This is a genomic window from Citrobacter sp. Colony219 (assembly GCF_019382635.1).
In the GTDB taxonomy this organism is placed as follows: domain Bacteria; phylum Pseudomonadota; class Gammaproteobacteria; order Enterobacterales; family Enterobacteriaceae; genus Citrobacter; species Citrobacter youngae.
Genome location: NZ_CP080033.1, coordinates 3,299,717 through 3,357,387, shown reverse-complemented (window position 1 = coordinate 3,357,387; position 57,671 = coordinate 3,299,717). Strand labels below are relative to the sequence as shown.

Here is a 57,671-nt window from a genome sequence, read left to right as displayed (position 1 = left end):
TAACGTCGGTCAACGGTTTGGTCGGCAGGGCGATTTCCAGACACAGGTTGGACTGGCGTACCGGTGCGACAGCCGGATCAAACGGGCTGTGGGTGTTGCAGTGGTCAACGTTCTGAATGTAGATGCGACCAGTAGAAGCACGTTCCTGCATCATCAGCGAGAACAGCTCAACCGCTTTCACGCGCTGTTTGCGGATGCTGTCGTCGTTTTCATATTTTGTGTACAGGCGTTCAAACTCGTCCTGATCGGCGAAGAATGCGTCGTACAGACCCGGGACGTCGGACGGGCTAAACAGAGTGATGTCACCGCCTTTCAGCAGGCGGGTATACATCAGCTTGTTGATTTGTACACCGTAGTCCATGTGACGCACGCGGTTGCCTTCGACGCCGCGGTTGTTTTTCAGCACCAGCAGGCTTTCAACTTCCAGATGCCACATCGGGTAGAACAACGTGGCAGCACCGCCGCGAACGCCGCCCTGGGAGCAGGATTTCACCGCCGTCTGGAAGTGCTTGTAGAACGGAATACAGCCGGTGTGGAACGCTTCACCGCCGCGAATCGGGCTACCCAGCGCACGGATGCGACCCGCGTTGATACCAATGCCAGCACGCTGAGAAACGTATTTTACAACCGCGCTGGACGTGGCGTTAATCGAATCCAGGCTGTCGCCACACTCGATCAGTACACAGGAACTGAACTGACGGGTTGGGGTGCGCACGCCGGACATGATGGGGGTTGGCAGCGAAATTTTAAACGTAGAAACGGCGTCGTAGAAACGTTTAACGTATTCCAGACGGGTTTCACGCGGGTAGTTAGAAAACAGGCAGGCTGCTACCAGAATGTAGAGGAACTGTGCGCTTTCATAGATCTCACCGGTAACACGGTTTTGCACCAGATATTTGCCCTCTAACTGCTTCACTGCAGCATAAGAGAAGGTCATATCACGGTCGTGCACGATGAACGAGTCCATCTGCTTGAACTCTTCTTCCGTGTAGTCTTCCAGCAGATGATTGTCGTATTTGCCCATTTCAACCATTTTGACCACATGGTCGAACAGTTTTGGCGGCTCAAACTCGCCGTAGGCTTTTTTACGCAGGTGGAAAATTGCCAGGCGAGCAGCCAGGTACTGATAATCCGGCGCGTCGCGGGAGATCAGGTCTGCAGCTGCTTTGATGATTGTTTCATGGATATCGGAAGTCTTGATACCGTCATAAAACTGAATGTGGGAGCGCAACTCGACCTGTGAAATCGATACGTTATTCAGTCCTTCTGCCGCCCAATCCAGAACTCGATGGATTTTGTCGAGATTGATGCGCTCTGTACTACCATCACGCTTTGTCACCAGCAGACTCTGATTCATGTGGTTTTTACCTGTCCGTGAAAGAAAAAATATCCCCCATATTATCCACAGTGCCACGTTGTGACTAAGTCTGTGGATAAATACTATATGTAGGGGTTGTTTGATAAAATAGACGCTATATGGTGAGTATTCTAGTAGGGATTCTTTTCAGCACAAGAGTTGATTTTGAGGTTAAATTGAGGTTGCAAAAGGGTAAGAATCGCTAAGTGCGCGTCTTATAAGGCCTGGCGGGGATGTCAATAATTGAGAAAAAAAATAGAAAATTTGATCGAGTGCTGATTTCTTCATCTAAGGCAAAGAAAGTTCTTATGATCTGGCACAAAAATTGCCCTGAGACGCCTACTCAGGATCAGTAGGCGATGCATAATCACGTAGGCCTGATAAGCGAAGCGCCATCAGGCGTTAAAGCCCGGAGTCGTGCCGGATGGCGGCGCTGGCGCGCATTATCCGGCCTACAATCCAGCGTCATCAGGCCATGAGTGCCGGTTTATTCGCTTTTGGCGGTGGTATGTACCATATAGTTCACATCCACGCCGGGGCCCAGTTTAAAGGTGTTGGTAATGGGGTTGTAGTGCAGGCCGGTCATATGACGCTCTTTCAGTACGGTCTGGTCAACCCACTCTAACAGTTCAGCGGGCTTAATAAATTTTTTCACATCGTGCGTACCTTTAGGCACCATGCGCAGAATATATTCCGCGCCGACCACCGCCATCAGCCAGGATTTGCCGTTGCGGTTAAGCGTGGAGAAAAACACTTCGCCGCCCGGTTTAACCAGTCTGGCACAGGCCCTGACAACCGACTGCGGGTCTGGTACGTGTTCCAGCATTTCCATACAGGTGACGACGTCATACTGGTGCGCATATTTCTCGGCGTGTTCTTCGACTGTCTCCTGCACATACTCAACATGAATGCCACTTTCCAGCGCATGCAGTTTTGCCACCTGTAAGGGTTCAAACCCCATATCCAGGCCGGTGACTGTTGCGCCTTCACGCGCCATGCTTTCTGCCAGAATCCCGCCGCCGCAGCCGACGTCGAGTACCTTTTTACCAAACAGACCACCTGACCGTTCGGCGATATAGCCCAGACGCAGCGGATTTATGCGGTGCAGAGGCTTAAATTCACCCTCAAGATCCCACCAGCGCGACGCGACTGCTTCAAATTTGGCAATTTCTTCATGGTCAACGTTGTGAGTTACCGGGGGTTTTTCGGCATTCATTGGGGCTTCTACTCCTAAATTTGCGATGCAAACGAGTATATCAGCCTGACGGGATGAATAAAGCCTCTGTCTGGGGGAATCCATTTACCTGAATCTTCACGTATGTGTTATAATTTGCGACCTTTGAATCCGGGATACAGTAGAGGGATAGCGGTTAGATGAGCGACCTTGCGAGAGAAATTACACCGGTCAACATTGAGGAAGAGCTGAAGAGCTCCTATCTGGATTATGCGATGTCGGTCATTGTTGGCCGTGCGCTGCCGGACGTCCGAGATGGCCTGAAGCCGGTACACCGTCGCGTACTTTACGCCATGAACGTATTGGGCAACGACTGGAATAAAGCCTATAAAAAATCTGCCCGTGTCGTTGGTGACGTAATCGGTAAATACCACCCTCATGGTGATACCGCCGTTTACGACACCATTGTTCGTATGGCGCAGCCATTTTCCTTGCGTTACATGCTGGTGGATGGTCAGGGTAACTTTGGTTCTGTCGATGGCGACTCCGCAGCTGCGATGCGTTATACGGAAATCCGTATGTCGAAAATCGCCCACGAGCTGATGGCTGACCTGGAAAAAGAAACGGTTGATTTCGTCGATAACTACGACGGCACCGAACGCATTCCAGACGTTATGCCAACCAAAATTCCTAACCTGCTGGTGAACGGTTCGTCCGGTATCGCGGTAGGTATGGCAACCAATATTCCGCCGCACAACCTGACGGAAGTGGTCAACGGCTGTCTGGCATATATTGACGATGAAGACATCAGCATTGAAGGGCTGATGGAACATATTCCGGGTCCGGACTTCCCGACCGCAGCGATCATCAATGGTCGTCGTGGTATCGAAGAAGCTTACCGTACCGGTCGCGGCAAGGTATACATTCGCGCACGTGCAGAAGTCGAAGCTGACGCGAAAACTGGCCGCGAAACCATCATCGTGCATGAAATTCCGTATCAGGTGAACAAAGCACGCCTGATCGAGAAAATCGCCGAGCTGGTAAAAGATAAACGCGTTGAAGGCATCAGCGCGCTGCGTGACGAGTCTGACAAAGACGGTATGCGCATCGTGATTGAAGTGAAACGCGATGCGGTCGGGGAAGTGGTGCTGAACAACCTCTACTCCCAGACCCAACTGCAGGTTTCTTTCGGTATCAACATGGTTGCGCTGCACCATGGTCAGCCGAAGATCATGAACCTGAAAGAGATTATCGCTGCATTTGTTCGTCACCGTCGTGAAGTGGTTACTCGCCGTACTATTTTTGAACTGCGTAAAGCCCGCGACCGTGCGCACATCCTCGAAGCGCTGGCGATTGCTCTTGCCAACATCGATCCGATCATCGAACTGATCCGTCGTGCGCCGACCCCGGCAGAAGCGAAAGCGGCGCTGGTTGCGCGCTCCTGGGAACTGGGGAACGTCTCTGCCATGCTGGAACGTGCGGGTGATGACGCTGCGCGTCCTGAGTGGCTGGAACCTGAGTTTGGCGTGCGTGATGGTCAGTACTACCTGACTGAACAGCAGGCCCAGGCGATTCTGGATCTGCGTCTGCAGAAACTGACCGGCCTTGAGCATGAAAAACTGCTCGACGAATACAAAGAGCTGCTGGAGCAGATCGCCGAACTGTTGCACATTCTGGGCAGTGCCGATCGTCTGATGGAAGTTATCCGTGAAGAGATGGAGCTGGTTCGCGAGCAGTTCGGCGACGCGCGTCGTACCGAAATCACCGCGAACAGCGCTGACATCAACATCGAAGATCTGATTAGCCAGGAAGATGTTGTCGTGACCTTGTCTCATCAGGGCTACGTGAAATATCAGCCGTTAACCGACTACGAAGCACAGCGTCGTGGCGGGAAAGGTAAATCAGCAGCACGCATTAAAGAAGAAGACTTTATCGACCGCCTGCTGGTGGCCAACACCCATGACACGATCCTCTGCTTCTCCAGCCGCGGTCGTTTGTACTGGATGAAGGTTTATCAGTTGCCAGAAGCCAGCCGTGGCGCGCGTGGACGTCCAATCGTCAACCTGCTGCCGCTGGAAGCTAACGAACGTATTACCGCGATTCTGCCAGTACGCGAGTACGAAGAGGGCGTTAACGTCTTCATGGCGACCGCCAGCGGTACCGTGAAGAAAACGGCGCTGACCGAGTTCAGCCGTCCGCGTTCAGCCGGTATCATTGCGGTTAATCTGAACGAAGGCGACGAACTGATTGGCGTTGACCTGACGTCCGGTTCCGATGAAGTCATGCTGTTCTCTGCTGCCGGTAAAGTGGTGCGCTTCAAAGAAGACGCCGTTCGTGCGATGGGGCGTACCGCGACCGGTGTACGTGGTATCAAGCTGGCCGGGGAAGATAAAGTTGTTTCTCTGATTGTTCCGCGCGGTGAAGGTGCCATCCTGACCGTGACGCAGAACGGCTACGGTAAGCGTACCGCAGCGGAAGAGTATCCGACGAAGTCTCGTGCGACGCAGGGCGTTATCTCCATCAAAGTCACCGAACGCAACGGCTCTGTTGTTGGCGCGGTACAGGTTGAAGATACTGACCAGATCATGATGATCACCGATGCCGGTACGCTGGTGCGTACACGCGTGTCGGAAATCAGCGTGGTAGGGCGTAACACCCAGGGCGTGATCCTCATCCGTACTGCGGAAGATGAAAACGTTGTGGGCCTGCAACGTGTTGCTGAACCGGTTGATGATGAAGAGCTCGACTCCATCGACGGCAGCGCTGCGGAAGGGGACGAGGATATCGCTCCTGAAGCTGAAAGCGACGATGATGCGGCAGACGACGCAGAAGAGTAATTAAGTTGTGATGAGAAGGGCCGGAGAAATCCGGCCCTTTTTTTTAGTTCATGCGCTCCACGATCATCGCAATACCCTGGCCGCCGCCGATACACAGCGTTGCCAGACCGAGCGTTTTATCCCGTGCCTGTAACGCGTGCAGCAATGTGACCAGAATACGCGCGCCGCTGGCGCCGATAGGGTGACCCAGCGCAATCGCACCACCGTTAACGTTGACCTTTTGTGCATCAAACCCCAGTGTTTTACCCACCGCAAGAAACTGCGCGGCAAAGGCTTCGTTAGCTTCGATAAGATCGATATCCGACAGTTGCAGTCCGCTCCGTTGTAGCGCTTTTTGCGTGGCAGGAACGGGTCCCATGCCCATCATCGCCGGGGCGACGCCGCCGCTGGCCCAGGCTTTGATCCGCGCCAGCGGTTTTAGCCCAGCCGCCAGTGCTGCCGACTCTTCCATTACCACCAGAGCGGCAGCACCGTCGTTAATCCCCGAGGCGTTGCCAGCGGTAACAGTACCTGCTTTGTCGAAGGCCGGACGCAATGCGGCAAGACCTTCCGCCGTGGAGTCTGCCTTGGGAAACTCATCGCGTTCAAAAATGAGGGTTTTCTTACGTGATTGCACGCTGACAGGGACGATTTCGGCCTGGAAAGCGCCGGACTCTATTGCGGCAATGGCTTTCTGCTGTGATAACAGTGCCAGTTCATCCTGCATTTCGCGGCTGATACCGTACTCTTTAGCGACGTTCTCGGCGGTAATCCCCATATGATAGCCATGTTCGGCGCAGATCAGCCCATCGCGCAGAATGACGTCTGCCAATTGCCCGTCACCGAGGCGATATCCCCAACGGGCTTTCGCGTCTAACAGGTAGGGGGCCAGGCTCATGTTTTCCATCCCCCCTGCGACGATCGCCTGGGCTTGTCCGGCTTTGATTGCCTGGGCGGCAAGCGCCACGCTTTTCAGGCCGGATCCGCACACTTTGTTGACGGTGAAGCCGCAAACGGTGTCGGAAAGACCGCTTCTTAGCAATGCCTGACGCGCCGGATTCTGTCCCAGGCCGGCCTGCAGTACGTTACCCATAATCACTTCTTCAACCTGCTGCGGATCAAGATGAGCGCGCTCGATTGCCGCTTTTATCACGGTTGATCCCAACTCGATAGCACTGGTGGTCGCCAGTGCGCCATTAAAGCTACCGATTGCGGTACGTGCCGCGCTGACAATGACACAGTTTTTCATTTTTCTGTTCCTTTATGTAAGTAATGGCTGTCAGAACAAGGTCAATCCAATGACAAAAATGACGCCTGAGAAGAGCAGGGCGGTGATGCAGTACCCCATGATGTCGCGCACCCCCAATCCGGCGATAGCCAATGCAGGTAGCGCCCAGAACGGCTGCGCCATGTTCATCCACTGCTCGCCATAGGCGATAGCCATCACTGACTTACCAAGATCGGCACCAAGCGCCTGAGCGGCGGGTATGACGAACGGTCCCTGAATAACCCAATGGCCGCCGCCGGATGGCACAGCAAAGTTAATCAGTGCTGAACTGAAGAAGGTCATCAGCGGGAAGGTGTCTTTGTTGGCGACGTTGATGAAGAACTCGGTAATCAATCCGCCGAGACCAGAGTGCTCCATCATCAATTGAATACCGGCGTAGAAGGGGAACTGCACCAGGATGCCGGCGGTGCTACGTGCGGCAGCGCTAACGGCACGCATATAGGCCATCGGCGTTTTATGCAGCAGCAGACCGGCAATCATAAACATCAGATTGACGGTGTTGATGGTGATGTTGAAGCCTTTCTCGGTGAAATAGAGGGCCAGATAAGCAATCCCTAATGCCCCGATGATCAGGGCCAGAATGCGGCTCTCTTCCAGTTTTTCCGATGGTGGAGCGTCGGGTGGCAGTTTTTTCTGGAAATCAGCTTCTTCCAGTAACAGCTTCGGATCGATGCTTACCACATCGGAAGGTTTTGGCGTCATCATGCGTGTGATGAACGGCATTACGACGATCAGTGCCACGGTGATGAAGATGTTGAAACCGGTAAATAGCGTGTCTGCGACCGGAATTAACCCTGCGACGTGCTCAACCGGGTTGCCTGGCGTTGCCGCCAGCAATGGCATTGAACCGGAGAAGCCACCCCCCCAGGTGAGAAAACCGATGTAGGCACAAGCAATCAGCAGGGGATAGTCGGAGCCGGGTACCCGGCGTGCGACTTCACGGGCAAACATCGCCCCCACTACCAGACCAAAACCCCAGTTGATGACGCAGGCGACTGAACCGAAAAACGTCACCAGCATGACACCCTGAGCGGGGGTTTTGGCGGCAGACGCCGCCGTACGCAGCAGACTTTTTACCGGTCCTGAACTGGCTAACGCATGGCCTGTGACGATGATCAGCGCCATCTGCATACCAAACGCCAGCAGGTTCCAGAAACCATCACCCCAGAATCTCACCATGCTGACTGGCGTTTGTGGCGTCAGCCACAGCGCGATGCCGAAGGTCAACAGCGTTAGCAGCATGGCGAAAATTAGCGGATCAGGCAGCCAGCGGCTGACCACGCGCGTCATAAAACGAGCAATGCGGCCGATCATGCATCACCTCGCAGGATAATCAGCTCGGCGGCGACATCAAACTGCGCTTCGGTTTTTTCACGCAGCGTGGCGATATCGCATCCTTCCGCGATTTCCGTAAGCCACATTTTGCCGTCAATGAAGCGGAAAACGGCGAGTTCGGTGACCAGCATATGCACCGCATGTTGTGCCGTCAGCGGCATGGTGCAATGTCGGAGGATCTTCGCTGAGCCGTCTTTTGCGCAATGCTCCATGGCGATAATGACTTTACGCGCACCGGTTACCAGATCCATTGCGCCACCCATGCCGGGTACCATTTTGCCGGGAACGACCCAGTTGGCGAGGTTGGCCTGCTCATCGACCTGTAACCCACCGAGCACGCAGGCATCGACATGGCCCCCACGAATTAACGCAAACGACATGGCGCTATCAAACATCGCCGCGCCTGGCAAAATACCGCACGGTTGCCCACCGGCGTTTACCAGGTCGGGATGCGCAGTTGTGACCGGACCCAGACCGAGAAAACCATTTTCTGACTGCAATGTGATATGAATGTCAGCGGGCAGGTAGTTGGCAACCATCGTCGGCAGACCAATCCCCAGGTTGACGACATCCCCATCGTGAAGCTCAAGCGCCACACGGCGCGCAATACGTTGTTTAGCATCCATGATTAGCTCTCCTGTGGAATGACGATATGGTCGATAACGGCACCAGGGGTGACGATCTGGTCTGGCTGGAGTTCACCCATCTCGACCATTTCATCCGGTTCAACCAGTGTGATGTCGGCGGCAAGGGCAATCAGTGGGTTAAAATTACGGGCGCTAAGTTGATAAGTGAGGTTGCCAAGCGTGTCTGCGCGGTGTGCGCGGATCAGCGCTAAATCGGCACGTAATGGACGTTCGAGCAACCAGACTCTGCCATCGAGCGTCATGGTCTGCTTGCCATCTTCTACTACGGTGCCGACACCGGTTGGCGTCAGAAAACCGCCAAGGCCTGCGCCACCGCAGCGAATTTGCTCAATCAGAGTGCCTTGCGGCACCAGTTGTACGTCCATTTCGCCGGCAATCATGCGGCGACCGGTTTCAGGGTTGGTGCCAATGTGCGAGGCAATCACTTTGCTCACGCGACCGTTGACGATTAAGGGGCCGATACCGGTATCGACAAATGCGGTATCGTTGGCAATTAACGTCAAATCTCTGACGCCAGATTCAAGTAAGGCTTCGACAAGGCGAGGTGGCGTGCCAACCCCCATAAAACCGCCGACCATGATGGTCATGCCGTCACGAAAGAAGCTCGCTGCGTCTTGTAAAGTAATCAGTTTTGTTTTCATTATGTTTCCCTTTTGCATACTCCATTTTGGGTACGCTCAGGGAATTGCAAGCCGGGTGCCAGAATGATAAATGGCAAAATTATTTTTTAATTATTTGAATTTTATGGTTTATTTTTTATTGTCTGGCGAGAGGAAGGTGGAGTTGCTATGCAGAATTTTGCACACTGCGCAAAACTCTGCATAGCAAATTTAGGTATCAGGAGCCTGACGGATCAATGCCATACTCTTGCAATTTGTACATCAGAGCGCGCCGACTGATCCCCAGCATTAGCGCGGTGCGGGTGCGGTTGCCATCCTGATTGTCCAGCACCTCAAGGATGATGCGTTTTTCCTCACGCTTAATTTCTTCCTTCAGATTGCGTTCTCCGGTCTGAACTGCTTTTACTTCTGTTACGGTACTGACAGGTGATCGGAACTGCGCAGGCAGGTCTTCGGCAAAAATCACCGCGCCGGTATTCATGACCACTGCACGTTCGATGACGTTAGACAGTTCACGAATGTTTCCTGGCCATGGCCAGGCTGTAAGCATGGACATCGCCGTTGGATCGATCTCAATGATATCCCGCTGATTTTCTGAGCTAAATTTTTGTAAAAAGTGATTCGCTAACAGAGCGATGTCTTCGCGGCGTTCGCGTAACGGGGGAAGGGTCAGATGAATCACGTTGAGCCGGTAAAACAGGTCTTCGCGGAACGTTCCTTCCTTCACCATTGTTTGCAGGCAGCGATTGGTGGCAGCAACAATACGGATATCGACGCGAATAGTTTGGTGTCCGCCGATGCGCTCGAACTCTCTTTCCTGCAAAATACGCAGCAGTTTGGCCTGCAGAACCAGCGGCATTTCACCAATCTCGTCGAGCAGAAGCGTTCCCTGATGCGCACGTTCGAACAGTCCCTGGCGTAGGGTTTGTGCGCCGGTAAATGCCCCCTTTTCGTGACCAAACAGTTCGCTTTCCAGTAATGATTCCGGTAAGGCCGCACAGTTGATTTTGATAAAGGGACCGTTGGCGCGTCTGCTGTTGTAGTGGATGGCGCGGGCAATCAGCTCTTTTCCTGTGCCACTTTCACCGCTAATCAGTACGTTCGCCTGTGAGAGGGCGATTTTTGCCGTGTCTTTACAAATATCCATCATCACCGGGCTGTTAGTCAGGATATGCCCCCATTGCCAGCTGGTGCTTAGCGCCTGATGTAGATTGCGGATCTCCTGCTTCATTGCCTGAAGCTGTAGTGCGCGCTGAATGACCAGATTGAGCTCATCCAAATCAAAGGGTTTAATCACATAGTCAAACGCGCCGCTACGGAGAGCCTCCACTGCGGTCTCCACTTCGGCGTAGGCCGTCATCAGAATAACGGGGATCCGCGGCTGCTGGGCGCGCATGACTTTCAAAGCATCAATACCGTCCATCTCTGGCATGCGGATGTCCATCAGTACCACGTCAGGATGCGTATCAGCAAACAGAGTCAGCGCGGCTTTTCCATCGCTGGCGCAGTGCGTCTCATGCCCTTGCAGGGAAAACGCAGTGGCAAGCATACGGCGAACATTTTCTTCGTCATCAACGATGAGAATACGGTAGGTCGTTTTCATTCTGACGGATTTCCCTGCGGGTTAAGAGGTAAAATCAGGGTGAAGGTTGCGCCGCAGCCCGGCATACTTGTCACGTGGATATCCCCCTGATGCGCGTTGATAATGCGCTGGCTTAGCGCCAGTCCAAGACCCGTACCTGATGCTTTGGTCGTAAAGAAGGGGTCGAATATTTTCTTCTGAATGGCAATATCGATACCGTTGCCATTATCTTCAATCATCACCGCCTGCTGTGAGGCCGAGTATTGCCAGGTGCGGATTCGAATTTCGCCCCGTGCGGCTATCGCCTGCACCGCATTGATTAAAATATTGAGGATCACCTGCTTGAGGAGTTCGCGATCGGCGACGATGGCTGGCAGGCTGGTATCTAATTCCGTGGTAAACGTGATTCGAGCCTGTAGGCCCGCGGTTTGCACGAGGATCAGCGTTTCTTCAATCAACGCATTGAGCTGTACCTGCTGCCACTGGCTTTGTCGCGGGCGTGAGAAATCCAACAGTTGTTGGATGACTTTATTGATTGAGTCAATTTCGTTCAGCACAACGGATAAATATTCCTGATGTTCTGGTAAAGATGTTTGTTGGCGGATGATCTGTACATAGCCACGGATTGCTGTCAGCGGGTTACGTACCTCATGCGCCACTCCAGCCATCAACTCGCCGAGTGTCGCGAGCCTTTCCGTTTGTGCCAGCCGGCGCTGTGTCTCTTTGCGGGCCGTTAAATCAGAGAAGATCACCAGAGCTCCGATTAGTTCGCCATGCGCGTTATGGATCCTGCTGGTGGTGACGCTTATTTCAATAGTGCGGTCGCGGCCAGGAAAACTCACCTCCTGGGCGACATGTTCGGTGCCGTGCTCCAGCGTATCCAGTACCGGGCTGGAGAACTGAGTATCGGCAAAGAGGGTTGCATAGGGTTGTCCGACCAGTTCATGCAACTGATAGCCAGTGATTTGCTCTGCCGCCGGATTCATGGTGGTGACATCACCCTGTCTGTCGATGGCAATGACGCCGTCTGCTGCGTTCTCAATTATCAGGTCGTTAAGGGTTTTGGTTTCCCGAAGCGTTTGTGCCAGCGCATTGACGCTGCGGCTGATTTGCCCCAGTTCGCCGGGCAGTTCAGGCAGGCGGGCAGGTGTTTTTTGCGCCAGCGTGGAGAGGCCGTCGGTGATAATATCGATATTCGCACTGAGACGGCGAGAGAAAAGCACAATCAACAGCAGGCTACTGATGAGTCCGGCAGCCAGTACGGCAATGATCCTGACGTCCATTTTCCAGGCTTGCTGGCGGATATCTTCCGTTAGTTCATTCGCCCAGATATAGCCAATGACTTCACCTTGCCGTTCGATGGGGATCATGGAGTTGAGGATGTCGCCACGAACCTGTCGTCCGGAAAAAACCACAGGTGCGTTGCTGCGCATCACTTCGCGACCGGGGTGATCCTCGGTGATGGTGATACCGACATTACTTTGGTACAACGCAGAGGGGGCGTAGGTGATGATTGCATCCAGTGCTTTGTTGTAATACCCCGCACCGATGCCAGGAAATGCCTGGGTGATCCGTTCGGTGATGGGCCCCAACTCAAGATTCAGCGCCCGAATGCGCGCTTCACGCGGTAAATCCGCGTAGTGGCTAAAGCGATCGCCCAGCGCGCCGTTAAGCAGAGTGAGCACCGATGACAGTTTTTTCTCTTTTTCAGATAAGACTGCTGACCGGCCTTCGGTTTCTACGATATAACCAATAGAAATCGTCGGCACAATGACCATCAGAATGGCCATCATGATCATTTGGTTGCGTAAACGTCGCGGGTATAAACGACGCGTCAGCCATCTCAGCTTGCGCATTCTCACATCCGTGCAGTGTTTTTTAGGCAAACGACGATTATCAGGGGTTAAGACAACGGTGTCAGAGCGGTGTATCATATTCCCGTAAAGAGAGGGCATTGCGACGTCGGACATTTACCGCTACCTTAACCACACTCTATTGATATCCTGAGGCGGAGCTTCGCCCCTTTGAAATACCTTGCTTCCGTTCATTCAACTCTAAAAGTCTCACGCTACCTGTTCAGAGCGCTGGCCTTACTGGTCTGGTGTCTGATTGCTTTTGCGTCGGTGTTCTACATTGTGAATGCGTTGCACCAGCGAGAGTCTGAGATCCGCCAGGAGTTTAATCTCAGCTCCGACCAGGCTCAACGCTACATTCAGCGTACTTCTGACGTGATAAAAGAGCTGAAATATATTGCTGAAAACCGATTAACGGCAGAAAACGGCGTGATGTCATTGCGGGCACGGGATGATAAAACCGTGGTGCCGAATTTTGAACCGCTGTTTGCCGATTCCGACTGTGCGGTGATGGGTAATGCCTGGCGTGGCTCGCTGGAGTCATTGGCGTGGTTTATGCGCTACTGGCGCGACAATTTCTCAGCGGCTTATGATTTGAACCGTGTGTTCCTGATCGGCAGCGATAACCTCTGCATGGCCAATTTCGGTCTGCGGGATATGCCTGTCGAACGTGACGAGGCGCTGAAAGCACTGCATGAGCGCATCATTAAGTATCGCAATGCGCCGCAGGAAGAAAACGGCAATAACCTGTTCTGGATAAGCCAGGGACCGCGTCCGGGCGTGGGGTATTTTTATGCGCTGACGCCGGTCTATCTTGCCAATCGTCTGCAGGCGTTGCTGGGTGTGGAACAGCCGATTCGTATGGAGAACTTCTTCACGCCGGGCAGTTTGCCGATGGGGGTGACAATCCTTGATGAAAATGGTCATGCGCTGATTTCACTCACCGGTCCTGAAGGCAATATTCAGTCTGAACCGCGCTGGATGCAGGAGCGCTCGTGGTTTGGCTACACGCCGGGTTTTCGCAATCTGGTGTTGAAGAAAAACCTGCCGCCATCATCGCTCAGTATTGTGTACTCCGTGCCGGTCGATCTGGTGCTGGAGCGGATACGCATGATGATCCTGAATGCGGTTCTGCTGAATGTGCTGGTAGGTGCGGCGTTGTTTATGCTGACGCGCATGTATGAGCGCCGTATTTTTATTCCAGCGGAAAGCGATGCCCAGCGCCTGGAAGAGCATGAACAGTTTAACCGTAAAATTGTGGCTTCTGCGCCGGTCGGTATTTGTATTCTGCGCACAATTGATGGCATTAACATTCTGAGCAACGAGCTGGCGCATACCTATCTCAACATGCTGACGCATGAAGACAGGCAACGGTTGACGCAAATTATCTGCGGCCAGCAGGTTAATTTCGTCGATGTGTTGACCAGCAATAATACCAATCTGCAAATCAGCTTTGTGCATTCACGTTATCGTAATGAGAACGTAGCCATATGCGTCCTGGTCGATGTGAGTGCGCGTGTGAAAATGGAAGAGTCGTTACAGGAGATGGCGCAGGCGGCGGAACAGGCCAGCCAGTCAAAATCAATGTTCCTTGCGACGGTGAGTCATGAACTACGCACGCCGCTGTATGGCATTATCGGCAACCTTGACCTGCTGCAAACGAAAGAACTGCCCAGCGGAGTGGATCGCCTGGTGACGGCGATGAATAACTCCTCCAGCCTGTTGTTGAAGATTATCAGCGATATTCTTGATTTCTCGAAAATTGAATCCGAACAGTTGAAGATTGAACCGCGCGAATTTTCACCGCGGGAAGTGATGAGCCATATTACGGCCAACTATCTGCCCCTGGTGGTACGCAAGCAACTGGGATTGTACTGTTTCATTGAACCGGATGTGCCTGTGGCATTAAATGGCGATCCGATGCGCTTGCAGCAGGTCATTTCTAACCTGTTGAGTAATGCTATTAAATTCACCGATACCGGCTGTATTGTGCTGCACGTTCAGTGCAGCGGCGACTACCTCAGCATTCGTGTGCGTGATACTGGCGTGGGGATCCCGGCCAAAGAAGTCGTTCGTCTGTTCGATCCCTTCTTCCAGGTGGGGACGGGCGTGCAGCGTAATTTCCAGGGGACCGGGTTAGGTCTGGCTATCTGTGAAAAACTGATCAGCATGATGGACGGGGATATTTCCGTTGATTCTGAACCGGGGATGGGGAGCCAGTTTACGCTGCGGATACCGCTGTATGGAGCCCAGTATCCACAGAATAAAAGTGTGGACGGTCTTGCCAGTACCCGCTGCTGGCTGGCGGTGCGAAACGCGTCACTCTATCACTTTATCGAATCCAGCCTCACGCGTACCGGGATGACGGTGCTGCGTTATGAGGGGCAGCAACCTGATGCAAATGATGTATTGATTGCTGATGATGTGCTGGATCAGGCGTGGCAGGGACGAGCCACGGTGATTTTCTGTCGTCGCCACATTGGTATTCCGCTGGAAAGAACGCCTGGCGAGTGGGTGCACAGCGTGGCATCACCGCACGAGTTGCCGGCGCTGCTGGCGCATATCTACAGCGTTGAACTGGGCAGTGAAGCGCTTTCCACCGCACTGCCAGCTCCGGACAAAGTGGGAGCCACAAACGATGACATGATGATTCTGGTGGTTGACGATCATCCGATTAACCGTCGTTTACTGGCCGATCAGTTGGGATCGTTGGGATATCAGTGTAAAACCGCCAACGACGGTGTGGACGCGCTCAATGTGTTGAGTAAAAACCATATTGATATCGTGCTGAGCGACGTCAACATGCCGAATATGGATGGTTATCGCTTGACGCAGCGTATTCGCCAACTGGGGTTAACGCTGCCGGTGATTGGTGTGACGGCCAATGCTCTGGCGGAAGAGAAGCAGCGTTGTCTGGAGTCGGGAATGGACAGTTGCTTATCCAAGCCAGTGACGCTAGACGTGCTGAAGCAGACGCTAACGGTCTATGCGGATCGCGTAAGAAAAACGCGGGGATAAAAGAGGCAGGGTAGCGGTGTTTGCCTTATCCGGCCTACAGAACATACACAACACTGTATTGTTCGTAGGCCAGATAAACGCGGTGCCATCAGGCAGATGATATGAAACCGAATTACTCTTTGTCTGACGGGCTTAACGTCACGGATGACAGGTAATTCAGCAGGGCGATATCGTTTTCCACGCCGAGCTTCATCATTGCAGACTTTTTCTGGCTACTGATGGTTTTAATACTGCGATTGAGTTTTTTAGCGATTTCAGTCACCAGGAAGCCTTCGGCAAACAGGCGCAGAACTTCACTTTCTTTCGGTGACAGGCGTTTGTCGCCATAACCGCTGGCGCTGATTTTTTCCAGCAGGCGAGAGACGCTTTCCGGGGTGAATTTCTTACCTTTTTGCAGCGCCGCCAGCGCCTTCGGCAGGTCAGTTGGCGCACCTTGTTTCAGCACGATCCCTTCAATGTCGAGATCCAGTACCGCGCTCAGGATGGCCGGGTTGTTGTTCATGGTCAAAACGATGATCGACAGGCTCGGGAAATGGCGTTTGATATATTTAATTAACGTGATCCCATCACCATATTTATCTCCCGGCATTGAGAGATCGGTAATCAACACATGAGCATCTAATTTAGGCAAATTGTTGATCAGTGCAGTGGAGTCTTCAAATTCGCCGACAACGTTCACCCATTCGATTTGTTCAAGTGATTTACGAATACCGAACAGTACAATCGGATGGTCATCGGCAATAATTACGTTCATAGTGTTCATGTATTGGGCTACCTTGCTACAGCAAGCTCTTGACGTAAACGTCAATGTTGCTGATGTACTTTTCTATACCTGGAGCATCTTTCTCTTGAATAAGATGTTCCAGCGCTTCACATAACTGCTTGCCGGGTACCAGATTAAGCATGGCAAACACGCCTTTCAGGCGATGGGCCGTTTGGGCTAACGCAGCGAAATCGCTGGTTGCTGCCTCAGTATACAACCTCTTAACATCATCCGGTACTGTGTCTACAAAGAGTGCATAGTAACCACTGGCATGAAGTTCGGCGTTTTCATCACCGCCGAGGGGGAGTTCCTGGATCTCTTCTTGCGCCAGTTGTTCTTCTATTAGCTCCAGGACAGCTTCCTGCATAGCATTGCTCATATTAAAGTTGACGCGCAGCTGACCGGGGCCAATTTTTCGCACGCCAGACTCATCATCGCTTAAAAGCAAGCCCGAGGCAGTAAGATTAGACGGATTATCAGTGATAAAGAGATCATATTCTTGACTATTCAGTCGCTCATCGGGCGTGATGCAGGTTGCTCCCCAGTTTTCCAGCTGACGCAATACAATGCTGCGTACGTCATTCGAGGTGACGTCAACCATCACGCAGACGTCATCTAACAGCCGTTCTTCATTATCAGCATGTTGGTCATGCAGCGGCATCTTAACATGGACGATATAACGCGTTCCAAGTTCTTCCCGCGCTTTAATATTCAGATGTCCACCCAGTTTGCGCGCTAGCTGATCGCACAACCAGAACGTGAGTGGATTCGCTTTGCCATATCGATCGCTCTGCGTGTCATTGCTGAACGGAAAGTGCAGATTATCAATTTCATTCAGCGCGACGCCTTCCCCGGTATCCAGAATACGGAAGGTCAGACGCTCTGCCTCCGACTCATCCTGGTCGACGTCCAGCGTAATTTTGCCAATCTGCGTTGTGGTCACGGCATATTGGATGAGTAGCAGCAAAATACGACGCAGGGCATCGCGGTCGCCGCGGCGCTCATCATTGGCGCTCAGGTGATTTTTAATCAGCAGCTGTAACCCTTTACGCTTGATGGCGGGTAGTACTTCAGGTACTACGTCGTCAATTAACGCCTGCACGGAAAACAGCGTTGATTCACTTTTCCAGTCATCGCTTTCCAGAAGATTGGCCAACTGAATCTCATCGACCATACGTACCAGAACGTCTGCCTGGTTTGCCAGTTTGTGGCTGTCGGGCGTATTGAGTGCGGCAGCGTTGATGGCCAGCGTTTTGGCGGGATCTTTCAGTGCGCGACCAATGTTTTGCATAAAGGCGGCACGAGCCTGTTGGTTTTTCTCATACAGTCGCTGCGCTTGTTTCAGCTTTTTATTTACCAGCACTTCGCGGTCCTGGTCGCGAATGATAAAGATCTGCGTGCGGGCTGAGATCTGGCTGCGGAACAGCCTGATCTCATACAATTCATTATTGATTGTGGCCTGGATGACCCCCTGATGCTGCTCCGCCATGCTGGTGATATTTTGCAGATTTAAATGTGGCAGCAGGTGGTCGGCAATTTTATTGCTGATAACCGTGCGGTTGGATTCCTGGTCGTGTACCAATAACCCCAGCGGCAGCAGCGAAACAATTTCTTCATTAATTGCACGAAGCACCCGGAGTTCATTATTTGCGGCAAGGTTTGGCGCCACTTCGTTTGAGCGGGCAGGGAGGTGGCGGAAAGTGGTATAGCCAAACAGCGCCAGCGCCAGCAGAGCGATATTCAGTAACAGCGGCAGCAGAATGCTTTGCAGCGTATCAAGCAGTAATGAACCAAAGGGAACCTGCCAGACCAGTCGCATATCCGTTGAATTTAGCGCTGAAGAGATCTCAATCTTGCTATTGTTAAAGTTGATGCTGACGCTGTCAGGCGACTCTTTTTCACTGAGATGTTCAGCCGTAGACGTGGCATCGGGCTCCAGGTGAAAGCTGTCCAACTGCATGCCCGGGGGGATCAAATCATTAATCGGCAGGTCAAACGCGACCACGGTTGCCAGATGCCCTGGCTGATTAAAGGTTGTGCGTAACGTGAAGTAATGACCGTTTTGCCAGACCAGCCGGCGAAGGGACGAGAAGCTTTCACGCTCATCGAGCGCATTGGCCTGTTGTAACATCTCAGCGCGGCGCGAGTCGACAATGTTGCCAATTGTCGATTCTTTAAAGCCGGAGGTGAGATCTTTTAGCGGCAATGTTGAGATAAGAATCAGGCTATTGTCCTGACCATTCAGATAATACATAGACCATGGGACATTCTCCGCGCCCCACAGTGTATCCAGATAGGTTGAGATCCGCTGGGTCATTTCCAGCGTAGAACTGTCATGCGAGCCGAAAATCAGCGCTTCAGTCTTTCTACGGGGTTTTTCAAGATAGTAGACATCTTGCTTGAGTCGGGTTTCCTGTAACCCGTCGGCAGTCGATGAGTTGGTTGTCGCTGCAATATTGTCATAGATTTGCCAGGTCACGTATCGCCAGGTATCTACCCTTTTATGAATAGCGTGGGTGATATCGACAATCTGATAGCTCTTATCTTTAAGCCAGGTGTTGACCGCGCTCTGGACCATCACGCCCATCATCACCAACAGCACCACGATCAGTAATAAGAAGAAACGGGTAATACTTCCCGGAAGCAGGGAGAATCGGGTAGAAGCCGTTGTGTCAGACTGACTCATTCGTGTTTATGACCTGTTAAAACGACGCTATAGATGAAGGGGCAGTATAAAGGGTAATGTATGAATTGCCATACTTACGCAACATCTGCGGAGCTGCGTTTTTTATTGCTGTGTATCGTTGCCAGGCGGGCAATGCAAACGTGTACAGCCGGTCACTATCAGTACAAATAAAGGTATGAAACCTACAGATTTAGCATTAAATAACAAGAAATTATTTGCCTGGTTTATATGCGATGGTGAATAGGTGAGATAGTTAATAGTCGTTATAGTTTTTCATCGGTAGCACAGAACCGCGATGTTTGTGTAAAGAAGGGTAAAAAAAAACCGAACGCAGAGCATTCGGTTGAAATAGGGGTAAACAGACATTCATGAATGAATGACGGTAATAAATAAAGTTAATGATGATAGCGAGTCTATTTTAGTTGCGAGTGAAGATTTTGTTTTATCATTCAGTGCTATGGCTGCGCTTTGTGTAATTTATTGATTTATATATATTTTGTAATGGTTCTTGACTATTCGTGCTTATTCTCTCCATTTTCTTAATTAAAAAAAGTTCCCTTTTGTTAATGTTTTGAAACATCTACATAGATAAATGAAACATCTTTAAAGTATTAGTATCATATTCGTGTTGGATTATTCTGTGTTTTTGCGGAGAATGAAGTTGCCGACTGGTTAATGAGGGTTAGCCAGTGAGCAGTGGCATAAAAAAGCAATAAAGGCATATAACAGAGGGTTAATAACATGAAAGTTAAAGTACTGTCCCTCCTGGTACCGGCTCTGCTGGTAGCAGGCGCAGCAAATGCGGCTGAAATTTACAACAAAGACGGCAACAAATTAGATCTGTACGGTAAAGTCGACGGTCTGCACTATTTCTCTGATGACTCTACTAAAGATGGTGATCAGACCTATATGCGTATCGGCTTCAAAGGTGAAACCCAGGTTAACGACCAACTGACCGGTTACGGCCAGTGGGAATACCAGATCATGGGTAACTCCTCTGAAAACGAAAACAACGCCTGGACGCGTGTCGCGTTTGCCGGTCTGAAATTCGCTGATGCAGGTTCTTTCGACTACGGTCGTAACTACGGCGTGGTTTATGACGTCACGTCCTGGACCGACGTTCTGCCGGAATTCGGCGGCGATACCTACGGTTCTGACAACTTCATGCAGCAGCGTGGTAACGGCTTTGCAACCTACCGTAACACCGATTTCTTCGGTCTGGTTGATGGTCTGAACTTTGCCCTGCAGTACCAGGGTAAAAACGGTAGTCCGGAAGGTGAAGGCATGACCGGCGTGACTGGCAACGGTCGTGACGCACTGAATCAGAACGGTGACGGCGTCGGCGGATCTATCACTTATGATATCGGCGAAGGCTTCTCCCTGGGTACCGCGGTCACCAGCTCCAAACGTACTGATGAGCAGAACAAGCTGAACTTCGGTACCGGCGATCGTGCTGAAACCTACACTGGCGGTCTGAAATACGACGCGAACAATGTGTACCTGGCAGCACAGTACACCCAGACCTACAACGCAACGCGTGCAGGTAAACTGGGCTGGGCTAACAAAGCACAGAACGTTGAAGCTGTTGCACAGTACCAGTTCGACTTCGGTCTGCGTCCGTCCGTGGCTTACCTGCAGTCAAAAGGTAAAGATCTGGACAACGGCTACGGCGACCAGGATATCCTGAAATATGTTGATGTTGGCGCGACCTACTACTTCAACAAAAACWTSTCTACCTATGTTGATTACAAAATCAACCTGCTGGATGACAACCAGTTCACCCGTAATGCAGGTATCTCTACCGATGATATCGTAGCACTGGGTCTGGTTTACCAGTTCTAATCTGTATCTATTTCTATCAAAGGCCCTACGGGGCCTTTTTTAATGCCGTTTTTCTGACGTACAAACACTCTTTTTTGGTGTACTCTTGCGCCCGTTTTCATAAGGGTAATCACGTATGGATATGATTTTTTGTCGTGCAGCGCTCCTGGCTGTAACACTCTTTTTTGTCGGGTGCGATGAGGCCCCGAAATCAACCCAGACCCCGTCCTCAACCGCGACAGTCCTGGAAGGCAAAACCATGGGCACTTTCTGGCGGGTCAGTGTGGTTGGCGTGGATGCCAAACGTGCCGGGGAGTTGCAGGTGAAGATCCAGACTCAGCTCGATGCTGATGATCAACTGCTTTCTACCTATAAGAATGATTCTGCGCTGATGCGTTTTAACCTGTCAAAAAGCTTGTCACCGTGGCCGGTGAATGATGCGCTGGCGGATATTGTGACATCGGCGTTACGTATTGGCGCAAAAACCGACGGCGCGATGGACATCACCGTCGGTCCGTTGGTCAACCTGTGGGGCTTTGGCCCGGATCGGCAACCGCTACATATTCCCACCCAAGGGCAAATTGACGCTGCAAAAGCGCAAACCGGACTTTCACATCTGAAGGTTGTTAATGAGGCGCACCAGAATTATCTGCAGAAAGATCTGCCGGCGCTGTACGTTGATCTCTCCACCGTGGGGGAAGGGTATGCGGCTGACCATCTGGCGCGATTGATGGAACAGGAAGGGATCGCCCGCTATCTGGTTTCTGTTGGCGGCGCGCTGAATAGCCGTGGAATGAATGCCGAGGGGCAACCGTGGCGTGTGGCAATACAGAAACCGACCGATCGTGAAAACGCGGTCCAGGCGATTGTCGATATCAATGGGCATGGTATCAGCACCTCCGGTAGCTATCGCAACTATTACGAACTGGATGGCAAGCGTCTTTCCCATGTCATCGATCCGCAAACCGGTCGTCCGATTGAACACAATCTGGTCTCTGTGACGGTGATTGCACCCACGGCGCTGGAGGCTGATGGTTGGGATACCGGGCTAATGGTGCTTGGCCCGCAAAAAGCCAAAGAGGTTGTGCGTCGCGAAGGGTTAGCGGTGTATATGATTGTTAAAGAAGGCGAAGGGTTTAGCACCTGGATGTCGCCGCAGTTTAAAAGCTTCCTGGTCAGCGAAAAAAATTAAAAAGCAAGATTGCGGGTTTTTATAACCCGCAATGCGGACACACTGAGGCTAAGCGCTATGCTTAACAAAGGAGTCCATCATGACAAATCTCTTACACATCACTGATGATGAACGCTGGCAGTCTGTGCTGGATCGTGACGCCAGGGCTGACGGTCAGTTTGTTTTTGCTGTTCAGACTACAGGCATTTTTTGTCGACCGTCCTGTCGGGCAAAACATGCGCTGCGCAAAAATGTCAGTTTCTTCGCGGATGCCGAGCAGGCACAGGCGGCAGGGTTTCGTCCCTGCAAACGCTGCCGGCCGGACAAAGATAGCGCGCAACAGCAGCGGCTGGACAAAATAGCCCACGCCTGTCAGTTGCTGGAGCAGGAGTCCCCCCTCACACTGGAGGCTCTTGCGCAGCATGTTGCGATGAGCCCGTTTCACCTGCATCGCCTGTTCAAAGCCACCACCGGGATGACCCCCAAAGCCTGGCAACAGTCGTGGCGTGCCCGTCGCCTGCGTGACGCGCTGGCAAAAGGCGCACCGGTCACGCAGGCGATTCTTGACGCCGGATTCCCCGACAGCAGCAGCTATTACCGCAAAGCGGATCAGGCGTTAGGCATGACCGCCAGGCAATTTCGTCAAGGCGGCGGTAATGTTTCTGTGCGCTATACCCTCACAGATTGCGCCCTCGGCCGTTGCCTGGTGGCGGAAAGTGAACGGGGTATCTGCGCGATCTTGCTGGGCGACGACGATGCTACGCTGATAGCAGAATTGCATGAACTGTTTCCGACGGCACGTGACGAGCCCGCCGATACGGAGTTTCAACAACATGTGCGTGAGGTGATCGCCGTGATTAACACGCGCAATACCGCACTGTCACTGCCGCTGGATATTCAGGGAACCGCCTTTCAGCAGCAGGTATGGCAAGCGCTGCGGGCAATCCCTTGTGGTGAGACGGTGAGTTATCAGCAACTTGCCAGCACTATCGGCAAGCCGAAGGCGGTGCGTGCCGTAGCCAGCGCCTGCGCGGCGAACAAGCTGGCGATTGTGATCCCGTGTCACCGCGTAATCCGCGGTGATGGCGCGCTTTCTGGCTATCGTTGGGGAATAACGCGCAAGGCGCAACTGTTGCAACGTGAAGCCACCCGCGAGGAAACGTAATGCTCGATCTCTTTGCAGATGAGAAACCCTGGCACGAGCCGCTGGCGTCAGGTGCGGTGATTTTGCGGCGCTTTGCATTTGAATCCGCCCCCGCTTTACTGCGGGCAATCGCGGCGACAGCCAGACAGTCGCCGTTTCGCCAGATGGTCACCCCTGGCGGTTATACGATGTCGGTAGCCATGACGAATTGCGGCCATCTGGGCTGGACAACGGATCAACATGGCTACCTCTATTCACCGGTCGATCCATTAACCGGCGTTCACTGGCCGCCATTACCCGAGGTCTTTGCTGAGCTGTGCCAACAGGCGGCAACGGCCGCAGGCTATCCTGATTTTCAACCGGATGCTTGCCTTATTAATCGCTATACGCCGGGGGCAAAACTGTCTTTACATCAGGATAAAGATGAGCCTGACCTGCGAGCGCCTATCGTCTCTGTATCGCTGGGCCTGCCGGCGATTTTTCAGTTTGGCGGCTTACGGCGCAACGATCCCTTAAAGCGAGTATTGCTGGAGCATGGTGATGTGGTGGTATGGGGGGGAAACTCGCGGCTGTTTTATCATGGCGTCCAGCCGCTTAAGACGGGGTATCATCCATTGACGGGAGATTGTCGTTATAACCTGACGTTTCGCCAGGCAGGTAAAAAAGAATAAAAATAAGAATTATTATTGCTGTCAGCGAAGAGATGTTTAAACTGCGGGCTGTTATTACTTGTCCGGGTTGTTTGCATGGAACTTTTACTTCTTGTCTGGCGGCAGTATCGCTGGCCATTTATCAGCGTTATGGCGCTCAGCCTTGTCAGTGCCGCGCTGGGGATTGGGCTGATTGCGTTTATTAATCAGCGCCTGATTGAAACGGTCGACACCACGCTGATGGTGCTACCGGAGTTTCTTGGCCTGCTGCTGTTACTGATGGTCGTCACCCTCGGTTCACAGCTGGCGCTTACCACGCTGGGACACCACTTTGTCTACCGTCTGCGTAGCGAATTTATCAAACGAATTCTGGACACCCACGTCGAGCGTATCGAGCAAATCGGTAGCGCCTCGTTACTGGCCGGTTTAACCAGCGATATCCGTAACATTACCATTGCCTTTGTCCGCCTACCTGAGCTGGTACAGGGGATTATTTTGACCGTGGGGTCGGCGGCGTATCTGGCCATGTTGTCGACGAAAATGCTGCTGGTGACGGCAATCTGGATGGCAATCACCATCTGGGGCGGATTTGTGCTGGTGGCGCGGGTGTATAAACACATGGCCACCCTGCGCGAAACTGAAGATAAGTTGTACAACGATTATCAAACGGTGCTGGAAGGACGCAAAGAACTGACGCTCAACCGGGAACGTGCTGAGTATATCTTTAACCAGCTGTACGTCCCGGATGCCAAAGAATACCGCCACCATATTATCCGTGCCGATACCTTCCACCTGAGCGCGGTCAACTGGTCGAATATTATGATGCTGGGCGCCATTGGCCTGGTATTCTGGATGGCCAACAGTCTGGGCTGGGCGGATACCGCCGTGGCGGCGACCTATTCGCTGACGCTGCTATTCCTGCGCACGCCGCTGCTCTCTGCCGTCGGCGCGCTGCCAACGCTGCTGACTGCACAGGTGGCGTTCAACAAGCTGAATAAGTTCTCCCTGGCCTCCTTCAAGGCTGAATTCCCACGGCCAACCGCATTTCCGGACTGGCAAACGCTGGAGTTGCGCGACGTGGTTTTCCGCTATCAGGATAATGCGTTCGCCGTTGGGCCAGTGAATCTGACCATTCATCGTGGTGAACTGATCTTCCTGATTGGCGGTAACGGCAGTGGGAAATCTACGCTGGCGATGTTGCTGACCGGGCTATACCAGCCGCAGTCTGGTGAGATTTTACTGGATGGCAAGGCGGTTGCTGTCGAAAAACCGGAGGACTACCGCAAGCTGTTCTCCGCGGTGTTTACCGACGTCTGGCTGTTTGACAAATTGCTGGGACCTGAAGGCAGAGACGCTTCTCCGGCGCTGGTAGCGAAGTGGCTGGATCATCTGCAAATGGCGCACAAGCTGGAACTGAACGACGGGCGCATTCTCAACCTGAAGCTGTCGAAAGGGCAGAAAAAGCGTGTGGCGCTGTTGCTGGCCTTAGCAGAGGAGCGCGACATCATTCTGCTGGACGAATGGGCCGCCGATCAGGATCCCCATTTCCGGCGTGAATTCTACCAGGTGTTGCTGCCGCTGATGCAGGAGATGGGCAAAACCATTTTCGCCATTAGTCATGACGATCATTACTTTATTCATGCAGACCGTTTGCTGGAAATGCGTAATGGGCAATTGAGTGAACTGCTGGGCGATGAACGCGATGCGGCTTCGCGCGATGCGGTGGCTCGCACAGCATAATCCCACATGCCGCCGGTTTTTTATCCACCCGGCGGCCTCGTTTATTGTTATTTACATAATTCAGCATCATGATTGATGATATTTCATATCATGGATTTATGATTAATGTCCGCAATAAACAAAAACAGCGCCAGGTTACGTGACGAGGAACGTGCTCGTCTTATCTGGCTGCTGACCACTGATAAAGCCATTATTTCAACACTGTTGGGCAAGCTTACCCTGGCTGAGCAATATGACGTCGGCACGTTAGCCGACGATATTGCTGAGGTAGGGGCTCTGGTGGCGCATCTGCCGCCACCCGATCTGGCCGATACCCTTGAAGCACTGCCCTCCGAAGAGCGTCACGCCCTGTGGCGACTGGTCGAAAGTGAAAAACGCGGCAACGTCCTGCTTGAAGCATCAGAAAATGTGTGGGATGACCTGATCGACGAGATGAGCGACCGCGAGCTACTGGATGCGCTGCAATATCTCGATATCGACGAACAGATTTATCTGGTACAGCATTTACCCCGTAACCTTACCGGTCGACTGCTGGCATCATTGCCTGCTGAAGAGCGTGCGCGCGTACGTCAGGTGCTGCACTACGAGAAGAATCGCGTCGGTGCGATCATGGAGTTCGAAGTCATCACCGTACGTCCGGACGTGACGCTGGAAGTGGTGCAGCGGTACTTGCGGCGGCTGGGAAAAATGCCGGAGAACACCGATAAACTCTTCGTAACCGATCGCAATAAAGTGCTGGTGGGTGAACTGACGCTAACCTGTATTCTGCTCAATGACGTGCAGCGTAAAGTCAGCGAAGTGATGGAGGATGATCCGCTCACATTTTCTCCGGAAGATATCGCCGAGAATGCTGCGCGTACGTTTGAACGTGACAACCTGGTCAGTGCTGCGGTGGTTGATCCCTCAGGCAAACTGATGGGACGCTTAACCATCGATGAGATCGTCGACGTGGTTTATGAAGAAACCGATACCGATCTGCGTCGAATGGGGGGCTTAAGTGCCGAAGAGGATGTATTCGCTCCGGTCACTAAAGCGGTAAAAACCCGTTGGGCGTGGCTGGCAATTAATCTCTGTACCGCTTTTATCGCCTCGCGGGTAATCGACGGTTTCGAGCACACCATTTCACAACTGGTGGCGCTGGCCTCGCTGATGCCGATTGTGGCAGGGATTGGCGGTAATACGGGTAATCAGACCATCACCATGATTGTCCGGGCGCTGGCGTTGCAGAATATTCAGCCCGGCAACCTGACGTTTCTGATCCTGCGTGAGATGGGGGTAGCGCTGATCAACGGCCTTGTCTGGGGCGGCATCATGGGCGGCATCACCTGGTGGCTGTACGATGACATGGCGCTCGGCGGCGTGATGACCCTGGCAATGATGCTCAATCTGCTGATGGCGGCGCTGATGGGCGTTATCATTCCGATGACGATGGTGAAGCTCGGGCGCGATCCGGCGGTCGGCTCCAGCGTCATGATTACCGCTATCACCGACACCGGCGGATTCTTTATTTTTCTGGGTCTGGCGACGCTGTTTTTGATGTAGACGCCCGTTTCCCTCTGACGATGCGCGGCAGTATCAACATCGTGATCACGCCGGCAACCACGCCAATCGCCAGGTTGCCGGTAGAGACTGTCGCGGCGACGGTAACCAACATTGCCAGCGTTTCGGTGACCGGCATGTTGGTCAGCGTCGCGGGTCGGATGCTGTGCCAGCTAAACGTTTTTACCGCCACAATCACCATAATTCCCGCCAGTACTGACATTGGTATCTTTGCCATCACCTCGCTGAGTGCGGTGACGAGCAGCAGCAAGACCAGGCTGGCGGCAAACGTGGAAACACGGCTGCGAGCTTTCCCCATCTCAACGTTGACAATCGTTTGACCAATCATCGCACACCCGGCGATGCCGCCATAAAATCCGGCCAGAATATTGGCTATCCCCAGCCCGGCACTCTCGCGATTCTTATTCGACGGCGTCACCGTCAGGTCATCCACCAGACGGGCAGTTAACAGCGACTCCATCAAACCAACAAAAGCGATGCTCAGCGCGCAGGGCCAGATAATCGCCAGCGTTTGCAGGTTGAGCGGAACCAACAACTGGGTGAAACCCGGCAGGCCGCCGCTCATCGAACCTTCGTCACCGACGGTCGGTAACAGTTGCCCGCTGGTGACAGTGAACACCGTCAGCAGCACGATAGCGATCAGCGGTGCGGGGATAGCTTTAATAAACCGCGGAACCCACAGCACAATCAGCAGCGTCAGGACGAACAGCCCCCAGATGAGCGGGCTTTTCCCCCAGAAATGCGGGACCTGAGCAAAGAAAATCAAAATACCTAGTGCGTTGACAAATCCTGTCATCACGGCCGTAGGGATGAACCGCATCAAACGCGCCATTCCTGACACACCAAACAGGATCTGAATAATCCCGGCCAGCACTACCGCAGGCAGGATGTACTGCACGCCGTGTTGATGCACCATCGGGCCAATGACTAATGCAACCGATCCAGCAGCGGCGGTAACCATTGCCGGACGCCCACCTAAAAAGGACATCGCCAGGCACAGTACGACCGAGGCTATCAGGCTGACTTTCGGATCGACGCCAGCAATAACGGAAAAAGAGATCACTTCCGGGATCAGCGCCAGGGCGGTTACCACACCGGCCAGCGTTTCACGAACCAGCAGGCGGGGGTGGCGTAACACGGTGTGGGTGGTGTGTTCTGCCACCGCGGCAGGGGAAGAGTGTGTTGCAGACATAGTTACTCTCAGGTCAGAAAAGGCCTGATGACAGCAGACCGACAGGCATCCGTGCGGTGAATAGCAAAGCGCAGCATAGTACCCGTCTGACGGGGAGGTTTCCAGAAATGATTGTCAATAACCATATAAAGAATCAACGTATTAATAACATTTTTAAAATTTAAATATAATTTATAAACAATATTTAATTATTTTTACTTAAGTGTTACCGTTGTTACCGCTCGATTTTCACCTGCATAAAAAGCAAAAAGCGATACTAAAAGTAAGGCATTAACATTATGAAAAAAGTGACTGCCATGCTCTTCACCATGGCTGTAGGGCTGAATGTTGTCTCGATGGCAGCAAAAGCGAAAGCGGCGGAAGAGCAGGAAACGGATGTACTGTTGATTGGCGGCGGCATCATGAGCGCCACACTGGGAACCTATTTACAGGAGCTGGAGCCGCAATGGTCAATGACCATGGTAGAGCGACTGGATGGCGTTGCTCAGGAGAGTTCAAACGGCTGGAACAACGCCGGAACAGGCCACTCCGCACTGATGGAACTGAACTACACGCCTAAAAAGGCTGACGGTAGCATCAGTATTGAAAAGGCAGTCGAAATTAACGAAGCCTTCCAGATTTCCCGCCAGTTCTGGGCGTATCAGGTCAACAACGGCGTGATGCATGAACCCCGCTCGTTTATCACCACTGTTCCCCATATGAGCTTTGTCTGGGGCGACGAGAACGTGAATTTCCTGCGTGCCCGTTACACGGCACTCCAGCAAAGCACCCTGTTCCGCGGTATGCGCTACTCTGAAGATCACGCGCAGATTAAAGAATGGGCGCCTTTGGTTATGGAAGGTCGCGATCCGAAACAGAAAGTCGCGGCAACGCGTACCGAGATCGGTACTGACGTGAACTACGGTGAAATTACACGCCAGCTGATTGCATCGTTGCAGAAAAAACCTAATTTTGCGCTGCAACTGAGCACCGAAGTTCGCGGCTTTAAGCGTAACGCGGATAATAGCTGGACGGTCACGGTCGCCGATCTGAAAAATAACGAAGCGGAACATGATATCAAGGCGAAGTTTGTCTTTATCGGTGCCGGTGGCGCTGCGCTGAAGCTGTTGCAGGAAACCGACATTCCGGAAGCGAAAGGCTATGCCGGATTCCCGGTGGGCGGGCAGTTCCTGGTTGCGGACAATCCGGACGTAGTCAACCGCCACCTGGCGAAAGTGTACGGTCAGGCCTCCGTTGGCGCGCCGCCGATGTCCGTACCGCACATCGATACCCGTATTCTGGATGGTAAACGTGTAGTGCTGTTTGGGCCGTTCGCAACCTTCTCCACTAAGTTCCTGAAAAACGGTTCATTGTGGGATCTGCTCAGTTCTACCACCACGTCGAACTTTATGCCTATGGTCAACGTGGGTCTGGATAACTTCGATCTGGTCAAATATCTGGTAAGCCAGGTGATGCTCAGCGACGACGACCGTTTTGCTGCGCTGCAAGAGTACTATCCGCAGGCGAAAAAAGAAGACTGGCGTTTATGGCAGGCGGGCCAGCGTGTGCAGATTATCAAAAGTGATGCGGAGAAGGGCGGCGTGTTGCGTCTGGGGACTGAAGTGGTCAGCGATAAAGAAGGCACGATTGCTGCGCTGCTGGGAGCTTCTCCGGGGGCATCAACCGCGGCACCGATCATGCTGCATCTGATGGAAAAAGTGTTTAAAGATAAAGTTGCCAGCCCGGAATGGCAGGCGAAGCTGAAAACGATTATTCCGTCTTATGGCACGAAGCTGAACGGCAACGTTGAGGCTACGGAACAAGAGCTGCAGTACACCAGTGAGGTTCTGGGTCTGAAATATGACAAGCCGCAGGTTGCTGATGAAGCGCCGAAACCACAGCTGAAACCTCAGGCACAACCGCAGCCTGAACAAAAAGCCGTCGCGGATATCGCACTGTAAAAAAAGGCCGGATGGCGTTGCGCTTATCCGGCCTACTTCTACTTCATGCGTCTGTAGGCCGGATAAGGCGGTACGCCGCCATCCGGCACATTCTCACTTATCGCACGACGGCGTCCTGAATCTTATCTTCTGCTTTCCAGATGCGGTATTTCACCTCCACGTTTTCCGGGGTGTAAACCACAATCGGTAATTTGCTGTTGTAACGCAGCATACCGTCTTCACCCAGATACGCGGTGATGAATTTCTTCTCTTTCTTGCCGTCCGGGCAGGCCATCATGGTTGAAACCGGAGACGTAACTTTGTCGAATACATAGTAGTCATAACCCCAACCTTCCAGCGTTTTGCTGTCCAGTTCTCCGCCAAGGCGATGTTTGTTGCAATCAACTTCCAGCGTTTGTCCGATCAGCAGTTCTACTTTCAGAGTAGATTCATCTTTCTCAGGAGTAAGCTGAATAACCTGACGCTTCATTCCCTTGTCCGCTTTAGGATAAGGGGCGACTTTTTCCAGCGGCTGAGCGCTGGCATCGGTGGTTGTCGCCCACACAGAGGTGCTGGCGAAGGCGGCAAGGAGTACGGCAGGGACAATTGTCTTCATCTTATTGTTCACAGTGTTTCCTTTCTTCTGTCTTATGAACGTATCAAGGGCAGGTTAGCATATTCATATCGTCTATTAATCTAAATTTACTTATATTTTAAGTGCATTAATTAAAGGTTTATAATTTGTGTAGCGATAAATACCAGGAATTATCTTAATTGTGAGATTATTCTCTGTTTTATGTTTTCGTTATATAATTGATTATATAACTCATTGAAATGTGAGCAAAAGCGCACTTTTTCCCGCCAACTCAACACTCTTTTGATCCGGCAACAGCATTTACCCCAATTGGGGTATGCACCTCAAACACATCCTGAAATATCTTACGGCTAAAAATAACTACTCATAAATAGTGCGTTTTTTATTGTCGTTCAACCCGCCGAGGGAGAGCGTCATTATGGAAGGACAATGTCATGGTTGATTTATCCCGTCGAGGCATGTTGACAGGCAGTTGGCGTAAAGCCAGCAATGGGATCCGTCCGCCGTGGAGCAAGGAAGACTCTCACTTTCTGGCCCATTGCCTCCGTTGTGACGCCTGCATCCAGGCGTGCGAAACCGACATCCTGCAGCGAGGCCAGGGCGGTTATCCAGACGTAAATTTCAAACACGGCGAATGCAGCTTTTGTTACGCCTGCGCAGAGGCCTGTCCCGAATCACTTTTTCTTCCGCGCCACACCAGGGCATGGGATCTGAATTTTTCGATCGGTGACAACTGTCTCGCGCATCAGTCCGTTGAATGCCATCGCTGTCAGGATAGCTGTGAACCCATGGCCATAACCTTTCGTCCCACGCTGTCCGGTATTTATCAGCCACAGCTCGACAATCAGGCATGTAACGGATGCGGCGCGTGTGTCGCTATCTGTCCGGTATCAGCCATTAATGCGGAGCACAACCATGGACACTAACTGGCAGGTCTGCAGCCTGGTCGTTCAGGCCAAAAGTCAGCACATCAGTGATATCGCTACGCAGTTACGTTCGTTTCCGGGTTGCGAAGTTGCTCTCAGCGATGTGGAAAGCGGTCAACTGATTGTGGTGGTGGAAGCAGAGCACAGTGAAACGCTAATGAAAACAATTGAGTCAGTGCGCAACGTTGCGGGCGTGCTGGCGGTGTCGCTGGTTTATCACCAGCAGGATGAGCAAGGTGAGGAAACACCATGAAACTCAGTCGTCGTAGCTTTATGAAAGCTAACGCCGTTGCGGCCGCTGCGGCGGCTGCCGGGTTAAGCGTGCCGGGCGTAGCCCGTGCGGTAGTCGGTCAGCAAGAAGCGATCAAATGGGATAAAGCCCCGTGCCGTTTTTGCGGTACCGGTTGTGGCGTATTGGTAGGCACTCAACAAGGGCGTGTTGTGGCATGTCAGGGTGACCCGGATGCGCCGGTTAACCGTGGGCTCAACTGCATCAAAGGTTACTTCCTGCCGAAAATCATGTACGGAAAAGACCGTTTAACGCAGCCGATGCTGCGCATGAAAGACGGCAAATATCACAAAGAAGGCGAATTCACCCCGATTAGCTGGGACCAGGCCTTTGATGTGATGGAAGAGAAATTTAAAACCTCTCTGAAAGAGAAAGGGCCAGACGCTATTGGTATGTTTGGCTCCGGTCAGTGGACCATCTGGGAAGGCTACGCTGCCGCAAAACTGTTCAAAGCCGGTTTCCGTTCGAACAACATCGATCCGAACGCGCGTCACTGCATGGCGTCAGCCGTTGTGGGCTTTATGCGTACCTTTGGTATGGATGAGCCGATGGGCTGTTATGACGATATCGAGCATGCGGATGCTTTCGTCCTGTGGGGCGCAAATATGGCGGAAATGCACCCGATCCTGTGGTCGCGCATCACCAATCGTCGTCTGTCCGATCCTAACGTCAACGTCGCCGTTCTCTCTACCTTCCAGCATCGTAGCTTTGAGCTGGCGGATAACGGCATCGTCTTTACGCCGCAAAGCGACCTGGTGATCCTCAACTACATCGCAAACTATATCATTCAAAACAATGCGATAAACCAGGACTTCTTTAGCAAGCACGTTAACCTGCGTAAAGGGGCAACGGATATCGGCTACGGTCTGCGTCCAACCCATCCGCTGGAAAAAGCGGCGAAAAACCCGGGTTCCGATGCCTCGGAACCGATCAGTTTTGAAGAGTACAAAGCGTTTGTTGCGGAGTATACGCTGGATAAAACTGCAGAAATGACCGGCGTGCCAAAAGATCAGCTGGAACAGCTGGCGCAGTTGTATGCCGATCCTAAGAAGAAAGTCATCTCCTACTGGACGATGGGCTTTAACCAGCATACCCGTGGCGTATGGGCTAATAACCTGGTCTATAACCTGCACCTGCTGACCGGTAAAATTTCTCAGCCAGGCTGCGGCCCATTCTCGCTGACGGGTCAGCCTTCCGCTTGTGGTACCGCGCGTGAAGTCGGGACCTTCTCTCACCGTCTGCCTGCGGATATGGTGGTGACGAACGAGAAACACCGCGATATCTGTGAAAAACACTGGAATATTCCGGCGGGGACCATTCCGGCGAAAATCGGTCTGCATGCTGTGGCGCAGGACCGCGCACTGAAAGATGGCAAGCTCAATGTCTACTGGGTGATGTGTAACAACAACATGCAGGCTGGGCCGAACATCAACGAAGAGCGTATGCCTGGCTGGCGCGATCCGCGCAACTTTATCATCGTTTCCGATCCGTACCCGACGGTCAGTGCTCTGGCTGCCGACCTGATCCTGCCAACAGCGATGTGGGTAGAGAAAGAAGGGGCTTACGGTAACGCCGAGCGCCGTACTCAGTTCTGGCGCCAGCAGATTAAAGCACCGGGCGAAGCGAAATCTGACCTGTGGCAGATGGTGCAGTTTGCCCGCCGATTCAAAACGGAAGACGTCTGGCCGGAGGAACTGCTGGCGAAGAAACCCGAGCTACGCGGTAAGACGTTGTATGACGTGCTGTTCGCCACGCCAGCAGTAACGAAATTCCCGGTCAGCGAACTGGCTGAAGATCAACTGAACGATGAATCTCGCGAACTCGGTTTCTACCTGCAAAAAGGTCTGTTCGAAGAGTACGCCTGGTTTGGTCGCGGACACGGACACGATCTTGCACCGTTCGATGATTACCACAAGGCGCGCGGGTTACGCTGGCCAGTGGTCGATGGTAAGGAGACTCAGTGGCGCTACAGCGAAGGCAACGATCCGTACGTGAAGGCTGGAGAAAGCTACAAGTTCTACGGCAAACCGGATGGGAAAGCCGTCATCTTCGCGCTGCCATTTGAACCGGCGGCTGAAGCACCGGATAAAGAATACGATCTGTGGCTCTCCACCGGTCGCGTGCTGGAGCACTGGCATACTGGCAGCATGACGCGCCGCGTGCCGGAACTGCACCGTGCGTTCCCGGAGGCGGTACTGTTTATCCATCCGCTGGATGCAAAAGCGCGCGATCTTCGCCGTGGCGACAAGGTCAAAGTGGTATCCCGTCGTGGTGAAGTGATTTCGATTGTTGAAACACGCGGCCGCAACCGTCCGCCTCAGGGGCTGGTGTACATGCCGTTCTTCGACGCCGCACAGCTGGTGAACAACCTGACGCTGGATGCGACGGATCCGCTCTCTAAAGAGACGGATTTCAAGAAGTGCGCTGTGAAACTGGCGAAGGTGTAACGCGTTATGTCCCGGTCAGCAAAACCCCAAAATGGCCGCCGCCGCTTCCTGCGCGATATGGTTCGCGCAGCAGGCGGGCTGGCTGTCGTTGGCGTGGCGCTGGGGTTGCAACAGCAAACCGCACGCGCAACCGGCGTGCGGCTGCGCCCGCCTGGGGCTCTGAGTGAAGACGCATTTGCCAGCGCCTGTGTGCGCTGTGGCCAGTGCGTCCAGGCCTGCCCGTATGACACGCTGAAACTGGCAACGCTGGCCTCCGGGCTGGCGGCCGGAACACCCTATTTTGTCGCTCGCGACATCCCCTGCGAAATGTGTGAGGACATCCCGTGCGCCAAAGTCTGCCCCAGCGGCGCGTTGGACAGGGAAATTGCATCCATTGACGATTCGCGTATGGGACTGGCGGTTCTGCTGGATCACGAAAACTGCCTCAACTATCAGGGGCTACGCTGCGACGTTTGCTATCGCGAGTGCCCGAAAATCGATGAGGCTATCACCCTGGAGCTGGACCGTAACATGCGTACTGGTAAGCATGCGCGGTTTATTCCGACCGTGCACAGCGATGCCTGTACTGGCTGTGGGAAATGCGAAAAAGTCTGCGTACTGGAGCAGCCGGCAATAAAAGTGCTGCCGCTGTCGCTGGCGAAAGGGGAGTTAGGACACCATTACCGCTTCGGTTGGCTGGAGGGGAACAATGGCAAATCGTAAACGTGATGCGGGGCGTGAAGCACAAGCGAAAAAAGGGTGGTGGAAGAGCCATCGCTGGCTGGTGTTGCGTCGCCTGAGCCAGTTCCTGGTTCTGGCGATGTTCCTCAGCGGTCCGTGGCTTGGCGTGTGGATCCTGCATGGTAATTACAGTAGCAGCCTGTTGCTGGATACCATTCCGTTAACCGACCCACTCATTACCCTGCAAAGCCTGGCCAGCGGGCACCTGCCAGCAACAGTCGCGTTAACAGGGGCCGCCATTATTACGGTTCTGTATGCCCTTGCAGGTAAGCGACTGTTTTGCAGTTGGGTCTGCCCGATGAATCCGGTGACTGATTTGGCGAGCTGGCTGCGCAGAAGGTTTGACCTGAATCAGTCTGCGACCCTGCCGCGCCATATACGGTACGTCCTGCTGGTGGTTATCCTGGTCGGTTCTGCCCTGACAGGAACGCTGCTGTGGGAGTGGATAAACCCGGTTTCTTTGCTGGGACGTAGCCTGGTCATGGGCTTTGGCAGCGGTGCGCTGCTTATTCTCGCGCTGTTTTTATTTGATTTACTGGTCGTTGAGCATGGCTGGTGCGGACATCTCTGCCCCCTGGGTGCGCTGTATGGCGCATTGGGCAGTAAAGGTGCAATAACCGTATCAGCAAAAGAACGTAAGAGATGTAACCGCTGTATGGATTGTTTTCATGTTTGCCCGGAACCGCATGTGCTACGTGCGCCGGTGCTGGATGAGCAAAGCCCGGTGCAGGTGACCAGTCGCGATTGCATGGCCTGCGGTCGCTGTGTGGATGTCTGTTCTGAGGATGTTTTTACAATAACGATACACAAAATCATTTGAGATGCATCGCGGCGGCAAGCGAGAAATACCCCAGGAGCATAGTAACTATGTGACTGGGGTTTCGGAGCGCAGCCAACAAAGAGGCAGCTTAAAGGATGAAGTGTAAATGCGATGGAGTTCGGGAGCGAAACAATGAAAAGCCATGACCTGATTAAAGCGCTGAGTCAATGGACAGCCGCGCTGGCCCTGGTAGTCAGTGGGGCCGTTTGGGCTGCAAACGGAGTGGATCTGAGCCAGTCACCGGAGGTCTCAGGGACACAGGAAGGGGCGATTCGCATGCCGAAAGAGCAGGAGCGTATGCCGCTGAATTATGTGAATCAGCCACCGATGGTTCCGCACAGTGTTGACGGTTACCAGGTGACGACCAATACCAACCGTTGCCTGCAGTGTCACGGTGTTGAAAGCTACCGCACCACCGGTGCACCGCGCATCAGCCCGACGCACTTTATGGACAGCAACGGCAAGGTACTGGCTGAAGTCGCCCCGCGTCGTTACTTCTGTCTGCAGTGTCATGTCCCGCAGGCTGACGCCGCGCCGATTGTTGAAAATACCTTCACCCCCTCGAAAGGTTACGGGAAATAAGAGGTCATTATGGAAAATTCTAACCGTAAACCAGGCTGGATTAAGCGCGTCTGGCAATGGTGGCGTCGCCCCAGCCGTCTGGCGCTCGGCACGCTGTTGTTAATCGGCTTTGTGGGCGGCATTATTTTCTGGGGCGGCTTTAATACCGGTATGGAAAAGGCCAATACTGAAGAGTTCTGCATTAGCTGTCACGAAATGCGCAACACGGTATACCAGGAATACATGGAAACCGTACACTACAACAACCGCAGCGGTGTGCGCGCGACTTGCCCTGATTGCCACGTCCCTCATGAGTGGGGGCCGAAAATGATCCGCAAAATCAAGGCCAGCAAGGAGCTGTACGCGAAAGCACTGGGGTTAATAGATACACCGCAAAAATTTGAAGACCACCGTTTATCGATGGCGCAAAATGAATGGCGGCGTATGAAAGACAATAATTCGCAAGAGTGTCGGAACTGTCACAACTTCGAGTTTATGGATTTAACCGCCCAGAAAGGCGTAGCGGCTAAAATGCATGATCAGGCCGTGAAAGAAGGGCAAACCTGTATTGACTGCCATAAAGGGATAGCGCACAAACTGCCTGATATGCGCGAAGTCAAACCGGGCTTTTAACAGGATGTAAATAATCAGGATGCTTGAGGCCAGAGAACTGCTCTGCGAGCGAGATGACAGAATACTGTTTAGCGATCTGTCATTTCGCGTCAATGCAGGGGAATGGGTACAAATTACCGGGAGCAATGGCGCAGGGAAAACCACCCTGCTGCGGTTGCTTACCGGGCTGGCTCGTCCTGACGCCGGAGAGGTTTGCTGGCAAGGGAAATCACTGCACCAGGTGCGGGACAGCTACCATCAGGAACTACTGTGGATCGGACATCAGCCGGGGATAAAAACCCGGCTTTCGGCGTTGGAGAATCTGCGATTTTTCCATCACGATGGCGACTGTCTGGCGGCACTGGCGCAGGCAGGGCTTGCCGGATATGAAGATATTCCTGTTAATCAACTCTCCGCCGGACAACAGCGGCGCGTGGCGCTGGCTCGCCTCTGGCTGACCCGCGCGCGACTGTGGATCCTCGATGAACCCTTTACGGCAATTGATGTGCATGGCGTTAAGCGACTGACTCAGCGCATGGCACAGCATACAGAGCAGGGTGGTATTGTGATCCTTACAACGCACCAGCCTCTGGGTGTTGAGACCGATAAAGTTCGACGTATTGCGCTGACCAGCGAGAGGGCCGCGCAATGATGTGGCAAATCTTCCGTTTAGAACTGCGGGTTGCGTTCCGTCATAGTGCAGAGATCGCCAATCCGTTATGGTTTTTCCTGATCGTTATCACGTTGTTCCCTCTGAGCATTGGGCCGGAGCCACAGCTGCTGGCGCGCATCGCACCGGGCATTATCTGGGTTGCCGCATTGCTGGCCTCATTACTGGCGCTGGAACGTTTATTCCGGGATGACTTACAGGATGGCAGCCTCGAACAATTGATGCTGCTGCCATTGCCGCTACCGGCCGTGGTGCTGGCGAAGGTGATGGCGCACTGGGTTGTAACCGGTTTGCCGCTGCTGATCCTCTCGCCGCTGGTGGCATTGCTGCTGGGAATGGATATGTACGGTTGGCAAATTATGGCGCTGACGTTGCTGCTTGGAACGCCGACGCTGGGTTTTCTCGGCGCACCGGGCGTGGGATTGACGGTGGGGTTAAAACGCGGTGGCGTGCTGTTGAGCGTGCTGGTACTCCCGCTAACCATTCCATTGTTGATTTTTGCGACCGCTGCGATGGACGCCGCCTCGATGCACTTACCCGTTGAAGGGTACATGGCGATTCTTGGCGCGTTGCTGGTAGGAAGCGCCACGTTAAGTCCCTTTGCGACGGCGGCGGCGTTACGTATCAGCGTGCAATAGCGCAGATATGACTTGTGCCGGACAAGGCGAAGCCGCCCTCCGGTAAAACGGAAATTTACTAATTTATTGAGTCTGGTGACTGAACTATGTGGAAAACACTTCATCAACTGGCGATGCCCCCACGTCTCTATCAGGTCTGTGGCTGGTTTATTCCATGGCTGGCGATTGCCAGCGCAGTGGTACTGGTAACAGGATGGGTTTGGGGATTTGGCTTCGCGCCAGCGGATTATCAGCAGGGGCAGAGCTATCGCATTATCTATCTGCACGTCCCGGCGGCAATCTGGTCGATGGGCATTTACGCATCAATGGCGGTTGCCGCATTTATCGGCCTGGTCTGGCAGATGAAAATGGCCAATCTGGCGCTGGCGGCGATGGCGCCAGTTGGCGCAGTGTTTACCTTTATTGCACTGGTGACAGGTTCCGCATGGGGCAAACCGATGTGGGGGACCTGGTGGGTCTGGGATGCCCGACTCACCTCTGAACTGGTGCTGCTGTTTCTCTACGTTGGCGCCATTGCGCTGTGGCATGCCTTTGACGACCGCCGTCTGGCAGGTCGTGCCGCCGGTATTCTGGTGCTGATTGGTGTCGTGAACTTACCGATTATTCACTACTCGGTTGAGTGGTGGAACACGCTGCATCAGGGGTCGACCCGCATGCAGCAAAGTATTGATCCGGCGATGCGTACGCCACTGCGCCTGGCGATCGTCGGCTATCTGCTCCTGTTTGTCACGCTGGCGCTGATGCGCATGCGTAATCTGATTTTATTGATGGAAAAACGCCGCCCGTGGGTGAGTGAACTGATCTTAAAAAGAGGCCGCCAATGACCCCTGCATTTGCATCATGGAGTGATTTTTTCGCGATGGGCGGTTACGCCTTATATGTCTGGCTGGCCGTGGCCATGAGTGTAATTCCGTTGCTGGTGCTGGTGCTGCATTCTGCACTACAGCATCGCGCAATCTTACGCGGTGTGGCGCAGCAGCGGGCGAGAGAAGCGCGTATGCGTGCAGCGCAAGTGCAACGGGAGGCGGCGTGAATATTCGACGTAAAAATCGGCTATGGATAGCCTGTGCGGTGCTGGCGGGCCTGGCTTTGACCATCACGCTGGTGCTCTATGCGCTGCGTTCCAATATCGATCTGTTCTATACGCCGGGAGAAATACTCTACGGCAAGCGCGAAACTCAGCAGATGCCGGAAGTCGGTCAACGCCTGCGCGTTGGCGGTATGGTTATGCCGGGCAGTGTGAAGCGCGACCCGCAGTCGCTGAAAGTTAACTTCAGCATCTATGACGCCGAAGGCGTGGTGGATGTGACCTATGAAGGTATCCTGCCGGATCTGTTCCGTGAAGGGCAGGGCGTCGTTGTTCAGGGAGAACTGGATCAGGGAAATCATGTGCAGGCCAAAGAGGTCCTTGCCAAGCATGATGAAAATTACACCCCGCCGGAAGTCGAAAAAGCGATGCAGGAAAACCATCGTCGTCCGGAAAGTGTTTATAAGGATAAAACGTCATGATGCCTGAAATTGGCAACGCGCTGTTGTGCCTTGCGCTTGGCGTTGCACTGTTGCTGTCGGTTTATCCGCTGTGGGGTGTTGCGCGTGGCGATGTCCGGATGATGGCCTCTGCGCGACCCTTTGCCTGGGTGTTGTTTATCTGTGTGATGGGTGCGTTTCTGGTGCTGGTAAACGCCTTCGTGGTTAATGACTTTACCGTGATCTATGTCGCCAGCAACTCCAATACGCAACTTCCGGTCTGGTATCGCGTCGCCGCGACATGGGGCGCGCATGAAGGCTCATTGTTGCTGTGGGTGTTGCTGATGAGCGGCTGGACGTTCGCTGTGGCGCTGTTCAGCCAGCGGATGCCGCTGGATATCGTCGCCCGCGTACTGGCGGTGATGGGCATGGTCAGCGTTGGCTTCCTGCTGTTTATCCTGTTTACTTCCAATCCGTTTGCCCGCACGTTGCCAGATTTTCCTATTGAAGGCCGCGACCTGAATCCGCTGTTGCAGGATCCTGGGCTTATTTTCCACCCACCATTGCTGTACATGGGTTATGTCGGTTTCTCCGTGGCGTTTGCCTTTGCGATTGCCGCACTGATGAGCGGGCGTCTGGATAGCACCTTTGCCCGTTTTTCGCGTCCGTGGACGCTGGCTGCATGGGTGTTTCTGACGCTGGGTATTGTGCTCGGGTCTGCGTGGGCCTATTACGAACTGGGCTGGGGCGGTTGGTGGTTCTGGGACCCGGTAGAGAACGCGTCGTTTATGCCGTGGCTGGTGGGGACTGCGCTGATGCACTCGCTGTCAGTGACCGAACAGCGCGCCAGCTTTAAAGCCTGGACGTTGCTGCTGTCAATCTGCGCCTTCTCGCTTTGCCTGTTAGGGACGTTCCTGGTGCGCTCTGGCGTGCTGGTGTCGGTGCATGCCTTCGCCTCCGATCCGTCACGCGGGATGTTTATTCTGGCCTTCATGGTGCTGGTTATCGGCGGTTCCCTGCTGCTGTTTGCTGTGCGCGGTCACAAGGTCCGCTCACGGGTTAATAACGCGCTGTGGTCGCGTGAATCGCTGTTGCTGGGTAATAACGTGCTGCTGATTGCTGCCATGCTGGTGGTGCTCCTGGGCACGCTGTTGCCATTGGTGCACAAACAGCTGGGGTTGGGCAGTATTTCGATTGGCGAGCCATTCTTCAATACCATGTTTACCTGGCTGATGGCGCCGTTTGCGCTGTTGCTGGGAATAGGGCCATTAGTGCGCTGGGGCCGTGACAGACCGCGCAAGCTGAAAACGCTACTGATTGTCGCGTTTGTCACCACGCTGGTACTGTCGCTGCTGCTGCCGTGGCTGTTTGAAGACCGCATCGCTGCCATGACGGTCGTGGGTATGGCAATGGCATGCTGGATATTCGTGCTGGCGATGTCCGAGGCGTTCCTGCGTATTTCCCGCGGAACGAAGTTAACGCCAAGCTATTGGGGCATGGTGTCGGGCCACGTTGGGCTGGCGATTACTATTGTCGGTATTGCCTTTAGCCAGAACTACAGCGTTGAACGCGATGTGCGCATGAAGGCAGGTGATAGCGTCAGTATCCATAATTATCAGTTCACTTTCCGCGAAGTGAGAGATATTACCGGGCCAAACTACCGGGGCGGCGTTGCTATTATTGGCGTCACCCGTGACGGCAAGCCGGAAGCGACGCTGCATGCGGAAAAACGCTTTTACAACAGCACCAGTTCAATGATGACTGAAGCGGCAATTGACGGCGGATTCACGCGTGACCTGTACGCTGCGCTGGGCGAAGAGCTGGATAACGGCGCATGGGCTGTACGTCTGTACTATAAACCGTTTATTCGCTGGATTTGGGCCGGAGGGTTGCTGATGGCGCTGGGCGGGTTGTTCTGCCTGTTTGATCCACGCTATCGCCAGCGCACGCGTCCTCGTGCTGCTGCGCAAAAAAACGCGCAGGAGGCTGTATGAAGCGCAACGCACTGTTAATTCCGTTTATTATTTTTCTCATCATTGCGGCGGCGCTGCTGTGGCAACTGGCACGTAACGCACAGGGAGACGACCCGACGAATCTGGAATCGGCGTTAATCGGTAAGCCGGTGCCGACGTTCCGTCTGGAGTCACTGGAAAATCCGGGCCAGCATTACCAGGCTGATGTGTTGACACAGGGGAAACCGGTGCTGCTGAACGTCTGGGCGACCTGGTGTCCGACCTGTCGCGCTGAGCACCAGTATCTGAATCAGCTGTCGGCACAAGGCGTGAGGGTCGTTGGGTTGAACTATAAAGACGATCGTCAGAAAGCCATTGTCTGGCTGAAAGAGCTGGGCAATCCATATGCGCTGAGCCTGTTTGACGGCGACGGGATGCTTGGTCTGGATCTTGGCGTGTACGGCGCGCCGGAAACATTCCTGATCGACGGTAAAGGCATTATTCGCTATCGCCATGCCGGCGACTTAAACGCCAGGGTGTGGGAGAGTGAGATCAAACCATTGTGGGATAAATACAGTAAGGAGGCTACGCAATGAGGTTCTTTCTGGGCCTGCTGATGCTGGTTATCTCGGGATCGGCGCTGGCCACTATTGACGTGATGCAGTTCAAAGATGAGGCGCAGGAACAGCAGTTCCGTCAGCTCACTGAACAGTTACGCTGCCCAAAGTGCCAGAACAACAGCATTGCTGACTCTAACTCAATGATTGCCACCGATCTGCGTCAGAAGGTTTACGAACTGATGCAGGAAGGGAAAAGCCAGAAAGAAATTGTCGATTACATGGTGGCGCGCTACGGCAACTTCGTGACTTATGATCCGCCGTTGACGCCGCTGACCGTGCTGCTGTGGGTGATGCCGGTGGTCGCGATTGGTCTGGGTGGCTGGATTATTTTCGCCCGTACTCGCCGACGTGTCCGGGTGAAACAGGAAGCGTTTCCTGACGACGTTATCCCGGATGGCAAGCGCGGTGGGTTCGGGTTGTTTGTGCCCGGCATCGTGGTGGCGCTGGGGGTTGGCGCAGTGAGCTATTATGAAACCGGCAACTATAAGCAGGTTCAGGTCTGGCAGCAGGCGACTGCACAGGCCCCGGCGCTGCTGGAGCGGGCGTTGGATCCAAAAGCTGATCCGCTCAATGAAGAAGATATGACGCGCCTGGCGCTGGGATTACGCACCCGGCTGCAAACCGATGCCGGAAACGTTGAAGGCTGGATTATGCTTGGTCGCATAGGCATGGTTCTCGGTAATGCCAGTACGGCCACTGAAGCCTATGCCAATGCGTACCGACTGGATCCGAAAAACAGCGATGCTGCGCTGGGCTATGCGGAAGCGTTGACCCGTTCTTCCGATCCAGACGATAACCGTCGGGGAGGGGAGCTGCTACGCCAGTTGGTGCGCGGCGAACATGCCAACGTGCGGGTTCTCAGCATGTACGCGTTTAACGCTTTTGAACAGCAGCGCTTCGGCGAGGCGGTTGCGGCGTGGGAGATGATGCTGAAATTATTGCCCGCCAATGATACCCGTCGGGCGGTAATTGAGCGCAGCATCAAACAGGCGATGGAGCAGCTAACGCCGCAGGAGAAGTAAGAGTGGAAGATGCCGGATGGCGACGCAAAGCGTCTTATCCGGCCTACTGATGCACGTGACTTGTAGGCCCGATAAGCGTAGCGCCATCGGGCAATATCTGATTACTGCATGCCGCGTGTTTGTAAAAACAGGATGGTGGCGGCAACGCGAGAGCGGACGTTAAGTTTTCGCAGCAGGTTGCGGATATGCACTTTCACCGTTTGCTCGGAAATATTCAGTACGGATGCAATCTGTTTGTTCGACAGCCCCTGAGCAAGTTCATGTAATACATCCAGCTCGCGTTCGGTGAGAATGCTGAATGGGTCTTCCTGAGCGCCAAACAGGTCGCGCTCGCGCAAATATTCGCTGACGCGTTGGCTAAAGGCTTTACCACCTTTGGCACCACTGCGAATAGCCTCCAGCAGGACTTCAGGATCGCTGTCTTTGAGCAAATAGCCATCCGCGCCGGCATCAATTAAGGCATACACATCGCTGGCGGCATCCGAAACGGTAAGAATAATAATTTGCGCGGTGACGCCATCCCGGCGCAGCGCATTCAGGGTGTCCAGTCCGCTCATGCCTTTCATATTGAGATCCAGCAGGATCACATCTAGATCCAGACGGTTTGCCAGATCGATAGCGCTCGCACCGTCGCCGGCTTCGGCAACTACGTCAAATGCGCTATCCAGCTGCAGTAATTGACTGATTCCTCGCCGCATGAGTGGGTGGTCGTCAACAATCATCACCTTAAAAGGTGTTAATTCAGGCATCTTCTTCTCCTGAGCACTCTTAATTTCGTTATATTCCGGGGCATGGGATAATCCTGATTTATCACGTAGATGATAAGGCAACGTGACCTTACTTTTTACAGGTGCAAATAGTATATCCTGACTCAAAAAGCTCTCATTGGAATTTTTACAAAGAATACTCTTTATGATTTGAATCAAGGTGCTGGCGGTTTGCGAGACGAAAGTATTCTCGATTTGCTGTTTGACAACATTAATTAAATATCAACATTAATAAGTGGCAATAATAAGCAATGTTGATATTAAGGGTGCGGGCAGTTGGAAGAAAACTTCGCAGACGTCACCCATGCGGCACGACGTGCGCGACATACTCATCCCCGCGATCTTCCTGCAAATGGGCGACTAGCTATGGGATTGGGCCAATAGAGTAATTTAACTTAAGAATATAAAAAATCCTGAAATGCAATAGGAATAAAGTGAAAACGCATTTATTGCCTTTACTTTTGTTTGCATTTTGTGCTTTTTTGGCAAGAGTCGTACAGCCAGGTTCGGTTTCGTACTTTTTGGGGGGTAGGGTGAAGTTCAGGGATGAAAGAAAGTTGGCATTACTGATTGGGATGTTAGTTTTGCCGTTCACAACGGTTTCTGCCGCACTACTCTCTCCTGCGGATCGTAATACCATTCAGCAGCAACAACAGCAGCTACTTAATGAAAACCAGCGCCAGCGTGAAGAGCTGGAGCGTAGCGTTACGCTGCCCGAAGCCGTTACGCCGGAAACGCCAGCCCGGACTGAAGGACCGTGTTTTATGATTTCGCGCATTGATATTGACGGCGCAACGAAGTTGTCCGTCGCTGCCTCGGCAAAGCTTACCGCGCCGTGGGTGAATCAATGCCTGGATATTCCTCGCCTGACGGAACTGACAAATGCAATTTCCGACTGGTATATCAGCCGAGGTTACATCACCAGTCGTGCCTTTTTAACCGAACAGGATCTCTCCTCTGGGGTGCTGCACATTGCGGTGCTTGAGGGAAAATTGCAGCAAATACGTCTGGAAGGTGTCCCATCGCGCACGCTGAAAATGATCTTTCCTGGGCTGGAAGGAAAGATTCTCAATCTGCGTGACATTGAACAGGGTATGGAGCAGTTGAACCGGGTTCGCCAGACGCCGGTGGAAATTGAAATTTTGCCGGGCAGCCAGCAGGGGTTATCAATAGTTAATCTGAGCGCCACGCCTGAATTCCCCGTTAACGGCTCCGTCAGTTTTGATAACAGCGGACAAAAGAGTACCGGAACCGGACAACTGAGCGGGGCATTATTTTTCAATAATATGCTCGGACTGGCGGATAAATGGTTTATCAGCGGCGGGCGTAGCAGCGATTTTTCGAGCAGTAAAGATGCGCAGAACGTTGCTGCTGGTGTGAGTGTTCCTTACGGCTACGGATTGCTGGATTACAGCTACAGCTGGAGTAACTATCTCAGCACCATTAATAACAATGGCTATGCATGGCGTTCCACCGGTGACAGTGAAACCCATCGTCTGACCGGCTCCTGGGTTTTGTTTCGCAACGGTGATATCAAAACCGCAGCATCGCTGGGTCTCACGCATCGAATCAACCGTAACAAATTGAATGATGTGCTGCTGGAAACCAGTAGCCGCAAGCTTTCCAGCGTTTCGCTGGGTATCAACCATACGCAAAAAATTGCTTCCGGCGTTGCGACGTTTAACCCCACATTCACCCAGGGCGTGCCGTGGTTTGGCGCAGAGGATGACAATGATAAACAGGGTGATGTGCCAAAGGCAGAATTTCGCAAATGGAGCGTCAGCGGCAGTTTTCAGCGCCCGCTGACAGAAAAACTGTGGTGGCTGAGCAGCCTCTATTTTCAATGGTCACCGGACCGCCTTTACGGCAGCGAACGCCTGACGCTGGGCGGTGAAACATCGGTACGCGGCTATAAAGAACAATACATTTCAGGAGATAACGGCGGCTACTGGCGCAACGAAGTGAATTACTCGCTTTTTACGCTGCCGGTGTTGGGACAGATTGGCGCGATAGCGGCATTCGACGGCGGCTGGCTGAAACAAGATAGCGTTGACAGGTATGCCTCTGGCACGTTGTGGGGGGCCGCGCTGGGATTAACCAGCTCAGGGCGCTGGTTCTCCAGTCAGTTTACCGTAGGAACACCGGTGAATTATCCGGACTGGCTGGCACCGGATCATCTCAATGTGTATTACCGCGTTGCGGTGGCATTTTAAGGAACAAGGATGATGAAAAAGGATCAGGTTCGTTTCTCCCAGCGTTTGCTAAGTGGCATGTTGAGTTTCCTGCTGGCTACCCAACCACTGCTCCCGGCGATGGCTGCCGCCATCACGCCTGAAGGCAATACGCAGATGGATAAAGCCGCCAATGGTGTTCCGGTGGTGAATATTGCCACGCCGAACCAGTCCGGGATTTCACACAACAAATATAACGACTACAACGTGGGAAAAGAGGGACTGATCCTCAACAACGCGACCGGGCAATTTACCCAAACCCAGCTCGGCGGCATCGTCCAGAATAACCCGAACCTGCGTCCCGGAAAGGAAGCATCAGGGATCATCAACGAAGTTACCGGCGCTAACCGTTCGCAGCTACAGGGCTATACCGAAGTCGCGGGGAAAGCCGCCAACGTCATGGTCGCCAACCCCTACGGCATTACCTGTAACGGGTGCGGGTTTATCAACACGCCTAACGCCACACTGACTACCGGTAAACCGGTGCTGGATGCTAACGGTAACCTGCAGTCGCTGGATGTGAGCAAAGGCAGCATTACCATTGAAGGCAAAGGGCTGGATGGAAGCCAGAGCGATGCGGTGTCAATTATTGCCCGCGCCACGGAAATTAACGCAGCGCTACACGCCAAAGATCTGAATGTTATCGTCGGCGCGAATCGCATCGCGGCGAATGGCCAGACGAGCCCGCTGAATGGCGAAGGAGAAGCACCGAAAATCGCGGTAGACACTGGCGCATTAGGTGGGATGTACGCTAACCGTATTCATCTGGTCTCCAGCGAGAAAGGGCTGGGGGTCAACCTCGGGGATCTGAATGCCCGCCAGGGTGATATCACCCTCAATGCTAACGGGAAATTAACGATCGGCAACAGTCTGGCAAACGGTGGTCTTTCTGCCAGGGGAGAAGGTGTCACGTTGACCGGTAGTCATAAGACCGCAAGCGGGATGGCCATCAACAGCACCGGGGCGTTAGCGCTACAAGGTGCAAATCTCTCCAGTGGTGCAGGCGTGCTGCTGGGCAGCGATGGCAAGATGACGATCGATGGTGGCGGGGTTGCCGCAGCTGGAGAGTTGCAGATTACGGCTAAACAGGATGTAGCCATTGCCGCAACCACTCTGGTTAGCCAGAAAAACACCTCACTGCGTAGCGACGGTTCGCTGACAATCACCGACGGCAGCCTGACCAGTAAAGAAAAACTGGATGTCGCGGGCACTAATGGGATGACGCTGACCCGTTCCACACTGGGGAGTGATGCTGATGTCAGCCTTAACAGTCACGGCAATCTGTCGGCTAAAGGGGGATTGCTCTCTGCAGGTAACGGACTCACGCTGAAGGCACAGCGCATAGCACTGGATAACGCCAGTCGGGCCGATGCGAAAGGAGCATTAAGCCTGGCCGGTAGCGAAATGAACAACCAGGGACAGGTCAATGCGGGAGGCGCGTTGTCTCTTTCCGGTGACCACCTCGTGAATGGTGGTCAACTGGCTGCGAACGGCCATCTTGATGCGTCGGTAACCCGCCTCGAAAATGGGAGGCTGATGCAGGGTAACAGCGTATCGGTCCATAGCGGGTCGCTGGAAAATAGGGGCACACTGGCGAGCGGTGGCCTGCTTTCAGTACAGACAACAACGCTGAACCAACAGGGCACCCTCAGCGCGAAAAACGATGCGGATATCCGGGCAGATGCCACGCTGCTAAACGGTGGAACGTTGCTCTCTGATGGCTCATTAACGGTGCAGGCCGCGACAGTTGAACAATATGGCGTCCTCTCTGGCAGCCGGGGGGTGACAGTCAATGCTGAAAACCTCACCGCCGCGAAAGATTCGCTGATCGCCGGGCAACAGGGCATACAGTTAAACGCTGCGCAAAACCTGAACCTGAACGGTCAGGTTAATGCCGCTGGTGCGCTTAACGTGGGCGCAAAGCAGCTGACTACTGGCAAGGACGGCCATCTGCAGAGTGGTCTGGACCTTGCGATTACCGGCAACAGCGTCACGCTGGACGGTGTACAGGCGGCAAAAGGTTCGCTGGACGTAACGGCGGACAGGCTCAGTCATGGCGGAAAATCCACCGGGACACGCGTTGGTTTCAGCGCGCAGCAGTCAGTTGATAACCAGGGTGAACTGCTGGCCGATACCCTGATGCTCAGCGCGGCGACGCTGACTCATAGCGGTAGCGCCAGCGCTGAACGCATCTCGATTATTGCCCCTGAACTTTTCACCAGCAGCGGCTCTCTGGTAGCCGAAACGCTAGCTCTTCACAGTCAGCATGTTGTGAATAGCGGTCTGATGCAGGGCAACGCGGCAATGGACCTGCAGATTGATACGTTAGATAACCTTAGCGGCGGCTCGCTCTATGCCCGGCGTTCTCTGGCGCTGGATATACCGTATCTGACCAACCATGGGCTGATTACTACCGACGGTTCATTGCACCTCAACGGTCGCCAGTTGGTTAACGGCGGAGAAATTAACGGCGTTGATCTGCAAAGTGAATATGCGACGGTAAAAAACGAAACCGCGGGGCGCCTGCTGGCGGACACGTCATTATCTGTTAACGGACAGAAGACAGATAACCTCGGACTCATGGCCGCCGATACGCTTGTGCTGAACAGTCGGGACGTGAATAACGACGGCAATGTGCTGTCGGTGGGGGAATTAAGTCTGAAGAATCAGACCCTCCACAACGCCGGCTTGCTGCAGGGCAGCACGCTGAATCTGGAAGCAAATACGTGGCAAAACAGCGGTAATGCGTTGGGTGAAACAGGGGTAACGGCAACGGTACACGACGTGTTCACGAATCAGGGCAACGTACTCAGCCAACAGGGTATGACCGTGCATGCCGCCAGCGTGAATAACGGCGGACTGCTGGCGGCGAAGGTGCTGGCATTACACGGCGATCTCAGCAATAGCGGGATCCTGCAGGGGAATCAGATGCTCGGCTGGGATGGCAATCGCTTCACTAACCTTGCTGGCGGACAGGTAACCGGCGGCGAAGAGTTGCATCTTAGCGGAAAGCGTATCGACAACGATGGCCAACTGGAGGCCCGAACTGCGGCGATTACGCTGGACATCCTGCGGAACGGCGGCAGCATTCAGGCTCAGAATAGCCTGAAGATCACTGCCAGCGAGCGACTGGACAATCAGGGAGCGCTGCGCAGTCTGAATCTGTTCGAACTGGCTGCAGCGCAGTTGTTTAACGACAAAACGATTGCAGCAAAATCCCTTAGCATTTCCGCGCTGGAGCTTATGAATAACGGCACTGTGCAGGGTAATTCGGTGCTACAGCTCACCACCCGCAATCTGTTTAATGGTCAGCAGGGACAACTGGTTAGCGGCGCGGGGCTGGATTTAGGCCTCGACACGCTGGAAAACCACGGTCTGCTGTTGACGAATACCGACTTCACGCTGCGCGGCAGCACATTAATTAACGCCGGTGATATTCAGGCCGATTCCCTGGATCTGACGCTGGCAAACTCAGTTGAAAACCAGGGTAACCTGGTGGCGAAACAGGGGGCGTCGATAAATACCGCCTCTCTGGATAACCGCGGTACGCTGGCGGCGAAAAGTGTCACTCTGGATGGAAAATCCATCCGTAACAGCGGTCTGGTTCAGGGTAATGACAGTACCTCGGTTTCTGCGAATACCTTCACCACGGATGCCACAGGTAAATGGCTGGCCGGTAATGCGCTGTTGGTGCATACCAGTGCGATGGAAAACACCGGTGTACTGCAGGGCGATGTCCTGACATTTACTGCCGACTTGCTGAATAACAGCGGCGTGCTTAACGGTTTACATGGCCTGGAAGGCAAGCTATCCGGGCGACTTATCAACCCCGGATACATTCAAAGTGGCGGCGTACTGACGCTGACGGCTGATGATATCAACAGCGCCGGGCATATTGCCGGTGACAGGCTGACACTTGCAGCCTCGACGTTAGACAATACAGGCCTTTGGCAGGGGACGAACGGGCTTGCGCTGTCTGGCGATGTGCTCACGACGGGTAGAACGTCCCGTACGCTGAGCGGCGGCGCGTTGACCTTCGATGTCGGCAATATCACGACGCAGGGCACGCTGCAGGGGCAGCAACTTACGCTGACCGCTGATGACTGGCTGCACAAAGGCTCGCTGATAAGCCTGGGTAATCTGACGGCGACTGTAAACAACGGCCTTACCACGTCAGGCGACATGATGAGTCATGGCGGAATGTCACTGACCGCGCAGCAGCTTGATAACAGCGGAAAGCTGCTCAGCGAAAGCGACGTAACGCTCGACGGCGCACAGCTTGATAACCGCGGCACGGTACAGGGAAATACCCTGACCCTGCAGCAAAACCGGATCCACAACCAGGGCACGCTGACCGGCCTGCAAAGCCTGACGCTGGAAGCACGTCAGCGTCTGATGGCGCGCATGGCGATGGCTTCACCGCAACAGGAATTGATTAACGCAGCAGGTGGTTCACTGCTGACGCAGGGAACGCTAAAACTCACGTCTGGCGATGTGACGAATAATGGCACATGGCAGGGGCAGTCGATTCTGCTCAATGCGCAAACGCTGACAAACAATGGGGCAATACACAGCGCCGACGCCCTGCAGCTTACGCTCGCGAATAACCTGACTTCTGCGGCGGGCAGCAAAATTACCGCGCTGGGTAACGCGACGCTACAGGCGCTTTCTCTGACTAACGCCGGGCAATGGACGGCGAAAAATCTTACGCTGAAGGGGGCAACCCTCGATAACAGCGCGGCAATTAGCGGCGTAAATGCGCTCACGCTTGCCATGAACGGCGCGGTCAGGCAGCAGAAAGCGGGCAGTATGCTGAGCGGCGGCGCGTTGGATCTGACTGCGGCGTCAGTCACCAACGAGGGCAAAATTCAGGGAGCGACGCTGGGCATGACGTCCGGCGCATTGACCAACAGCGGACGCCTACAAGGGGATAATGGCGCAACGCTGTCGCTGAGCGGCGATTTGATAAACCAGGCTTCCGGGGAGATTGTCAGCCGTCAGGGGCTGACGCTTTCTACTCCAGTGCTGTCCAACTACGGTTTAATGCAGAGCGGTGGAGAAACCCATCTTAACGCCACAGCTCGCGCGCTCAATGACGGTAAACTGCTTTCTGGCGCGGGAATGACGCTGACCACGCCGCAGTATTCCGGCGCAGGCTGGTTACAGGCGACAAACCTCATTCTGAATGCGGCAACGGCCACCAATGGCGGGAACTGGCTAGCCGACAGCGCCACGCTTACAGGTAACAATTTTACCAACCAGGGAACTACGCAGGCCGGTCAACTGGCGGTGAAATACACGCAACTGACGAATAACGGTACGCTGTTGGGCAACTCGCAACTGAGTGTTAATGCCAGCCAGGTTAATCAGAATTCAGTAGGCAAACTGTTCAGCGGTGGCGACCTGTCCGTTGAAAGCCACGGGCTTGATGCGTTGGGGCCGGTGGTTGCGCTGGGTAATCTGACGCTGAAGCTGGTGAATGGCTTTACTGCGCAAAGCGCGTTTGCCGCGGGTAAAACGCTGACCATGACCAGCGAGGGTGCTATCGACAACCGTAGCGTGCTTCAGGGGCAGTCGCTCAACCTGACGGCGGGCGGGCAGCTCAGCAATAACGGGCAAATCACAACGGGCAACGGTGCGAGCCACCTCAGCGGCAGCAACGTGGCGCTCAATGCCGCCGGAACGTTACAGGGTGGTGGGGATATTACGCTGACCAGTCGCGGTAATATTTCAGTCGATGGTTTCACCGGCACGCGTGGTTCTCTGACGCTCAATGCACCAGGCGCTATCGTTAATACGGCGCTGTTGTACGCGGCAAATAATCTGGCGCTTTATGCCAACACCATTACCAATCAGCGCGGCGATATCCTCGCAGGCAACAATCTGTGGATGCAGCGAGATGCGGCGGGAAATGCCAACAGCGAAGTGGTCAACACCTCCGGCAATATCGAAACCCAGAACGGTGATATCACCATCAAAACCGGGCATCTGCTGAACCAGCGGGATGGGTTGAAAGCAAACCAGACACAAATAGCTGGGTCAAACAGTATTCCAGGGATAGGTGATGCGACTGTTGCGATAGATATCAGTCAGATGGCAGAAGGTACTTATGGCGTTAATGGTTACTCCTATGAGAGACAAACCAGCTCCTGTAGTGCAAATGCCTCCTGTAATATTCGTCGTTATTACCAGTATTACTACGCACCGTTTAAAGACACGGCGACGCAGAAATTCATTTCCAGCCGGGTAAAAACAGAGGTTTCCAGCTCTGGCGGTGCAGCTCGTATTTCATCAGGGCGAAATCTGTCAATTGATGCAAATGCGCTGGATAACGCAGCCAGTACTATTCTGGCAAACAATAATATCGACCTTTCAGGAAGCACATTAAATAACCAGAGCTGGCAGTCTGGGACGCTTACTGATTATCTGGTTTATACCTATAACCCAGAGAAATATTCCAATAAACAGTTTGCTGTAGATAATGTTGATGTTTTACCTCCGCGTTATAACGAGGGGAGAAACAGTAAAGGTGAAACTATTGTGCTTCCTAAAGAACGCACAATAACATTTACCCTGGAAGGGCATGACCGTGTTCAGGAAGGCGGAGAAACGTACCGTTCGGTGATTCAGGCTGGCGGTAATGTAAATGCCAGGTTTGCTACTTCTATTGGCAACGAAAACACAACCTCTGGTGGGGGACGGGTTAGCAATACCATCGTTACCCCAACCCTCAACACCCTCAGCAACCAGACCCTCAGTAATGGGGGGCAAAAACAGGCGCTGGTAGGCAATGACACGGTGAGCGTCAGTTCCCCACAGTGGAACGACCAACTGCAGGATGCATTACAGCAGATTACCGGCGGCGGCGCGCTGGAAAGCGGTGGCGTATCAGACGCCACGCTCAGTTCTGTTTCTACCACGCAGAAAGGTGATGCCAGCCTCGGTCAACTCAATGGCCTGATTAACCCAGGCGAGAAGGGCGTGAATACCGCCGGGCAAAATCAGGGCAAAACGGTGGATACCAGCGCGTATCCGTTGCCTTCCGGAAAGAACGGTTATTTCGTCGTCTCCGACGATCCGAAAAGCCCGTACCTGATCAACGTCAACCCGAAACTGAATGGCCTTGGTCAACTCGATCCCAGCCTGTTTGGTGATTTGAATGCCATGTTGGGTATCAAACCGGGCGAAGTGCCGCGTGAAACTAACGTTGCGTATACCGATCAAAACCAGTTTCTGGGATCGGCCTATATGCTCGATCGTCTCAAACTGAACCCGGAATATGACTACCGTTTCCTCGGTGATGCGGCGTTCGATACCCGCTATGTCAGTAACGCCATGCTGATTAAGACGGGAAGTCGTTACATCAACGGTATAGGTTCTGACCTGGACCAGATGCGTTATCTGATGGACAGCGCTGCCAGTACCCAGCAGTCGCTGGGGCTGAAATTTGGGGTGGCCCTGACGGCCGATCAGATAGCGTCCCTTGAGCACAGCATGCTGTGGTGGGAAGCCGCGACCGTCAACGGTGAGACGGTAATGATACCGAAGCTGTATCTCTCGCCGAAAGATATCACGGTGAGCAACGGTAGCGTCATTGCCGGGAATAATGTTCAGCTTACCAGCGGGAATATCACCAACGCTGGCAGTACGCTGCTGGCGAGAAACGATCTCACTCTCGACAGTCAGAACAGCATCAGCAACCTTAACAATAGTCTGATGCAGGCCGGGGGCAACCTTGAGCTGAGTGCGGCTGGCGATATCAACAACGTCAGCTCCGCTATCAGCGGAAAAACGGTGACGCTGGAAAGCCTGGGCGGCAACATCAATAACCTGACGCTGGCGGAGCAGATTGATGTAAGTGCCAGGGACAAATACCGCAATGTGAGCTTTAAAGATACGTTGCTAGGTTCTGTGGCGTCCATTACCGCGCAGGACGGATTGTCGCTCTCGGCAGGCAAGGATATCTCCGTTACTGGCGCGAATCTCTCTGCGGGTGGCTCATTGCTGATGGATGCGTGGGGGGATATTGCGGTAAATGCCAACCAGATTAACGATGCCCGGAGCCATTCCGGACGCAGGGTCACTGAGACCGGTCGTTCGTCCGTGGACTGGCAGGGGAGCACCATCAGCGCGGGCGGTAACCTCGGTATCAATGCCGGGAATAACCTCAACGTCACCGCCAGCAATGTTAACGCGTGGGGGAATGCTCAGCTTACAGCGGGTAACGATCTCAGTCTGAATGCGGCCACCACTCAGCAGAATAGCCGTAACGGCGGCAGTGAATCGCACAGCACCGGGCTTTCCCGTACCACCGTCTCAGCGGGTGACAATCTGGTGTTGAAAGCGGGTCAGGATATTAATTCTCACGCGGCCGGGCTGGCAGCGGAAAATGATGTGGGTCTGCTGGCCGGGCGTGATGTTAACCTGCTGGCTGAAGCAACAACCGACGGCAACAGCTATCGTGCGAAGAAGAAAACCGTGGTCAATGACGCCGTACGCCAGCAGGGGACGGAAATTGCCAGCGGTGGCGACACGGTCATTATCGCCGGGCGCGATGTGAGTGCGCAGGCAGCGGATGTTACGGCGCAGGGCGATATCGGCGTCACGGCAGGCCGGGATGTGAATCTCACGACCGCCACAGAGAGCGATTATCACTACCAGGAAACCACGAAAACCAAAAAAGGATTCCTCAGTAAAAAGACTACCCATACGATTGAAGAAGACAGTGCTACGCGGGAAAAAGGCGCGTTGCTGAGCGGGGACAATGTGACTGTCGCCGCCGGGAATAACATTCTGGTACAGGGCTCAGCCGTTGCCGGTGACGGCAATGTGGCGCTGGGGGCTGGCAACAATGTGGATATCGTTGCTGCCACCAATACGGATACCTCATGGCGCTTTAAAGAGACGAAAAAGAGCGGGCTGATGGGGTCGGGCGGGATCGGCTTCACCATCGGTAGCAGTAAAACGACGCACGATCTGCGCGAAAAAGGCACCACCCAAAGCGAGAGCTTCAGTACGGTCGGTTCTACGGGGGGCAACGTCAGTATCACCGCAGGCCAGCAGGCACATATCGGCGGCGCGGATATCATCGCCCAGAAAGATATTGCTGTTGGCGGCGATAGTGTACTTATTGAACCGGGACACGACAAACGCACCCGTGATGAGAAGTTTGAGCAGAAAACCAGCGGACTGACGGTGGCGTTGTCAGGGGCTGTGGGCAGTGCGGTGAACAGCGCGGTTTCAGCAGCGCAGGATGCGAAAGATGAGAGTGACGATCGTCTTGCGGCTCTGAAGGCAACGAAAGCGGCGCTTTCCGGCGTGCAGGCTGCGCAGGGGGTTGCAGTTGCTCAGGCTGGCGGCGATCCGAATAACGGTATAGGCGTCAGCATTTCTCTGACTTCCCAGAAATCAAAGTCTGAGCAGCATGCCCGGAGTGATACTGTGGCAGGCAGCACCCTGAATGCAGGCAACAATCTGGCTATTACGGCGACGGGTAAAGGTCAGAGCGGGAACAGCGGCGATATTCTGATCGGCGGCAGCCAGATAAAGGCGGGTGGGGACACCACGCTTGCAGCAGCGAATGATATCGTACTGAGCGGTGCGGCAAACACTCAACAGACAACCGGGAAAAATAGCAGCAGCGGCGGCGGTGTAGGGGTCAGCATTGGCGGAGGAACCAATGGCTATGGTATCAGCGTCTTCGCCAACGTGAATGCGGCAAAAGGACATGAGAAGGGTAACGGCACGGCGTGGACGGAGACCACGCTGGACAGCGGTGGCATTGTATCGATGACCAGTGGTCGCGATGCCCTTCTGAATGGCGCGCAGGTCAGCGGCGATAAAGTGGTCGCGGATATTGGTCGCAACCTGTGGATGAGCAGCCAGCAGGACAGCAACGACTACAAATCGAAGCAGAACAGCGTAGCGGCAGGCGGCAGTTTTACCTTCGGTAGCATGACCGGTTCGGGCTATATCAGCGCCAGCCAGGACAAGATGAAAAGCACTTATGACTCGGTTCAGGAGCAGACAGGGCTTTTTGCCGGCGATGGCGGGTTTGATGTGACGGTGGGACGTCACACGCAACTGGATGGCGCGGTAATCGCTTCGACGGCAACGGGGGACAAAAACAGCCTGGATACCGGAACGCTGGGGTTCAGGGACATTCATAACGAAGCGGATTTTAAGGTCAGTCATTCAGGCGTCAGCCTGAGCGGCGGCGGTTCTTTTGGCGGTGACGCGTTCAAAGGCAATATGCCTGGCGGGATGATATCAGCCGGAGGCAACAGCGGGCATGCGGAAGGAACTACGCAGGCGGCGGTAGCGGAAGGAACAATTACGGTTCGTGATACAGCGAACCAGCAGCAGGATGTATCCGGCCTGAGCCGTGATACGGAACATGCGAACGACAGCATCAGCCCGATTTTTGACAAAGAGAAAGAGCAGAAGCGGCTGCAGACGGTAAGTCTCATCAGTGATATTGGCGGTCAGGCAGCGGATATTGCAAGAACACAGGGAGAGATAAATGCGCTGAAAGAGGCGCGCAGGGACAATCCGAATCTGCCTGCGGATAAGCTGAAAGATACGCCGAAGTATAAGGAAGAACTGGCGAAGTATGGCACGGGCAGCGATATTCAGCGGGGGATTCAGGCGGCAACGGCGGCGCTTCAGGGGCTGGCTGGCGGTGATATGGGGGCCGCGCTGGCGGGGGCATCGGCACCGGAGCTGGCGCATCTGCTTAAATCGACAGAGGGCAATACTGCGGTAAATGTTATTGCCCACGCGATACTGGGCGGCGCAGTGGCGGCGATGCAGGGCAACAGCGCGGCGGCGGGCGCAGCGGGTGCGGCAACGGGTGAACTTGCGGCCCGGGCGATTGCAGGTATGCTGTATCCTGATGTGACTGACCTGTCGCAACTGAGTGAGGATCAGAAGCAGACCATCAGCACGCTGGCAACGATATCAGCAGGGATGGCCGGTGGTCTGTCGGGCGATAGCACG

At 53.7% G+C, this 57,671-nt stretch carries 39 protein-coding genes (1 of these 39 cut by a window edge); 26 read left to right on the top strand and 13 right to left on the bottom strand.

The genetic code is table 11. The features are described from left to right. Both nrdA and ubiG read right to left on the bottom strand, forming a co-directional pair. A protein-coding gene (nrdA, locus tag JTI85_RS15130; protein ID WP_219351693.1) for a class 1a ribonucleoside-diphosphate reductase subunit alpha crosses the window boundary here: on the bottom strand, nucleotides 1-1,357 show its 5' portion. Its footprint begins 929 nt before the window's first position; the window shows 1,357 of its 2,286 coding nt (coding positions 1-1,357); it begins with the start codon at nucleotides 1,355-1,357; its stop codon lies off the left edge, out of view. Between the two features lie 487 nt (nucleotides 1,358-1,844). Beyond that, on the bottom strand, nucleotides 1,845-2,573 hold the full coding sequence (gene ubiG, locus JTI85_RS15125) for a bifunctional 2-polyprenyl-6-hydroxyphenol methylase/3-demethylubiquinol 3-O-methyltransferase UbiG (RefSeq protein ID WP_048211104.1): 729 nt from the start codon (nucleotides 2,571-2,573) through the stop codon (nucleotides 1,845-1,847). A 158-nt stretch (nucleotides 2,574-2,731) separates the two neighbouring features. On the opposite strand from ubiG, the gene gyrA reads away from it, so the two are divergent. Continuing rightward, nucleotides 2,732-5,368 (top strand): DNA topoisomerase (ATP-hydrolyzing) subunit A, encoded by a 2,637-nt coding sequence (gene gyrA, locus JTI85_RS15120; protein WP_048211105.1) that lies wholly within the window; start codon nucleotides 2,732-2,734, stop codon nucleotides 5,366-5,368. A 43-nt stretch (nucleotides 5,369-5,411) separates the two neighbouring features. Here the strand turns inward: gyrA and JTI85_RS15115 are convergent, their stop codons facing one another. The 6 genes from JTI85_RS15115 to atoS all read right to left on the bottom strand — a co-directional run bounded on the left by JTI85_RS15115 (nucleotide 5,412) and on the right by atoS (nucleotide 12,675). Continuing rightward, nucleotides 5,412-6,596 (bottom strand): acetyl-CoA C-acetyltransferase, encoded by a 1,185-nt coding sequence (locus tag JTI85_RS15115; protein WP_137364524.1) that lies wholly within the window; start codon nucleotides 6,594-6,596, stop codon nucleotides 5,412-5,414. Nucleotides 6,597-6,626: 30 nt separating this feature from the next. After that, a complete protein-coding gene (locus JTI85_RS15110; RefSeq protein WP_219351692.1) occupies nucleotides 6,627-7,949 on the bottom strand; it encodes a TIGR00366 family protein in 1,323 nt (440 codons plus the stop codon). Beyond that, nucleotides 7,946-8,596: a 3-oxoacid CoA-transferase subunit B gene (locus tag JTI85_RS15105; RefSeq protein WP_048211108.1), complete on the bottom strand. Its 651-nt coding sequence runs from the start codon at nucleotides 8,594-8,596 to the stop codon at nucleotides 7,946-7,948. The genes JTI85_RS15110 and JTI85_RS15105 overlap by 4 nt, the downstream gene beginning before the upstream one ends. A 2-nt stretch (nucleotides 8,597-8,598) precedes the next feature. After that, complete coding sequence (atoD, locus tag JTI85_RS15100; protein ID WP_121584838.1) at nucleotides 8,599-9,258, bottom strand: acetate CoA-transferase subunit alpha; 660 nt, start codon at nucleotides 9,256-9,258, stop codon at nucleotides 8,599-8,601. A 196-nt stretch (nucleotides 9,259-9,454) separates the two neighbouring features. Continuing rightward, a complete protein-coding gene (gene atoC, locus JTI85_RS15095) occupies nucleotides 9,455-10,840 on the bottom strand; it encodes an acetoacetate metabolism transcriptional regulator AtoC (protein ID WP_048211110.1) in 1,386 nt (461 codons plus the stop codon). Beyond that, complete coding sequence (atoS, locus tag JTI85_RS15090; RefSeq protein ID WP_048211111.1) at nucleotides 10,837-12,675, bottom strand: two-component system sensor histidine kinase AtoS; 1,839 nt, start codon at nucleotides 12,673-12,675, stop codon at nucleotides 10,837-10,839. The genes atoC and atoS overlap by 4 nt, the downstream gene beginning before the upstream one ends. Before the next feature lie 168 nt (nucleotides 12,676-12,843). Between atoS and rcsC the strand changes: the two genes are divergently transcribed. After that, complete coding sequence (rcsC, locus tag JTI85_RS15085; protein ID WP_061068198.1) at nucleotides 12,844-15,690, top strand: two-component system sensor histidine kinase RcsC; 2,847 nt, start codon at nucleotides 12,844-12,846, stop codon at nucleotides 15,688-15,690. A 112-nt stretch (nucleotides 15,691-15,802) separates the two neighbouring features. Here rcsC and rcsB read toward each other — a convergent pair whose 3' ends face one another. Together rcsB and rcsD are read right to left on the bottom strand one after the other, a co-directional pair. Continuing rightward, complete coding sequence (rcsB, locus tag JTI85_RS15080; RefSeq protein WP_003027592.1) at nucleotides 15,803-16,453, bottom strand: response regulator transcription factor RcsB; 651 nt, start codon at nucleotides 16,451-16,453, stop codon at nucleotides 15,803-15,805. Between the two features lie 16 nt (nucleotides 16,454-16,469). Further along, nucleotides 16,470-19,139: a phosphotransferase RcsD gene (gene rcsD, locus JTI85_RS15075; protein ID WP_219351691.1), complete on the bottom strand. Its 2,670-nt coding sequence runs from the start codon at nucleotides 19,137-19,139 to the stop codon at nucleotides 16,470-16,472. A gap of 741 nt (nucleotides 19,140-19,880) precedes the next feature. Here rcsD and JTI85_RS15070 point away from each other — a divergent pair. From JTI85_RS15070 to mgtE, 6 genes are all read left to right on the top strand, one after another. After that, entirely contained in the window at nucleotides 19,881-20,981 is a 1,101-nt protein-coding gene (locus JTI85_RS15070; protein ID WP_219351690.1) for a porin OmpC, read from the top strand. Between the two features lie 115 nt (nucleotides 20,982-21,096). After that, nucleotides 21,097-22,152 (top strand): FAD:protein FMN transferase ApbE, encoded by a 1,056-nt coding sequence (apbE, locus tag JTI85_RS15065; RefSeq protein ID WP_061068197.1) that lies wholly within the window; start codon nucleotides 21,097-21,099, stop codon nucleotides 22,150-22,152. Nucleotides 22,153-22,231: 79 nt separating this feature from the next. Further along, a complete protein-coding gene (ada, locus tag JTI85_RS15060; protein ID WP_048211116.1) occupies nucleotides 22,232-23,296 on the top strand; it encodes a bifunctional DNA-binding transcriptional regulator/O6-methylguanine-DNA methyltransferase Ada in 1,065 nt (354 codons plus the stop codon). Continuing rightward, on the top strand, nucleotides 23,296-23,946 hold the full coding sequence (alkB, locus tag JTI85_RS15055) for a DNA oxidative demethylase AlkB (RefSeq protein WP_124021790.1): 651 nt from the start codon (nucleotides 23,296-23,298) through the stop codon (nucleotides 23,944-23,946). The genes ada and alkB overlap by 1 nt, the downstream gene beginning before the upstream one ends. 75 nt (nucleotides 23,947-24,021) lie before the next feature. After that, nucleotides 24,022-25,665 (top strand): multidrug ABC transporter permease/ATP-binding protein, encoded by a 1,644-nt coding sequence (locus tag JTI85_RS15050; RefSeq protein WP_219351689.1) that lies wholly within the window; start codon nucleotides 24,022-24,024, stop codon nucleotides 25,663-25,665. Between the two features lie 105 nt (nucleotides 25,666-25,770). Continuing rightward, complete coding sequence (mgtE, locus tag JTI85_RS15045) at nucleotides 25,771-27,207, top strand: magnesium transporter (RefSeq protein WP_048211119.1); 1,437 nt, start codon at nucleotides 25,771-25,773, stop codon at nucleotides 27,205-27,207. Here mgtE and JTI85_RS15040 read toward each other — a convergent pair. Then, entirely contained in the window at nucleotides 27,170-28,417 is a 1,248-nt protein-coding gene (locus JTI85_RS15040; RefSeq protein WP_219351688.1) for a SulP family inorganic anion transporter, read from the bottom strand. The two genes, mgtE and JTI85_RS15040, sit on opposite strands and share 38 nt — an antisense overlap. Before the next feature lie 278 nt (nucleotides 28,418-28,695). On the opposite strand from JTI85_RS15040, the gene mqo reads away from it, so the two are divergent. Further along, nucleotides 28,696-30,357 carry a malate dehydrogenase (quinone) gene (gene mqo / locus JTI85_RS15035; RefSeq protein ID WP_219351687.1) on the top strand — a complete coding sequence of 554 codons (1,662 nt, stop codon included), beginning with the start codon at nucleotides 28,696-28,698 and terminating at the stop codon, nucleotides 30,355-30,357. A 97-nt stretch (nucleotides 30,358-30,454) separates the two neighbouring features. On the opposite strand, the gene eco is transcribed toward mqo, so the two are convergent. Further along, nucleotides 30,455-30,952, bottom strand: a complete 498-nt coding sequence (gene eco / locus JTI85_RS15030; protein ID WP_048212557.1) for a serine protease inhibitor ecotin — start codon at nucleotides 30,950-30,952, stop codon at nucleotides 30,455-30,457. A 413-nt stretch (nucleotides 30,953-31,365) separates the two neighbouring features. On the opposite strand from eco, the gene napF reads away from it, so the two are divergent. From napF to JTI85_RS14955, 15 genes are all read left to right on the top strand, one after another. Further along, entirely contained in the window at nucleotides 31,366-31,857 is a 492-nt protein-coding gene (napF, locus tag JTI85_RS15025) for a ferredoxin-type protein NapF (RefSeq protein WP_219351686.1), read from the top strand. Then, the gene (napD, locus tag JTI85_RS15020) at nucleotides 31,847-32,110 is read left to right on the top strand and encodes a chaperone NapD (RefSeq protein WP_048211123.1); all 264 of its coding nucleotides are present in this window, start codon (nucleotides 31,847-31,849) and stop codon (nucleotides 32,108-32,110) included. The genes napF and napD overlap by 11 nt, the downstream gene beginning before the upstream one ends. Beyond that, complete coding sequence (gene napA / locus JTI85_RS15015) at nucleotides 32,107-34,593, top strand: nitrate reductase catalytic subunit NapA (protein WP_048211124.1); 2,487 nt, start codon at nucleotides 32,107-32,109, stop codon at nucleotides 34,591-34,593. Before napD ends, napA begins: the two co-directional genes overlap by 4 nt. A gap of 6 nt (nucleotides 34,594-34,599) precedes the next feature. Beyond that, nucleotides 34,600-35,295, top strand: coding sequence for a ferredoxin-type protein NapG (gene napG, locus JTI85_RS15010; RefSeq protein WP_048211125.1), 696 nt, complete (start codon nucleotides 34,600-34,602; stop codon nucleotides 35,293-35,295). After that, a complete protein-coding gene (gene napH / locus JTI85_RS15005; RefSeq protein ID WP_048211126.1) occupies nucleotides 35,282-36,133 on the top strand; it encodes a quinol dehydrogenase ferredoxin subunit NapH in 852 nt (283 codons plus the stop codon). The genes napG and napH overlap by 14 nt, the downstream gene beginning before the upstream one ends. 132 nt (nucleotides 36,134-36,265) lie before the next feature. Then, entirely contained in the window at nucleotides 36,266-36,715 is a 450-nt protein-coding gene (gene napB / locus JTI85_RS15000; RefSeq protein ID WP_048212558.1) for a nitrate reductase cytochrome c-type subunit, read from the top strand. Nucleotides 36,716-36,724: 9 nt separating this feature from the next. Continuing rightward, a complete protein-coding gene (gene napC / locus JTI85_RS14995) occupies nucleotides 36,725-37,327 on the top strand; it encodes a cytochrome c-type protein NapC (RefSeq protein ID WP_005129332.1) in 603 nt (200 codons plus the stop codon). Nucleotides 37,328-37,340: 13 nt separating this feature from the next. Next, nucleotides 37,341-37,958 carry a cytochrome c biogenesis heme-transporting ATPase CcmA gene (gene ccmA, locus JTI85_RS14990; RefSeq protein ID WP_101741546.1) on the top strand — a complete coding sequence of 206 codons (618 nt, stop codon included), beginning with the start codon at nucleotides 37,341-37,343 and terminating at the stop codon, nucleotides 37,956-37,958. Beyond that, a complete protein-coding gene (gene ccmB / locus JTI85_RS14985) occupies nucleotides 37,955-38,614 on the top strand; it encodes a heme exporter protein CcmB (RefSeq protein ID WP_005129323.1) in 660 nt (219 codons plus the stop codon). The genes ccmA and ccmB overlap by 4 nt, the downstream gene beginning before the upstream one ends. Before the next feature lie 86 nt (nucleotides 38,615-38,700). Continuing rightward, the gene (locus JTI85_RS14980) at nucleotides 38,701-39,438 is read left to right on the top strand and encodes a heme ABC transporter permease (RefSeq protein ID WP_061068190.1); all 738 of its coding nucleotides are present in this window, start codon (nucleotides 38,701-38,703) and stop codon (nucleotides 39,436-39,438) included. Then, nucleotides 39,435-39,647, top strand: coding sequence for a heme exporter protein CcmD (gene ccmD / locus JTI85_RS14975; RefSeq protein ID WP_005129320.1), 213 nt, complete (start codon nucleotides 39,435-39,437; stop codon nucleotides 39,645-39,647). The genes JTI85_RS14980 and ccmD overlap by 4 nt, the downstream gene beginning before the upstream one ends. Continuing rightward, nucleotides 39,644-40,123, top strand: coding sequence for a cytochrome c maturation protein CcmE (gene ccmE, locus JTI85_RS14970; RefSeq protein ID WP_005129319.1), 480 nt, complete (start codon nucleotides 39,644-39,646; stop codon nucleotides 40,121-40,123). Before ccmD ends, ccmE begins: the two co-directional genes overlap by 4 nt. Then, nucleotides 40,120-42,075, top strand: coding sequence for a heme lyase CcmF/NrfE family subunit (locus JTI85_RS14965; RefSeq protein ID WP_219351685.1), 1,956 nt, complete (start codon nucleotides 40,120-40,122; stop codon nucleotides 42,073-42,075). The genes ccmE and JTI85_RS14965 overlap by 4 nt, the downstream gene beginning before the upstream one ends. After that, a complete protein-coding gene (gene dsbE / locus JTI85_RS14960) occupies nucleotides 42,072-42,629 on the top strand; it encodes a thiol:disulfide interchange protein DsbE (protein WP_121584831.1) in 558 nt (185 codons plus the stop codon). The genes JTI85_RS14965 and dsbE overlap by 4 nt, the downstream gene beginning before the upstream one ends. Then, nucleotides 42,626-43,675, top strand: a complete 1,050-nt coding sequence (locus JTI85_RS14955; protein WP_219351684.1) for a cytochrome c-type biogenesis protein CcmH — start codon at nucleotides 42,626-42,628, stop codon at nucleotides 43,673-43,675. Before dsbE ends, JTI85_RS14955 begins: the two co-directional genes overlap by 4 nt. A gap of 101 nt (nucleotides 43,676-43,776) precedes the next feature. On the opposite strand, the gene narP is transcribed toward JTI85_RS14955, so the two are convergent. Further along, entirely contained in the window at nucleotides 43,777-44,424 is a 648-nt protein-coding gene (narP, locus tag JTI85_RS14950; protein WP_219351682.1) for a nitrate/nitrite response regulator protein NarP, read from the bottom strand. A gap of 593 nt (nucleotides 44,425-45,017) precedes the next feature. On the opposite strand from narP, the gene JTI85_RS14945 reads away from it, so the two are divergent. Together JTI85_RS14945 and JTI85_RS14940 are read left to right on the top strand one after the other, a co-directional pair. Then, entirely contained in the window at nucleotides 45,018-46,655 is a 1,638-nt protein-coding gene (locus JTI85_RS14945) for a ShlB/FhaC/HecB family hemolysin secretion/activation protein (protein ID WP_115602397.1), read from the top strand. Between the two features lie 12 nt (nucleotides 46,656-46,667). Next, the coding region (locus JTI85_RS14940) for a hemagglutinin repeat-containing protein (protein WP_219352585.1) at nucleotides 46,668-57,671 on the top strand (11,004 nt) is incomplete at its 3' end.

What these genes read in the sequence shown, in the direction of transcription:
- JTI85_RS15040 (WP_219351688.1), bottom strand. Translation starts at nt 28,417, where the DNA reads ATGTCTGCAACACACTCTTCCCCTGCCGCGGTGGCAGAACACACCACC.
- napH (WP_048211126.1), top strand. Translation starts at nt 35,282, where the DNA reads ATGGCAAATCGTAAACGTGATGCGGGGCGTGAAGCACAAGCGAAAAAA.
- atoS (WP_048211111.1), bottom strand. Translation starts at nt 12,675, where the DNA reads ATGCGCAAGCTGAGATGGCTGACGCGTCGTTTATACCCGCGACGTTTA.
- JTI85_RS15050 (WP_219351689.1), top strand. Translation starts at nt 24,022, where the DNA reads ATGGAACTTTTACTTCTTGTCTGGCGGCAGTATCGCTGGCCATTTATC.
- ccmD (WP_005129320.1), top strand. Translation starts at nt 39,435, where the DNA reads ATGACCCCTGCATTTGCATCATGGAGTGATTTTTTCGCGATGGGCGGT.
- mqo (WP_219351687.1), top strand. Translation starts at nt 28,696, where the DNA reads ATGAAAAAAGTGACTGCCATGCTCTTCACCATGGCTGTAGGGCTGAAT.
- JTI85_RS15110 (WP_219351692.1), bottom strand. Translation starts at nt 7,949, where the DNA reads ATGATCGGCCGCATTGCTCGTTTTATGACGCGCGTGGTCAGCCGCTGG.
- rcsD (WP_219351691.1), bottom strand. Translation starts at nt 19,139, where the DNA reads ATGAGTCAGTCTGACACAACGGCTTCTACCCGATTCTCCCTGCTTCCG.
- napG (WP_048211125.1), top strand. Translation starts at nt 34,600, where the DNA reads ATGTCCCGGTCAGCAAAACCCCAAAATGGCCGCCGCCGCTTCCTGCGC.
- apbE (WP_061068197.1), top strand. Translation starts at nt 21,097, where the DNA reads ATGGATATGATTTTTTGTCGTGCAGCGCTCCTGGCTGTAACACTCTTT.
- mgtE (WP_048211119.1), top strand. Translation starts at nt 25,771, where the DNA reads ATGTCCGCAATAAACAAAAACAGCGCCAGGTTACGTGACGAGGAACGT.
- rcsB (WP_003027592.1), bottom strand. Translation starts at nt 16,453, where the DNA reads ATGAACACTATGAACGTAATTATTGCCGATGACCATCCGATTGTACTG.
- napF (WP_219351686.1), top strand. Translation starts at nt 31,366, where the DNA reads ATGGTTGATTTATCCCGTCGAGGCATGTTGACAGGCAGTTGGCGTAAA.
- gyrA (WP_048211105.1), top strand. Translation starts at nt 2,732, where the DNA reads ATGAGCGACCTTGCGAGAGAAATTACACCGGTCAACATTGAGGAAGAG.
- JTI85_RS14965 (WP_219351685.1), top strand. Translation starts at nt 40,120, where the DNA reads ATGATGCCTGAAATTGGCAACGCGCTGTTGTGCCTTGCGCTTGGCGTT.
- dsbE (WP_121584831.1), top strand. Translation starts at nt 42,072, where the DNA reads ATGAAGCGCAACGCACTGTTAATTCCGTTTATTATTTTTCTCATCATT.
- alkB (WP_124021790.1), top strand. Translation starts at nt 23,296, where the DNA reads ATGCTCGATCTCTTTGCAGATGAGAAACCCTGGCACGAGCCGCTGGCG.
- JTI85_RS14980 (WP_061068190.1), top strand. Translation starts at nt 38,701, where the DNA reads ATGTGGAAAACACTTCATCAACTGGCGATGCCCCCACGTCTCTATCAG.
- ccmB (WP_005129323.1), top strand. Translation starts at nt 37,955, where the DNA reads ATGATGTGGCAAATCTTCCGTTTAGAACTGCGGGTTGCGTTCCGTCAT.
- napC (WP_005129332.1), top strand. Translation starts at nt 36,725, where the DNA reads ATGGAAAATTCTAACCGTAAACCAGGCTGGATTAAGCGCGTCTGGCAA.
- narP (WP_219351682.1), bottom strand. Translation starts at nt 44,424, where the DNA reads ATGCCTGAATTAACACCTTTTAAGGTGATGATTGTTGACGACCACCCA.
- napD (WP_048211123.1), top strand. Translation starts at nt 31,847, where the DNA reads ATGGACACTAACTGGCAGGTCTGCAGCCTGGTCGTTCAGGCCAAAAGT.
- atoD (WP_121584838.1), bottom strand. Translation starts at nt 9,258, where the DNA reads ATGAAAACAAAACTGATTACTTTACAAGACGCAGCGAGCTTCTTTCGT.
- ada (WP_048211116.1), top strand. Translation starts at nt 22,232, where the DNA reads ATGACAAATCTCTTACACATCACTGATGATGAACGCTGGCAGTCTGTG.
- JTI85_RS14945 (WP_115602397.1), top strand. Translation starts at nt 45,018, where the DNA reads ATGTTAGTTTTGCCGTTCACAACGGTTTCTGCCGCACTACTCTCTCCT.
- atoC (WP_048211110.1), bottom strand. Translation starts at nt 10,840, where the DNA reads ATGAAAACGACCTACCGTATTCTCATCGTTGATGACGAAGAAAATGTT.
- napA (WP_048211124.1), top strand. Translation starts at nt 32,107, where the DNA reads ATGAAACTCAGTCGTCGTAGCTTTATGAAAGCTAACGCCGTTGCGGCC.
- napB (WP_048212558.1), top strand. Translation starts at nt 36,266, where the DNA reads ATGAAAAGCCATGACCTGATTAAAGCGCTGAGTCAATGGACAGCCGCG.
- eco (WP_048212557.1), bottom strand. Translation starts at nt 30,952, where the DNA reads ATGAAGACAATTGTCCCTGCCGTACTCCTTGCCGCCTTCGCCAGCACC.
- JTI85_RS15115 (WP_137364524.1), bottom strand. Translation starts at nt 6,596, where the DNA reads ATGAAAAACTGTGTCATTGTCAGCGCGGCACGTACCGCAATCGGTAGC.
- JTI85_RS15105 (WP_048211108.1), bottom strand. Translation starts at nt 8,596, where the DNA reads ATGGATGCTAAACAACGTATTGCGCGCCGTGTGGCGCTTGAGCTTCAC.
- ubiG (WP_048211104.1), bottom strand. Translation starts at nt 2,573, where the DNA reads ATGAATGCCGAAAAACCCCCGGTAACTCACAACGTTGACCATGAAGAA.
- JTI85_RS14955 (WP_219351684.1), top strand. Translation starts at nt 42,626, where the DNA reads ATGAGGTTCTTTCTGGGCCTGCTGATGCTGGTTATCTCGGGATCGGCG.